Here is a 45,600-nt window from a genome sequence, read left to right as displayed (position 1 = left end):
GTACCGCTGGCCCTGCCTCGGGCGCCGAACCGGCCACCGCTCTCACGCCTTCGCTCGTTCCGCGGCCACGCATGGCACTATCTGTGGTCTTCCCCGCCGCGAGGCCGAGAACCCCCCGCGCCCGGAATCCGCGCGGAGGGTGTTCGGGCTGATCAGGGATATCCTTTGTTTTTTCTGCGATTGCTACGGGTACCCCGAACGGCAGAGCGCCCCCGGTATCTCCACTACCAGGGTCGCTCTGTACGGCTCGGCGTGTCAGTGAATCACCGGATCGGTGGTGACCTGGCGACGCGCCCAGATGGTGCTGCTGTCCGCGCAGGGTATGGGCGTGGCGAAGATCGCCGAGGTCAGCTTCACGAGCGCGGACCGGGTCCGGGACGTGCTGCACAACTTCAACGCCGACGGCTTCGACTCCCTGTACCCGAAGTACCGGGGTGGCCGGCCGAAGACCTTCACGCTGCCCGAGCGCCGCGAGATCAAGAAGATCGCCAAGTCCAAGCCGGCCGAGCACGGCCTGCCCTTCTCGACCTGGAGCCTGGTCAAGCTGGCCGACTTCCTGGTCGCCGAGGGGGTGGTCGACGACATCAGCCACGAGGGCCTGCGCATCCTGCTCCGCCCGGTAGGCGTCTCCTTTCAACGCATGAAGACCTGGAAGACCAGCCGCGACCCCGACTACGCGACCAAGAAAGCCCGCGTCGAACACCTCTACGCGATCGCCGACGGCGAGGTCATACCCGAGGCCGGCGAGCCTGAAGTGGTTTTCTGCATGGACGAGTTCGGCCCGCTCAACCTCCAGCCCCACCCCGGCCGGCACTGGGCCGAGCGCGGCGGCAAGCACAAGGACCCCAAACGCGAGCCCCGGCCCAAGCGACGGGCGACCTACACCCGCCCGCACGGGGTCCGCCACTTGATGGCCGCCTACGACTTGGCCAAGGACAAGATGTACGGCCACGTCAAGAAGACCAAGACGCGCAGCAAGTTCCTGGAGTTCTGCCGCTACCTGCGCACCCTCTACCCCGCCGATGTGCGCATCGCGATCGTGTGCGACAACTTTTCGCCGCACCTGACCACCAAGCGGTGCCGCCGAGTCGCGGACTGGGCCGAGGCGAACAACGTCGAAATCGCCTACACCCCGACCAACAGCTCCTGGCTGAACCGGATCGAGGCCCAGTTCACCGCACTGCGCTACTTCGCCCTGGACGGCACCGACCACCCCAGCCATAAGGCCCAGGGCAGCATGATCCGCCGCTACATCATCTGGCGAAACAACCACGCCGCCGACAAACGTCTCCGCAAGGTTGTAGCCAGGGCGAACGTCGCCTGACACCTGATCAACCTGATCAGGTGCCCAGGAACACACGTCCTTCGAGCACGCTCACGATGTCAGGCCAAGCCTTTGCGCCCAGGGCCGCGTCAGCTTCTGCCGTGCCGCCGTAGCGGAACCGGTCGGACGCAGCGGCCAGCCCTTCGCCCGGCAACCGCGGGCGATGACCGGCATCGGATGCGCTGATGACCTTGACACTGCGGCCCGCCGAAGCGCCGCGCGACGCCAGCTCCTGCGCGAACTCCAGCGACGGCCACATCTCATCGTCACCACCCGCCACGAGCAGGATCTCAGCGCTCGACTTCTCGATCGGAATCACGGCCCGCGCCGCAGCCTCCCCGAAGGTCTGACGGCTGCGCTCGTAGGATGCTCGGTGGGCAATGGGCTCCTTCTCCGCTTCCGCAGGAGCCCAGTCGTCCGCTGGGGTGTGCTTTGACCAGCTGGTGGCGTGCCGGAGCGTCGAGGACGTGGGGCCGGAGGAGCCTGATGTTGCCCTGCTGCGTGTCCTGGTGACAGAGCGGATGAACACCGAGGAGGCCGTCGATGTCCTGGCCGGGTGTGTCGAGGACAGCGTGGCCCGCAGGGATCTGTCGCGGCTGTGCGAGGCCGCGACGGTCTACTTCTCGCATCTGATGCGCGACGGGCAGTTCGAGCGGGTGGAGTCCGAATGCCGGCGCCTGCTCTTCGAGGCGACCCGCAGCGGGGACGAGTACGCGGCGGGACTGCTGCTGTTGTGGCTGCCGCGGCGGGCGCGAGGGAGGCTGGGGGCCTGCGGCGGCACGTGGAAAGGGCGCTGCTGAAGCTGCGGCCGCTGGGCCCCGAGGCCGTGCTGTCCGCGATCACCATGCTCGTCGGTAATCGCGGGCTGCCGGACGTCCGGTCCTGCGCCGATCTGACGGCGGTCGTCGGCGCTTTGGGCCAGGCCGAGTGGGCGTGGGACTATGACCGGCCGATGTCGCTGCTGGTGGTGCCCGAGCTCGCGGAGCAGGTTGCCGCGCAGATGGATGCCCGGGCCTTCGAGCGGTCCTTGCGTGCCGGGGAGGCCATGGATCTGGTCGACCTGTTGTGCCATATCCTGACCGGCCGCTGGACGCAGCAGCCGGCTGGCGCCGTGGAGGAGCAGCCCCCGGGCGGTGTCCCGGATTCCGGTACGGTTGACCCTGGCCGGCTGCAGGAGTACTCCGCGCTGACCCCCCGCGAGGCGGAGGTGTCGAGTCTGGTCGCGACGGGTCTGACCAATAGGCAGATCGGGCACCGGCTCAGCATCTCCGAATGGACCGTCATCAACCATCTGCGGCACGTGATGCGCAAGCTCGGGTTCGCGTCCCGCGTGCAGGTGGCCAACTGGGTGCGAGACATCGACGGCGCGGATCCGACGGGGGCGCGCCAGGTCTTGGGGACCGCGGTCGGACGCCTGCCCAGCGGGTCCTGACGCCCCCGGCGCGGGGCATCCGGCCCCGGGCGGGCCCGACTGGCAGTCGGACCCACCCGGGGTCAGGCGCGTTCGAGTCCGGCCAGCACGGACGCGTCGGGAGCAAAGGGGCCGACCACGGCCACGTGCAGCCGGTCGGGGTCCAGGAGACTGCGCAGATCGCTCTCCATCCGTGCCCTGCCCAGGTCACGCAGCTCTTCCAGGTGGCGGTCGATGAACGCCTCGTCGATCCCGCAGGAGATGAGTTCGGTGTGCTGCTGGGCGACGGCGAGGGTGGTCTCGTATGTCTCGGCCGCGCTGGTCACCATGTGCGCGCGGACCCGCTCGAAGAGCCGGGCGTCCACGCCGTCGTCGACGGTCTGCCTGAGCACCCGCAGGACCGCCGCTGCCGCCTCCTGGCTGTGGGCGCCGTCGACGGATCCGGCCACCATGAACAGGCCGCCGGATAGGGCACGAACCGCGCCTGAAAGCCGTAGCTGATACCGAGGCGCCCGCGCAGCTCCTTGTTGAGCAGGGCGTCGGCGCTGCCGCCGAGCATCTCGGCGGCGGCGCGCGCCGACGCCCACCGAGGGTCCATGCGGTCGACGGCAAAGCAGCCCATCATGATCCGGGTCTGCCCGCCGCCTGGCCCCGGCCGCCAGACCAGCCGCGGTCCACCGCCCGGCTCGGGCGGACTGTCAGCGGCGGGCCGGCGCGCCGCCTGAAGGTGGCGGCCGAAGGAGTCGTGCACAGCGGCCTGCGCGTCCACGAGCCCCAGGTCGCACACCACGACCGCGGTCATGGTGTGCGGCGCGACTGCGGCGGCGTACAGTTCGGCGAAATCCAGGCGGTCCAGGGTCCGCCAGGACTCATCCGTGCCGCTCACCGGCCGGGCGTACCTGCTGGTGGGCGACAGCACGGACTCGCTCAGCAGCTTGTTGGCCAGCGCCGCAGGGTCATGGTCTTCCGCGGCCCGCTCGCCCGCCATGCGCCGGCGGCACGCCTGGAAGGACGCCTCGGTGGGCTCGAACCGCAGCAGCATCGTGGCGAGCGCGTCGAGCAGCGTGGGCAGGTCGGTGACCGGGCAGTCCGCGACGACCTTGGGCCCCCGGTGGTCGCAGCCAGTCGTGATCGTCCCACCGATCTTGGCGACCACGCTTACCGGGCCGGACCGCGAGTGTGGCGCGTCGGTGAGCATCATCGCCGTATACGCGGCCACCGCTCCTTCCTTGTCCCGCGCTTCGGCCTGGGTGGGCAGGGCGACCGAGACGGTGACGGTGGCGACCAGTCGGCCTGGCATGTACACCAACTTCACGGTCATTCCGTTGCCGAGCACAACGGTCCGCGACGGGGGGAACCGCCACGGCGCGGGTGCGTTCACACGATCCATGCGGTGCTCCGTGGGCGTTCGGCGTGGAAGACGACGACGGCGGGGTCGGCCAGGTTCCGCCCGGCGATCAGCGCGGTCTGCTCGGCGCTCACCCGGCGTAGGTCAGTGAGCCGGCCGGTCAGCCGCGGTCCCGCGTCCTGGGGCGTGTCCGCGGGTCCCGGCGGGCGCGCAGCCTCACTCCTGCACAGTTCTTCAGCGCAGGACCGCGCCCGGCTGAGCATGCCGAGGTAGTCCTTGGCCCGCCGGGCTTTCGCTGCGGTCAGCACGTCCTGCTTCGGGCCGGTGCGGGCGAGCCGGTCCAGCCGCTCGGTGACCGCCTGATCGAGCGCGTCGATGTCGGCGCCGGCGGGCACGGACAGCTTGAGCAGGCCCAGTGACGGGCCGGTGCCGTTGGGCACGTGCTGAGCCGAGGCGCCCAGCACATGATGACGAGCGACCAGGTCCGCGCCGAGGACCGACCAGGGGGCGCCGGCCAGCAGCGCCATCGTCACCTTGCCGGCCGCCGCCAGCCGGGTGTGCTGCGACGGCAGGGCGAAGGTGTAGCGGAGCACCCCCGTGGGCTGGCCCTCCTGCACGTCCTCGCGCCGCCGACCCGGCGCCGCTGGTGGGACCGGCGGGGCGTCCTGCCCCGACAGGGACGGGCGGCGCCGTGTAGCACAGCCCCAGGCTCCATGTCTGGACGGTCGGGGACAGCGCGGGGGCGCCGCGGCCCACGTCGAACAGCACGTGCCGGCCCACCGGGCTCTCCAGCGGCGCGGACCTGACCACGGCTGCGGTCTTGCTGGTGCGGTGCGGAGTCGCCTCGCGCAGCAGGTCCTCGAAGGCGTGGTCGCGGCGGATGTCACGCACATCGGGGCGGCGCCCCGAACCGGAATGCCAGTGCCGGTAAAGCGCCCAGCCCAGTTCCCTGCGCAGCTGCAGCGGTGTGTCGTGGGAGAGGGTCTCGTCACCGACGGTCACGGCGTGGTTGTCGCGGTCGATGCGCAGGCTGTCCACCGCGCGTGCCAGCCGCTCGGGCAGTTGGGTAAAGGTGGTTGTCATGACATCAGCCCCGGGTGAAGTCCGATGGTGGAGGCGAATCGCTCGGGCTGGGTGAGCGCGTTGCGGCCGATGCCGGCCATGCCCCGCTCCGCCGCAGAGAGCTTCGCGCCGTGGACCGCGCCCGCGAGCAGGCGGTCGAAGAAGTGCCAGCCGGCGTACCCGGTGGCACGCACCGCCAGCCGCTCGTCGATCTCAGCCACCTCGCGGTACCCGTCCCAGAAGCGGCCGATGTGGTCGCGCACCTTGGCCAGTTGCTGCTCGCCGGCCGCCATGATGGCCTCGTGCGCCGCTCCCGGCGCCAGGCCCGCCTCCACGTCGAGTTCGGAGAACATCCGCGCCGCAGCGTGGTGCAGGAACTCGCCGACGAAGCCGCCGACGTCGCGCGCGGAATCGGAGTAGCGGAACTCCTCCCAGTCGATGACGAAGATGTCGTCGCCCGAGAGCAAAAACTGGTCGAGCCTGATATCGCAGTGGGTGGCCGTGGTCGGGGCGTCCGCGGACATGCCGCGGAGCCGTTCGAGGGCCTCCACAAGCACCCTGTCGTGCTGGAGCATGGCCCACGCCTCGACCTCGCCACCGCTGCAGTTCGCGAAGTCCTCGGCGGTCAAGGCGTAGAACGCTCCGACGGCCCGGCCCCCGACGAACACTGGTCCGGGGCAGCCGGTGCACCCGCCCGAGGATCCGGCCCAGCCGATACGCCAGCTCGACGTCGAATCCACCGTCGGCGAGCAGCTCGGCCGCCGTGCACGAGTCCGGCAGGCAGTCATACACCAGCAGCGACTGCTCGCGGTCCGCGCCGTAGAAGCCGATCGTGGGAACTGCCTGCTCCGGATGGGCGCGCAGGACGTCCTGGAAAGCCAGTAGGCGATTCATCCGTGCCTCGACCTGTGACGGCTCGCCGCGCAGCCGCTTGACGAACAGGTCGCCGGCCGCGGTCGGCACCCGCCAGTTGTCGTTACGTCCTGCGTAACCCTGCATGCCCTCGACGAGCGGGACGGTGCCGCTGATCGCGGCGACGGCTCGTACGAACTCGTCCGGGCGCTCCACGTTCGCCGCCTGCACCACACGGCTGCTGGGCCGTGTCGTGGGGGCGACCTGCTCTGTCGCATCCATGGCAGCGACCCTACGAACGCGCCGACGGCCACCGGTATCGCAGGAACCCGCCAGCACACCACCCAATGGCAGTGTCCGGCAGGAACCTGCCACGGCCCGGGTGCCGGCCCGCCGGGGCAGCAGGCGAACTGCAGGCAGGAGACAGGGATCCGGCAGGCACCGGCAGCCTGCGCGGTCGTGGCTCTGCCGCTGCTGGGATCGTGCGCCGGCCCGGCCCGGCCCCCGGCAGACACTCGTCATGTTCAGCGCCGCGTACGTCCTGCTTCAGTGGTGAACCAACCCGGGCTCCCCACCGGACCGGGGGACCGCCCACACCCATCATGAAAGGCCGGTACACGCCATGAACGAACTGCTTGCGGGCTACGCCAACTACGCCTCCACCGAGGCGATCCTGGAGGAGCAGCTGACCGCCGGCGCGGCCGCAGAGCCCGACAGCTCGGTCTCGCTGTCGCTGTCGGTATCGCTCTCCGTGACCTACAGCTGGAGCTGGACCTGGTAACCACGTCCACCCGGACGGCTTCGGGCGCACACCGCGCCCGGCAATGAAGCGCGGCGGCGCCGGCAGGCCTCCCAAGACCCTGGCGCCACCGCGCTTTCGCCGTCCGTCCGGGCGGCAAAGGGCAGAGGACACCCTTGACCATGGGAGCGGCGCCCGATGAGCCGCCGGCCGCAGACCGTCAGACGTGCGGGAGTGAATTTTCAATGAGTGCGACGGTGGCCCGTGGGTCAGCAACCTCAACGATGAGGCGGGAGTACCGTTCGTCGGCCAGTTCGATCACGAGAGCCTTGGCCGCGTCGTGGACGTCCCAGAAGACCCGCTCACCGTCGAGTGTGAACGTGCCGGCGGTGATGACGCCAGGCACGTGCGTGCCGGGAGCACGCAGGCCCTTCGATTCCTTGACTATCCCGGGATCGGCAGTGGCGCCACGGACGTTGGCCAGCGGGATCACCAGACGGCTCTTGAGCGCCCAGAGCTTGTCGAGCCCTTCGATCTCGACAATCAGTTCGTCGCCTTCGACATGGACCTTGGACATACGGTGCTCCTTCAGGACGGATGTGGGCCGTGCCGCAGCGTGGGGGCGCCTGATTCGGCGGTCAGGACGGCGGCTCTGACCCGCAGCCTGAGGCCCAGAAGTGTTGCGGTGAACCCCAGTGGTGACCGCATGATCTCGGCGGCTTGTCCGCTGCCTCGGCGGCGTTGCACCGCCTCGTCGAGCGAGTTCAAAGCCCGCTTCACCTCCAGGGCCACCTCGCGATCCACGGGAGCGCGTTCGACCGCCGCCAGCAACAGCAAGTCCATGCCCGCCCAGGCCATCGAGGTGGTCAAGCGCTGAAATGCCGCGGTAGCATCCTCGGCCCTTTCGATCTCGGCGATCAGCGTAGGGACCTCTTCATTGAGGCACCAGCGCAGCGCCGCGAGGTAGAGCCCTCGCTTGCTGCCGAACGTCTTGTACAGACTGTTGCGGTGCACGCCGAGGTGAGACACCAGCTCGTCAACCGAGACGCCGTCATACGCACGGTTGGCGAAAAGAACAACCGCCGCCCGAACAACCTCGGCCTCGTCAAATCCCCTTGGTCGGCCCATGACTCGACGATAAAGCCTTAAGGAACAACCAGCCAAGAACAATCGTTCCTAAATCTCTGAGGCGTGACACCCTGCTTCGCGGCCGATGCAGACCGCTTCCCGGCGGCCCACGCGGCCGGAGAGCGATCCGGACCAAGCGCCCCACCGGCTGGGAGCGGCGTGCGCCGGCTGACGAACCCGCGCTGCTCGGGTCCCGGCTCCGGCCAATCCGCTGTGCGCGGACCGCAAGGGCGCGCCGAGAGCCACCGCGACATACCTCAAACGTTGGTGGCTCCCACCGTGTCGGCGTGCGCGTTGTGGCCGCACGACTGGCAGTGGAACTTCTCCTGTGTGGGCCGGTTCTCCTTCGAGACGTGCCCGCAGTTGGGGCAGGTCCGGGAGGTGTTGCGGGGGTCCACGGCGATCGCTTCCCGTCCGGCGCTTTCAGCCTTGGCGTGCAGGATCGTCAGGAACACCCCCCATCCGGCGTCGGCAATGCTGCGGTTGAGTCCGGCCTTGGCCGCCGCCCCGTTGGGCAGGAACGCGCCCGGCCGGTCGGGGCCGGGCGCCCCGCGTTACCAGCCATCCAGCTCACCGAAGCGATGCTGTGTCGCTCCGCGGCGCAGCGCCAAGGATCGCCTTCACCCCCGGCTGAAGCCGGGGGTACCCGGCGATAGGGGATGGAAAGGGTGTGGCCGGATCACAGCGCACGGCCGAGGCGCTTGGGCGACTGCGCTTATGGCCGTGGTAGCGCACAGGTACGGTTTGGCCATGGATGTTTCCGGAACGAGCGCCGCCGATGAGAAAAGCAGGCTGCCGGCGGTCATCAAGGCCATGGCGCGCCAACTGCTGGTGAAACTGGGTGCTGGAGGGCTGTCCCTGGATGCCGTTGCGCGCGGCAGCGGTCTTGCCGTCACCGACGTGGAAGCCGTCTTCCCGCATCGCAACGACCTGCTGACCGCGCTGGTCATCGACGCCTACAACGAGTCCGGCGCCGCGATGGAGCAGGCTGATCAGGCCGCCAGGGACGCCCATGCGTCGGCGGGCGCGCGGCTCCTGGCGGTTACTCGCGCACTGCGGCAGTGGTCCTTCGACAGCCCCGCCGAGTTCACGCTGATCTACGGCTCGCCCGTTCCGGATTACCACGCCCCGCAGGACACGGTCCGGGCCGCCTCGCGCACCCCCGCGGTGCTGGCCGGCATTGTGCGTTCGGCGCTTCAGGCCGGTGAACTCACCCCGCCCCGGCGGGTGGTGCCCGGGCCGCCGCTGCTCCTGCCGGAGGCCGTGGAGCTCTTCGGCGGCGTACCCGGGGCTCCGTTCTCGGACATCATCGAGCGCGGCATCGTGCTGTGGAGCAATCTGATCGGGCTCCTGGTGTTCCAGGTCTTCAGCCGTACCCACGACAGCGTCCGGGACGAGTCCGCGTTCTTCGACTTCGCCATCGCCGTGGCGGCCGAAGGTATCGGACTCGTCGTTCCCTTGGGCGACAACACCGACGAGACCGTCCGCCGCGTACGCGGCACCGGCGGGGAATCAGGCCGTGAACACCATTAGAACCCTCTGCTTCGTCATTGCGGCGCTCTCGTCGTATGCCGCGCTCGTCTACCGGCTGTGCCAGGTAAGGCGCAGCTGGCGGGACAGCGCCTACCGCACACTGGTGATCACTCTGCTGCTCCAGTGCCTCACCTTCACGATGGGTGCCGTCGCCATGGGAAGCAAGAGCTTCCTGGGCGTCGGCAACCTCGCCATCCTGGTGATGCATGTGTCTGCGGTCGCCTTCTGCGTCAGCGCGCAGATCATCCTGCTGCACTGGGCGACCGCCGCCGAGGAGGCGGTACGCAAGACCCGCTACTGGCTGATGACCGGCATCGCCCTCAACGCGCTTTTGATCGCACTGTTCTTCATCGCCGACGGCCCCGGCCGGCCGGCTTCGGACTTCAACACTGGCAGCGGCCGGCCACTGGTCCTCGCCTACCTGATGATCTTCATCGTCTCCCAGGCGGTTCCGTGCGTCACCATCTTCCGCCAGTGCGGCCCGTATGCCCGTATGGCCGGTAAGGCCTCGCTGCGGCAGGCCCTGCGGCTGCTCTCCGTCGCCGCGGTAGTCCTCTTCCTCTACTGCCTCGCCAGGACGGTCAACATCCTCACCGCTGCGTGCGGGATCGACATCGGCGTCTGGCAGGTCACCGCCTCCGTTTTCAGCGCAGCGGGCATCGTCACCCTCTCGCTCAGCCTGACTGTCTCCTCCTGGGGAGCCTCAGCCGCCAAATTGGTTGCGTGGGCGCACAGTTACCGGTCGTACCGGGCCCTCTACCCGCTCTGGCGGGACCTGTACAAGTCCTCCCCGGACATCGTCCTGGAGCCGCCCGGGACTTCGGTCTCCGACCTCAACTACCGCCTCCACCGGCGGGTCATCGAAATACGGGACGGATGGCGGGACTTGCGCCCCTACATCGACCGCACCTCCAACGGCGTCGCGGCAGCGGACCCCGGGGCGAGCGAGGAGTCGCGGCAGGCGTTGGCCGAAGCGGCACAGATCAGACAGGCCCTGCACGCCAAGCGCACCGGCACCATCCCCGACGACAACAAGGACGCCGGCGACTTCGAAGACCGCGACACCGACAACCTCACCGCGGAGGTCGCCTGGCTCACCAAGGTCGCAACCGCCTACCGTAGACTCAGCAACACGGGTTGAGCTCCCGCTCGGCCTGTCCCCGTCAGGCCGAGCGGGCTTCCCCCGTGTTTCCTGTCGGGCCGTGCGGGTGTGCCCCGCCCGGCCCGACCGACCCACCCCCCCCGGAGGGGGCAGGCCAGGCCGACATGACCGGCAACCAACTCGGCTACCCCCGTGAGCAAAGTTAGCTGCCAGCTATCGACGAGGTCCACGTTGGCGGAGTCCCGGCAGATTGTCAACTGACAGCTAATCTGCGAAACTGACGGATAGCTGAGAGCAAAAGGCCGAGGAGGTGACGGGAGGGAGATTCACCATGTCCGAGACTGACGACCGGCCCGTACTGGCAGTGCGTCTGGACAACCTCTTCAAGACGGTTCGCCCCAAGGGCAAGAACTGGACCAATGCCGAGGTTGCGGAGGAGCTGAAGGGGGTCAACCCCGAACTGAAGGTCGGGGGTGTGTATTTGTCGCAGTTGCGGACGGGTAAACGCTCCAATCCCTCACCGGACCTACTGGCTGCCCTGGCTCGCTTCTTCGGCGTGTCGGTCGCCTACTTCTTCGACGACCAGGTCGCCGAGTCGGTGCTCAGCGAGGTCGCCGCCATCGAGGCGCTGCGGCAGGCAGGGGTCCGTGCGGTGGCGATGCGGGCGGCCGGGATGAAGAAGGAGAACCTCCAGGCCATCACGGCCATCATGGACCAGTACCGGCAGATGCAGGGTCTTCCGCCCGTCGCCGGCCCCTCGGCCAGCGAGTGAGGGGCACAGGCCAGTGAGGGGGACCGGGAAGGGGCGGTCGGCCGATCAGGACCGCCGCAGTCAGCTCAGGAGGCTCCGGAAGGCCGGCGCGCAGCACATCGCTGAACTCGATCTGCCGACGGTGGCCGATGTGGCCGAACTCTGCCGCTACCTCGGCGAGATCCGCAACCGTCCCATCACGCTGGTCCCGATGCAGATGCCCGCGTCGCACCCGTGCGGCATGTGGGTCGCCGCGCGCGACGAGGACCTCATCTTCTACGACGCCAACACCACCAGCGCGCATCAGGAGCACATCATCTTGCACGAGCTGGGCCACATCATCTGCTGCCATCGCGGGGCAGGTTGGCTGGACGAGGCGAGTGCCCGCCTCCTGTTCCCCAACCTCGACCCCGACCTCGTGCGTGACATGCTCCTGCGCGCGACCTATGACGACGTTCAGGAACAGGAAGCCGAGATCATCGCCTATCTGCTCTCCAGGCGGGTGGGAAGCACCGGGGAGCGGCCTGGCGTGCCTGCGGCCGAGGAAGGCGGAGAATCCGGAAAAAGCGCCCTGCTCAGCCGGATCGAACGCACCCTGATCTGACGCGTTACTCATCCCCCGGCGGATGCCACCTCCTCGGCCAGGATCGACACGGCCCGTCGGATGTCGTCCTCACGGTGTTCGCTGGTGACAAAGAACCGCAGCCTCGCGAGCCCCTCCTCCACAGCGGGGTGGAAGATCGGATCGGCGATGACACCCCGGTCGAACAGAGCGTCCGCGACGCGCAGGGTCCTGGCCGAGTCGCCGAGGACACACGGCACGATCGGAGTGTTGGCACTGGAGCCCGTCGCCAGACCGGCCGAGGCGGCCAGGCCGCCGAAGAGTTCCGCGTTCCGCCGCAGAGTGCGCACCCGGTGCGGTTCCGCGACGATCAGCTCGGTGGCGGCCAGCGCCGCGGCCGCGTTGGCCGGGGTCAGGCCGACGCTGTAGACGAAACCCGGCAGCGTGTGCCGCAGCCACCGCACCATCCGGGCCGAGCCGCCGAGGTAACCGCCGCAGCTGGCGAAGGCCTTGGACAAGGTGCCCATCCACAGATCCACCTCCGACCGGTCGACGCCGAAGAACTCGCCAACGCCACGGCCGCGTTCGCCCACGGTGCCGATGCTGTGCGCCTCATCGACCATCAGCAAAGCGCCGTAACGCTTCTTCAGCTCGATCACGGCGGGCAGGTCGACCAGGTCGCCGTCCATGCTGTAGGCGCCCTCGACCGCGATCAGTACCCGCCGGAACCGGGACCGGTTGAGCCGCAGCATGTGTTCCAGCCGGCCGATGTCGTTGTGGGCGAACGGGCGTCGCGCCGCCCCGGACAATGCGCAGCCCTGGAGGATGCTGTCGTGGGCGAGCGCATCGTGCACCACGAGGTCCTGCTCGCCCACGAGGTGCCCTATCGCGGTGACATTGGTGGCATGGCCGCTCACCAGCGCCAGGCAGTCCCCGACCCCGAGGAAGTCGGCGAGCGCCCGCTCCAGCGTTACGGTCAGGTCCCGTTCGCCGGAGAGCACCCGGCTGGCGGAGACCGAGGTCCCATACTGGTCCACCGCCTGGTGCACGGCCTCGTTGACCGCCGGATGGCCGGAGAGTCCCAGGTAGTTGTAGCTGCCGAAGGACAGGTACTCCCGGCCGCCGATCACGGTCGTGTCGCGGATGTTGCCCTGATGGACCCTAAAATACGGGAAGCCGGCACCACTGCCGGCGATCGAGCTCAAGCGCTCCTCGAACTGCCGCACCTCAAGGAAGTCATCGACGCACGCGGTCGCGGCGTCCCAGTCCGCCCGCGTCTGCTGGGGCAGCAGCTCACCGGGGGCCGGCGGCTGCGCGGGGTGCGGATCGGCCAGCGCGATCAGCCGCTCGATGGTGAGGCCGGGCGAGAAGATCTCCTCGGTGCGGAAGCCCGGTATCCGTTTCCCGATGTTGACCTCCAGCTCCTGCAACATCAGGGAGTCGAAGCCGAGATCGGTCACCAGCGCCATCCGCCCGTTCAGGTCGGACAGGGGGAAGACGCCGGTCCGCGACACCGCTTCGAGCACGATGGATGCTGCCGATGCGCCATCGGCCCGCGCCGCCGCAGGCGCCGCCTCGGGCGCGTCCACCAGAGCGGGCTGGTCCGCCACCTCGCGAGCCGACTCCTCCACCGCCCAGTGGTGGCGCGGGGCGAGCGGACTCGGCGGCAAGGTGCACGGAGGTATTTGCTCCATCACCGGACGAAGCCCCGAGCCGGTGACGGCGCGCTCCGCGAGCTGGGCCAACGCGGCTGTGCGTGCCTGGGCGGACAGCGAGCCCGGCGCCGGCACGGCGACCTCCGGCAGCTCACCGGGGGGCACCGTGCCGACCATCTGCCCCGGCCCCAGCGCTCCGGTACGGCCCGCCACGGCCTCAGCCGCTGCGGTCAGTTTGGTGGCGGCGTCAGCGGCGTCCTCCGCCACCACGGCAAGTCGTTCCGCGAACGGAGCCCGGCGAGCCAGGGTGTCCGCCACCTGGGCCAGCGGCAGCTGGTCCCCGGCGATGGTGTGCGCCAGTTCCCGGGCGTAACGGGCCAGCCCGGCCCGGTCGCGGGCGCTGAGCACCAGCAGGTGCGGCCCGCCGTCCGGTACCGGGCGGACCGGTGCCGTGGTGCACTCCTCCACCACCAGGTGGACACCGGTGCCGCCGAAGCCGAAGGCGCTCACCCCCGCCCGGCGCGGTTGCCCGGACGCCGGCCATCGGGTCGGCGAAGTCGGGATGGTCAGCCGCGCGGCGTCGAGCGCGGAACGGTCGGCCAGGTCGAACCGTGGCTGCGGCGGTATCACTCCCCGCTGCACGGCCAGAACGGTCTTGATGACTCCGGCCATCCCCGCGGCATTGAGCGAGTGCCCGACCACCGCCTTCACCGCGCCGAGAAAGGCGGGTGCACCCCGCTCACCGCGCAGTTCGCGCAGGACACCGACCTCGACCGGATCGCCGACCGTGGTCCCGGTCCCGTGCGCCTCCAGGTAACCCACCGAGTCCGGGGTCAGGCCCGCATCACGGTAGGCCCGGCGCAACGCCCTCAGCTGACCGGCCGCCTGGGGATGCATACCGCCCTGCACCCTCCCGTCATTGGCCGTTCCCACACCCCGGATCACCGCATAGACCCGATCACCGGCTACCAGCGCATCGGCCAGGGACCGCAACACCAGGACCCCGGCGCCCTCCCCCAGAACGAAACCATCGGCCTCCGCGCCGAACGGCAGGCACCTGCCACTGCGCGAGATGGCGCCGATCCGACACAGCCCGACCAACAGGTCAGGGGTGAGCACCAGTTGGGCGCCACCCGCCAGTGCGATGCGACACCGCCCCGCGCGCAGTGCGAACACGGCGTTGGCCACGGCCATGAGCCCACCGGAACACGCCGAGTCCAGCGCGTAGCTCTCGCCATGCAGATCGAAGACCGAGCTGATCGTGTTCGGCCCCATGTTGACCAGGAGTCCGGCAACCGACGTACCGTGCAGCCCATCGACCGCGCGGACCGTCTCGAGCCACCCAGGATCACTCGCCCGCACCCCGAACTCGCCACCGGCCAGTTGACGTATCCGGATCTGCATGGTGCTGATCTCGCGGTAGCCGCTCTCGGTAAGTGACGTCATCACCGAGGTCTCCTCGCGGTCGAACCCCTCCGCCTCCCACCCCGCGTCCTGGATCGCCTCACGGGCCAGGTCGATCAGCAGCCGGTGCTGAGGATCCATCGACCTGGCCCGCCGCGGCGGGATGCCGTAGTGCACCGCGTCGAAGTGGCCCACATCCGGCAGCAGCGCCATGGTGTCCGTATAGGCCGAGGACGAATCACGCAGGCTGTCGCTGAGGAAGGTGGCAGCGCGCCACCGCGAGTCGGGGACGGTGGAAAACTGCGCCTGCGGGGAGTTGAGGAGCCGCCAGTACTGGTTCACATTCCGCGCCCCCGGAAACCGGCAGGCCATCCCCACAATCGCGACGTCATCACGCCGCGCTCCCGCTGAACCCACCATGGAATCGTTCGCTGTCACAGACGTCACCCGGCGGCCGCCAGCCGCTCACGCCACCAGTCCACCGTCACCGTGACCTGCTCATCGATGGAGGTGGCCCGTACCCCGAATGCGGCTTCGTAAGCGCTCGAATCAACCACGAAGGAGTGATCGAACTGATAACGGATCTCCCTCAGTTCACGGATCAGCGGGGAGAAAACCGACACGACCCCCATCACGGCCGGTGGCAGCCTGCGCACCGCGACCGGCCCCACGTCCGACCGAGCGGCAAGACGCCCGACCATCTCCCGAGCGGACAGCGCGGGCTCCGTCGGGACGTGCCAGGCCCGCCCCCAGGCCCGTTCCTCGCCCGCCACCTCGACCAGGGCCCCGGCCACATCGGGGAGATAGCTCCAGCTGTGCGGGGCGTCCGGATCCCCCAGCGTGGAAACCGGCTTGCCGCGCAGCAGCCGCGGCATGACCCGCGCGGCCAAGTGCCCGCCGTCGGTCACGCCGGGCCCGAAGAAGTCCGAGGCCCGCACCTCGACCGCCTTGATACGGCCCTGCTCATGCAGTTTCCGCGCCTGCTCCCAAACGGCGGCGCGCACCCGCCCCTTGGGGCCGGTCGCCGCCAGCGGCAGGTCCTCGGTCAGGGGACCATGACCATCCACCGGACCGTAGCCGTAAAGGTTGCCCAGCATGACCAGGACCGCCCCGGTCGCCTCGGCCGCCGCGCACACCGACGAGGCCAGCGGAGGCCATTCACTCACCCAGCGATGATAGGGCGGTGCAGCACAGCCGTAGATCGCGGCCGCGCCCTGCGCGGCCTCGATCAGCCGCTTGCTGTCCGTCGCGTCCAACGCGACATGCTCAATGCCGGGCTCCGGACTCCGGCCCGACGTGGTGACGACTCGTACTAAATGCCCTTTTTCGGCCAGCAGCCGTGCAGTGGCGGCGCCGGCGGGCCCGAAACCTAAAACGACAGAAAGGCTCACCCCCCGCACACTAGCGCGAGTATGTGTGGCTTCTGTGACAGGTGCGTCAGGGGATACCACGCGGCGGTGGATGCCCACCCTCTTCAGCCGTCAGCGAGGAATGAGTTCGTGCTCGTCAGCGGTGGCCCAGGCACGCGGGTCACCGTGCGGTGAGCTTCTGCAGTTCGTCGACGAGCTGGTCGCTCCGACGGCCTTTCACGGCCTCACACCGGCGCAGAGAAGTGAAAGGACCCACCCAACAGGCCGACGACCGCCCACGGCCACACCTGAGGGATTGTCACCGCCCAAAACCGCCTCCCCCGGCATCCCCGGCGATGTCTCAGTAGTACATACACCCTGACCCGGCCGACGCCGCGCGCGACACACCCGCCCAGACCGCCCCGGCAAGCACGCGCACAACACCGCGGGCAACCTATAGGCGGATTACAGAGAGCTTCTCTCTCCCCGTTGGAGCCCTCGTTGCCACGAGTCAGGCCCGCCTTGCAAGGGCGGGGCCCGCCCCTATCGCGGGAACCCCAGAAAAAGAGGGAACAGGCAAAGCGCGTGCCGGGCGGAGATCTGGGAGGCAAACCTGGCGGCCGCCCGCCGAAACCGCAGCTCCGAATGATGTCCCTGCTTCGCCCCGATGTCCTCTGGGCGCTCATCTGCAACCTGAGCATCTTCACACACCGGCTCGACCGTCGGACAGATCGCAGACCCATGCGAGCTCAGTCGCCTCATCGCCTGTCCGGCTCGGCCGGCGGGACGATCTCCCGCTTGAGGACCTTGCCGGTGGGCCCCTTCGGCAGCGTGTCCGTGATCCACACCTTCCGCGGATACTTGTAGGCGGCTACCTGGCCTTTGACGTAATCACGCAGTTCCTCGGCCGTGGCGTGGGCGCCCGGCTTGAGAACGACCGCCGCGCCGACCTCCTCACCGAGATCGGGGTTGGGGAGGCCGACGACCGCGGCATCGGCCACCGCCGGATGCTCGTACAGCACGGCCTCGACTTCGCGGGGGTACACGTTGTATCCGCCGCGAATGATCACGTCCTTCGTCCGGCCGACGATCCAGAAGTATCCGTCCTGGTCGACCCGGCCGATGTCGCCGGTATGCAACCAACCGTCCCGGATCACGGCGGCGGTCTCCTCGGGGCGTCGCCAATATCGCTTCATCACGTTGTGCCCGCGGATCGTGATCTCGCCGGTTTCCCCGTGCGGTACCTCCTTGCCGTCCTTGTCGACCACCCGCATCTCGACGCCCCGGATCGGGGTGCCGACCGAACCCGGCTTCGGGCCGGCCTGCAGGTTGTTGAACGAGGCGACGGGCGAGGTCTCCGACAGTCCATACCCTTCGAGCACCGGGCAGTGGAACGCGGCCTGGAAGTCGCTCAGCACCTGGACCGGCATCGCCGCGCCGCCGGACAGGGACACACGCAGCCGGGAGTCGTCGTAGGCGTCCCGGCCGGGCTGCTGCAACAGCCTGCTGAATACCGTCGGCACCCCGGCGAAGACGGTCACCCCGTGCTCGCCGAGGATTCCCAGTGCCTTCCCGGCGTCGAAGCGCGGCAGCAGCGTCAGGCACGCGCCGGAGGCGACGGCGGCGTTGAGGGTGCAGGTCTGTCCGAACGCGTGGAACAGCGGCAGCCCACCGAAAATCACATCGTCGGCGGTGAGCCGGAGCAGCTCGGCGGCCACGATGTCGCAGTTGCGGGCGAGGTTGGCGTGGGTCAGTTCGGCCCCCTTCGGCTGACCGGTCGTCCCCGAGGTGTAGAGGACCACCGCGGTGTCGTCCTCGTGCCGGTCGGTCACGTCCTCAAGGGGTGGGGCGGACACCAGCAGCTCGTCGAATGCCCCGGGACTGACGACGACCGCGTCGGCCCCGGCCTGCCGCGCACCGGCCCGCGCCTCGTCGGCGACGGCGTGCCAGGCGAACACCAGCCGGGCACCTGAGTCGCCGAGGTAGTAGGCGACCTCCCGAGACTTGAGCAGGGGGTTCATCGGAACGACGATGCCGCCGGCCCGGAGCACGCCGAAGTAGGCGATCGCGAACTCCGGGGTGTTGGGCAGCATGATCGCAACTCGATCGCCGGGTTTCACGCCGCGGTCGTGGAGCAGTCCGGCCATGCGGGCACTGCGCTCGTCGAGCGTGCGATAGGAAACGCTGTCGTCCCCGAGACGCAGCGCGGCGCGATCCGGATGAGTCCGAGCGCTGCCCACCACGTGAGATGCGAGGTTCATGCCAGCTCCTCTCTCCGGCATTCTGGTCTTTCGGCCACGCAGCCCCAGCGGGGCTGCGCCGACCACGCTCTATGTCTGTTGTTAGCGGTGTTTCCAGCGGCGTGGGTCGGCCTCCAACGCCGCCCGGTCCCAGCCGCCCAACTCGGCGGTCGCCTCATAGGTGCTGTGCAGGAATTCACTCAGCGCCCGGTCCGGATCGGCGGCGGCGGCAACCGCCTCATAGGGCAGCACGAACTCACCACTCTCCCGCTGGTATGACGCCCCTGCGGGGCGGACCGGATAGTCGGCGAAGCCGGCTGGTTCGGGATAGGCGTAGGCGTAGAACCCGCCCTCCTCACCGCCGCCGGGCCAGAACCCGCAGCTGGACATCTCCGCGGAGTACGCCTCCCTTGTCACCCGGTCCGGCAAGTTGGGGACACCGCCGGGGGGATGCGGCGGCGCGGGCCGCCCGGAGAAGCAGGTGCAGGCCAGGTCCATCGACCCCCAGAAGAAATGCACGGGGCTGGCCTTGCCGACGAAATGGGACCGGAACTCCCCGAACACCCGGCTCGCCTGGAGCAGTTGGCCCCAGAACAGGCGCGCAGCGTGCGGGTCGTAGGAGGCGTGCCGGTAGTCGTCAGCGAACGGGATAGCCGGCTCCACCTCGTTTGGCCGCGGGTGTATTCGCGTCTGAATGCCCAGTTCTCCGAGCGCGCCCATGGTCTCGGCGTAGAACTGGGACACCGGCTTGGGCTCCAGCACCAGCTCACGCCGGCTTCCGTCGCTGACACGAATGCGAAGCCGGTGGTCGACGAAGTCGAACTCGATATCGAACGCGCCAGTCCGGTACGGGATCCCGGAAGTGGTCAGCCCCTGCGGGGTGACGTAAAGGGCGACCTGCCACCAGTGGTTGAGCATGGGTGCGTGGGCCAGCCGGATCTTGCCGACGATCTGGGTCCACATGTGCAGTGTGTCCCGGGTCTCGGCCCAGTCTGCCACCCGCAGCCGTGGCCAGATCCCGACCTGCTGTGTCTTCTGCCCGATCATTGTTCCTCCCACGGGCCTCACCGCTCCGGCAACTCGCAGTCGCCAGCCTCCGGCATCGCCAAAAGCGTGCCCCGATCACCGCGCAAGACGTACACGTCGGTGATATCCAGACGGGGGTCCTGACACACGACAGGGCAGTCGAGGTGGTGAGACATGTCATTCTCGCATTTCTCAGAGATCAACTGGCCAGCAGTCATAGCACCGTTGCAGTACTAGGGCAGCGAGGCGAGCCATTCGATTGCAGTCATGCTGGGCAGGAAGAAGTACTCGCCGCCCCGCACGGTCACGAAGCGTGGCAGCCCGGTGAGTCGCCGGCGGACCGGCTTGCCGGGAATGGTGTATGTGTCGGTGCCGTCGTGGTTGCCGGTGAGTGGGTCCTTCTCGGTGCCGAGGCCAACGAAGTCGCCGTCGTTCATCCAGACCTGCTGGATGAACTCGAACTGCCGGGACAGGCTCGCTCCCAAGAAGATGAAGACGATGCCGCGCTCCGCCCCGTCGTCCTCCAGTACGCCGTCTGGGAGCACCGGTCCGTAGGCGGCGCCGCGCCGGATCAGTCGATGTGTGTTGACCGCGACCACGCTGTCCTTGAGGCTGTCCCGAGGGTTGACGCGCCGGATGTGGGCGCCGTGTGGCACGCACTGTCCGTGCGGATCGTCGTCGTAGTAGAGGAAGTCGTTGTTGCGCATCGGGTCGGCCGCCAGGTCGGGATCGTCCTTGTCGGGAGACAGGGCGAGCGGCGCACCGCTGCGCCAGCGGCCGATCATTTTTGCGCCGACCAGTTCCTCGTCTTCGGGCGACCTGGCGTGGTCGCGCAGGTACTGGCGGAACGCCGCGACGTCGGAGTGCAATTGCCGGAACGCGAGGTAGGAGCCGTTACAGGCAAGCGCGTCGGGCACCGGCGCGTCAGGCGGCTCTCCTGATTCATCCTGGTAGCCGAGGATGAATTCTCCAGGCCAGACCTCGTCATGGCCGGGCAGTGGCGGATTCGTACTTCCGAGGATGTGCGGTCCACCAATGCCGTCGCGGAAGCCGAAGTGCTCACGCCCGGTACTCGGCACACTGACGTCGAGCTGATAGATCAGGCTCACTCCGGCAAGGCGCCTGGCCTCGTTGCGCGGTTCATCCAGCGCCTCGGCTTCCTCCGAGATGATCAGCACCCCGCAGTGAACGTCCCGGCTGCCCAGCGGTGGGACCCAGTTGACCGGGTCGTTCGCCCCGGTGTCGCCGAGCACATTCCTGCGGGCAGCCATACCCTCGCGAAACTCTGCCGAAAACGAGGCGAGCGACTCCGCCTGAACTCCTAGCTGTTCGAGGCCGCTGTAGGTGAATGCGATGTTGAGGGTGAAAGGTCGCGGGCTCTCCCAATCCGCGGCACTCGTTACCGTCGGCAGGATGCCATGCAGCGACTGCTTCGCCGCACCGGCGTCATCGATCCGGTACAACAGGTACACGCCGTGGTAGTCCTCGGGTCGTCGGCGCAGCAACGTGCCCTGGATATCGTCGAATTCAAGGGTGGGGACTGTGCGCCCGGCTGAGTCGTTCATTCCTGCACCGTGTCGAGTAGTTGGTTGAAGGCGTTGGTCACCCGCAGGCTTTTCGTGATGTCGCGGGGTGTCGCCTCCGGGTCCGGACTGCCGTACCAGATGCCTGCTTCGATCTGGTATTTCGCGATGTACTGGAGCGTCTCGTCCGCCGATTTCACGCCCGGGAAGCCCTCCGCGACATCAGTGAAGATGTAGTCGATCCACGGACCCGCGAAGCGAATGACATCCTGCACGTACGGCATGAACTCATCGCTGTAGGTGGCAGCGAAGAGCAGCTGCCGATCGTTGTTGATCAGGCATACGCGCAGGTCGTGGACGGTGCCGAGCCGGCCCTCCCAATAGGGCGCCTCGATCTGCGCCTTCTTCGCCCGTTCACGGAAGACAGATGGACCGGTCGGCTGAACCACCGGAGCGACCAGCGTGAATTCCGCCCGGTTGCCGACCCGGCTGCCCGCCCCCTCGTTCTGCCGCCGGGGCTCCTGGGTGTACCGGCCGATTTCGCCGGCGGTCACGTGCGGCGAGATCGGGTCGTAGGTGCTTGCATCGAACATGGCAATGACCTCCTTCAGAAGAGGGTCTGCATGGAGGACCTGGGCCGGGCCGTCGTTTGTCTCAGCCCTCCTTCGAGGCTGGCATGTCGGCATCGTCGAGCGGTTTGGTCCTTTGATACGAATATCCACCTAATTGTGGTGTTCTGCGCCCAGTGGTCTTGCCCCTGTCTGCTCCTAGCGTCGTTCTCATAGACCCGGCGGGAGTCCCGCAGGCCGGAAGGAGCGGGCCATGAACGCGACACACGGATCTGAAGCCGGTGCGACGGACACGGGCGGGCCCGAGCCGATCGACCGCTCTCGCGCCGGAGGCGAGGTGAACCCGGTGAGCTGCACTCTCCAGGACACCGTCGTCGAGCCACGGAACCGTCCCGGGATGCCCGACTCTGCGATAGCGATGATCGACGCCGGGGGGACGGTGGTCGGGTGGACGAGACCCGCGCAGCAGCTTGTCAGGCACTCGGCCAGGGAGACAGTCGTCCTGTCCGCCTCGGTCGTACGCCGTTCCCGCAGGACGCGCTGCGGGGTGGAGACCTTTGCTGAGGAGTGCAGTGTCCGAGCCTGGAACTGCTTCCACGCGCCTGCGCCACGCCCGCGCCTTCGAAGAGGACGACCGCGGTGTGTTCCACGTCGCCCAGCTGTCGCGCACATGGGGTGCCGCTGGACAACGGCCGGCAAGGTGGTCTGGGCCGAACAAGATCTGCCGAAGGACGGTTACCGACCCTCAATGCGTGACGCCGTCGCGGCGATGTGCGGATGTGTCCGGTCTCGCCGGGACAGCCGTCGAGTACCTCGCCGCGGCACTGCAACCGTGTAAGGCGCGAGGTACTGTACAGCGCAGGTACCGAGCGCGGAATCCCATCGAGGGAGGCCATGTCGTGTCCGACCACCTGTCCAGCCTGCGTGCGGTGCAGGACCCGGTCATCGACCTGACCGACTTGTACTTCTTTCCCGTGCCCGATGTGCCAGGTCGGCTGGCCGTGGTGCTCAATCTGTTCCCCGGGGCGCAGCCAGGTGCGGCCTTCTCCGACGCCGTCCTCTACCGAATGCGGCTGGCGCCCGCGGACATCGGCCCCGACGCGGTAGTCCGAGCCCGCGGTGAGGACGCCGTCGCGTTCGACCTCACGTTCACCGACATCGACCCGGACGTTGGCGACCAGGGCGGCGTGCTCAGCTACGGCACTGACCGCACGGTCACTTTCCGCACCGGGGAGAACGGCGTCGTACGCGGGTCCGAAGTGACCGTCTTCGCCGGGCTGCGCCGAGATCCCTTCTTCATGGACGTCAAAAGCGAGGTCCGCACACGCGCCACCCGCCGGCTGGCATTCACCGCTCCCGGCGTGGACGCCGTCGCCGGACAGAACGTGCTGAGCATCGTCCTGGAACTCGACGCGGACGCCGTCCTCGGCACCGACCGCTCCGCCCTGTGGGCCGCCACCGGGGAGTCCCTCAGCCGGGGAACACCGGCCGCACGTTTCGAGCGCATCGGCCGGCCCGAAGCAAAAAACGTGCTGCTGTCTGTCAACGGAAACGACACCGTGAACGCGACCGTCGATCTGCGCGACCTGTACAACCTGGACGACCCCTTCGACGTCCCACCGGCATCCATGGCCGCCTACCGCGCTCGACTCGATGCGAATCTCGCCATGTTCGATCAGCTGGATGACGCCATCGCCTGGCCGTTCTCCGACGGTCAGCACCACCCGCTCACCGAGACGCTTCTCCACGACCACCTGGTCCTGGACACCACGAAGCCCTCCGGCGAACACGGATACCTCGACGTCGAGCGCGGCGCCCTCACCGGTCAGGCCCACAAAACCTGTGGCGGCCGTTGGTTGAACGAAGACGTCATCGACATCCTCTACTCGGTGATCGTCGGCGGCTGGCACGGCAGACCGGTCCACGACGGAGTGGACGCCGCCGTCATCCCCGCGACGCGCACCTTCCCCTACCTGGCCGAGGCCAACCCCAACCCGCCCGCGCTAGAGGCCGGAGCGATTCTTGATCCCTCGGACTGAACGCGCAGACTTCGACGGATGGGGCCTGCCGCTGTGTACGTCCTCGACGATCGCGCTCGCCAATCTGGACGCCCAGATTGTGGGCCTCGCCCAGCACTACGCACAGTCCGGCCGCACCGATGTGGGAGCGCGGCTCACCAACGGTCTGCTCGCACGCCACAGCATCGCCTTCACCGCACGCGATCTGACCGCCGCCGACCGCATCACGGCCGAACTCGTCGGCCGCACCCCCGCAGACCCCACTGCCTGGATCACCCGCGCCCACGTGACCACGACCACCCACCGTTTCGCTGAGACGATGCAGGCCCTCGCACTGGCCACGCACCACGGCGCGGCCGCCGAGGCCGTCACCGAGGAACGCGCCGACGTACTCGAGGCGTGCGGGCACGGCCCGGCCGCCCTCAGACTCCGCCTGGCACACGGCACCGCCCACACCGAGCCACAGCAGATGGCGCGTATCGCGTGCCTACACCTGTCGATGGGAAACGACGAGCAGGCGCGGGACGCTTTCGGCGAAGCCCTCCGGAAATACACAAACCCCTCACCACTCCCTTTGACCGCCATGCTCTACAACTGGGGGCACGCACTCCAGCACGCCGGACAACACGACGGGGCGATCAGGGCGTATCGAGCTGTACTCGCATATTTGCCCACCCATGCACAGGCCCTTCGGGCCCTCACCGAATGACCGCATACGCGAATAGACCACGAGCCAGCCTCTAGTGTCGGGGCTGTCCAGCAACGGCACCTCTCTGTGTCAAGTGGCTGAGGTCAATGAGGTATCCCCGTCACGGAGCGTGGTGCGATAGACGACGTCGGCCAAGCGACGCTTGAGGCAGCGGAGGGCTTCTTTGTGTCCCTTTCCCTCGCCGCGTTTGCGCTGGTAGTACGCCTGTCCGGCGGTGTCGTGGCGGATCTGGGTGATGGCCATGACGTGCAACGCGGAGTTCAGCTGCCGGTCTCCGGCTCGTGGGAGTCGGTGCCGCTGCACGTCTCCGGAGGACACTTCCAGCGGCGCGACGCCGCAGTAGGACGCGAAGGCGGCGGCCGAGCGGAAGCGGTCGACGTCCGCGGTGCGGGTGAGTACCTTCGCGGCAAGGAGATCGCCGATGCCGTGGAGTTCGGTGAGGGTGGTGCCGGAGGCGGCCACTGCCGTGGTGATCTGCTCGGTGCTCGTGGCGATCCGCCGGTCCAGGCGCCGGATCTCAGCGATCAGCTCGGTGGCCAGGCCGCGAAGGGTGCGGGCCAGGGGCGTTTTTTGGGTGGACGCCGCGCAGGGCGCGTCGGCGGTGTGCTTGCGCGGGAGGCCGGCGGGAACCAGCTTGGTCATCAGGACGTGCAGCCGGTTGACGGTCTGGGTGCGGGTGCGGACCATGTCGTCCCGGTGCTCGGTCAGGGTGCGCAGGGCGGCGATCGCCTCGTCGACATGGGTGCTGTGGAGCCGGGTCGCGCGCGAATGCGTGCGGACGGGGCAGTGTGCCCGGATCTGGTAGAAGACTGCCACGGCGATCCCCAGGGAGGCTTGGTATGCGGAACCAAATCTCCCCTCGAATGTGGTGTTCCGCGCCCGATAGCTGTCCCGCCGCCGGCTCCTACCGTCGCGCTCACCGACACGATCCGCCACGGAGTCGGTCCGCTCGGCGGGGTCGGGCAAGCCGGCGTCGATGCCCTGCGCACTCATCGATGCGCGGCCCGGCGTCAATGATCAGCCATGTCTGGGCAGATCCTGTTCCGCCCAGACGACCTTGCCGCCCGCAATCCAGCGGCTGCCCCACCTACACGACAGCTGGGAGACCAGGAGAATGCCTCGGCCACCTTCGTCGCTACTGCAGGTGTGACACAAGCGCGGGAAGGACTTGCCGGCATCGGAGACTTCGCAGGTCAGCAGCCGATGTTTGATCAGACGCAGGGACACGGGTCCGACGCCGTGGCGGATCGCGTTGGTCACCAGTTCGCTGGCGATCAACTCCGTGTCCATGGCCAGGCCCTCCAGCCCCCATTGGGTCAGTTGCCGGGTCACCAGGCCGCGGGCACGGCAGACGACGGCGGGGTCACGGGGCAGATCCCACGAGACGGTCTGGACGGGGCTCAGAGAACGGGTCCGGGCCACCAGCAGGGTGACGTCGTCAGAGGGTGACTGGGTGGGCAGCGCCTCGATCACTGCGGAGCACAGGGCTTCCAGGGGTCGATGGGGCTGGGCCGCCAGAGTGGAGCCCAGTTGTCGCATTCCGATGTCGATGTCACGTTCGCGGGCCTCGACCAGGCCGTCGGTGTAGAGAGCGAGCAAGGACCCGTCGGGAAGCTCCACATTCACTGGCTCGAAGGGGACCGATCCGACGCCGAGTGGAGCTCCGGTGGGCAGGTCGGGGAACGTCACCGTGCCTTGCGGGTCGACGATCGCGGGCGGGGGGTGTCCGGCTCGTGCCATCGTGCACTGCCGGTGGATCGGGTCGTACACGGTGTAGAGGCAGGTGGCGCCGACGGCGGCCAAGGCCGCGTCCCCGGCGTCGGGGTCTTCCTCGGCGTGGCGCCGGACGGTGTCGTCGAGGTGGGCCAGCAGTTCGTCGGGGGACAGGTCCATGTCCGCGAGAGTGCGTACAGCCGTTCGGAGCATTCCCATGGCCGCCGCTGCGTTGATGCCGTGCCCGACGACGTCCCCGACGACCAGGGCCACCCGGGCGCCGGGGAGGGGAATCACGTCGAACCAGTCGCCTCCGACGCCGTTGTCCGCATCGGCCGGCAGGTAGCGCGAGGCGGCCTCGATGGCCGTACTGCCCCTCAAGTGCTGGGGCAGCAGGCTGCGTTGGAGCGTGAGGGCCGTGGCATGCTCGCGCGTGTATTGGCGGGCGTTGTCCAGCGACGGCGCGGCCCGGGTGACCAGCTCCTCCGCCAGGAGCAGGTCGTCCTCCTGGAACGGCTCAGGGTTCTCGCTGCGGATGAACAAGGCCACACCCAGCACGGCATGGCGCGCAAGAATGGGCACGAGCATCATGGAGTGCATCCCGTTCTCACGGATCGCCTGCGCCCGCGCGGGGTCCTGGTCGACCCAGGTACCCGGAGAGGTGTCCAGGACAGGTTCCAGGTGAGAGCTGCCGGAGGACAGCACGCGGATCCAGGGCGAGGTCGGCGGGACGAAGATCGGCTCCCCACGCACCCACGGAGACTCCGGGGTTCCCGAGTGGATCGAGGCCAGGCCTGCGCGGCGGAAGGTCTGGCGGCGCTCCCCCGTCGAGCGGATGCGGGCCGCTGGTTCTTCGCCGAGCGGGACGAAATCCGCCAAGTCGACAACAGCGTAGTCGGCCAGGAGGGGCACGGCGAGGTCGGCCAGTTCCTGGCTGGTCTGCATCACGTCCAGGGTGCTGCCGATCCGGGTGCTGGCCTCGCTGAGGATGGCAAGACGCTCGTGCGCCCGTTGGCAGCCGGTGACATCCACGGTCAGGGAGCACACCTCCAGCGGCCGGCCGTGGCCGTCGTGGAGGCAGAAGAACGACGCCGCCAGGGCATGCTCCCGGCGCTGATCCTCCGGTGGCCATGCCCGCCACTCGTGGGCCGCAGGCGTGCCACTCTTCAGTACCTGCCGCATCACCGCCTCGAGCGCTTCGGATTCGAAGCCGGGCCGCGAATCCGTGAGGCGACGTCCGAGCCGCCGGTCATGGGGGACGCCGTCCAGGCGTTCCATGACGTCGTTGACCCAGGTGCAGCGCAGTTCCGAGTCACGGACGACGATGCCGATCGGCGTGCGCATGAGAAGTGACTCGCGCACCGATCCGGTGGTCGCCACCCGGGAGAGCGCGGCGATGTTGGTGCCGGAGACGAGCCAGTGGACATTCCCGTCCAGCCCCCACAGCAGCGAGATCCGCAAACCCACGTGGAGCGTCCGGCCGTCACGATGACGGACCGCCGTGGTACCGGACCACCCGCCCCGCGCCCGGCACTCCTCAACAAACGCCTGTACCTGCCACATGCTCCGGGACAACGGCATCACGAACCAGGCGGGCCGGCCCACCACCTCCCTGGCCGAGTAGCCGACCAGCCGCTGTGCGGCGCTCGTCCACCCGACGACCCGCCCCTCGGCGTCGATCATCGCGATTGCGGAATCGGTTGCCTCGTCGGTGTTCTGCGGCTTCCTGAGGACGCCTTGGAAAGTGTCGGTCACTGGCATCTCCTCGGGTGGATCTGATCTCGAAGGATGGACGGGTGCGGGCCGATCGCCGCAGAACGGGTGCGGGGCGATCCCGCCCTGCACGACGCTAGGGGTGGGCAGCACGACAGCCATTGGGCGCGCAATACGACCTTCGTGCAGAAATTGGTGCCGATGAACTAATCCACCCGGGGCTCGCCCCGCGCCCGCGTTGCCGGGGGCAGGCCCCTCACACCTACGGAGAAACGAGTAGATCACAAGGCCCGCTGTAGAATCAGGAGCATGGCTGCAGAGTATCCGGGCGCCGTAAAGCAACTGTCCGTGGTCGCGGAGAACGTAGGGTCACGCCTCTCGGAGGTAAGCCGCGACGTAGGGGAGTACGTTATTGCCGAGATCCCGGATCTCAGGGGCGACGAGACTGTCGTCAAAATCCTGCAGGCGAGTGTCGCGGAAAACGTCGCCACCTTGCTTCACATTTTCGAGAACGACATACCCCTGGACAATATCGAGGGGCCCGTGGCCGCCTCGGAGTACGCCAGAAGGCTCGCCCAGAGGAATGTTTCCGTCAGCGCGATGGTCAGGGCCTACAGGATCGGCCATTGGCGTTTCCTGCAATGGTGTCTCGACGAACTCGACCGGCAGGGCACCGACAAGGACCTCTACGCGGCCACCAACCGGCACATGCAGCAGGTGAGCTTCGGCTACATCGACCGGGTGACCGAGCACGTCATCGACGTCTACCAATTCGAACGCGATCACTGGCTGCTCAGCCAGACCGCCGTGCGCGCCGCGCGCGTACGGGACATCCTCGCCGAGCAGGAGGTCGACCTCGACTGGGCGGAATCAGCCCTTGGTTACCGACTCCGGCAGCATCACCTCGGAATGGTGGCCTGGCTGCCCCGGCTGACCAGTGGGGAGTCCGGACTGGCCCGACTCGACCGGATGACCCGCGTGATCGCCAAGGAGCTCGAATGCCCTGCCAGGCCGCTGTTCGTCCCTCGCGACGAAATTCTGTCCTGGGCCTGGTTGCCGTTCGGCTCGCACAGCGACGTTCCCTGGGAACGGTTGTCGAATGTGATCGAAAGCAGCGATCCTTCCGTGCACACATCCTTTGGGCGCGTGGAGATCGGAATCGAGGGATTCCGCTGCACGCACCGGCAGGCACTGCGCACGCAGGAAATCGCGGCGGTGGCGAGTCCGGCACCCCGGTTCACCGAGTACTCCAGTGTGGCTCCGATCGCCCTGATGTCCTCGAACATCCAGGACATGCGCGCTTGGGTGTGGAGCGTCCTGGGCCCCTTGGCCGTCGACGACGAGAACTGCGCACGGCTGCGGGAGACCGTGCAGATCTTTCTCCAAAACGGTTGCAGTTACACCGCCACTGCCGGCATTCAAATTCTGCACAAGAACACCGTGCAGTACCGCATCCGGAAAGCCGAAGAAATACTGGGACACCCTGTCCAGCAACGGCACACCGATCTGGAAGTAGCGTTGCTTGCGGTTCAGTACCTCGGCTCGACGCTCCTTCGCACCAGCCCCGCATGAGACGCTCAGTGACGCTGTCCGGCTTCAGTGCTGTCTCCCGTCGGATCGTGCGAGCTGGGGTGTCAGAGCATCGCCTTCTGGGGTTGTGTGGGCACCACGATGACCGTGGTGGTGTCGGCGGCCAGCGTTGCCCTGAATTCCCGCTCCAGGTCCTCGGTGGTCTCCACATCGACCGCGCGGCAACCGAACCCGCGGGCCACGGAGGTGATGCCGCGCCCCGGCAGGTCGAGTCCCGGAACGCCCGGCGTCTCCTCCAGCACCGCGAACGACTTGAGGATGGAGTACTCCTGGTTGCGCATGACCACGTAGACGATCGGCAGCTTGTGCTGGGCCGCTGTCCAGACGGCCTGCACGGAGTACTGGAAGGAGCCGTCGCCGATCAGGCCGACAACCGGCCGGTCGACGCCCCTGTCCCGGTCACCCAGCGCGACCCCCACCGCTGCCAGCGTGCCCCAGCCGATGCCCCCCGCTGGCCGTGGTGAAGAACGATCCGGTCCTGACGGTGGGGAGCCACTCGACCTGCTGGGCCATGGTGGAGGTCGATTCGTTGACGATGACCGCGTCGGGAGGCCTGACCCAGCTGAGGGCCGCATAGACCTCCGGCGGAGTGAGGGGATTGCTGGGCACCTGCGGAAGGTGACGGGGCCGCGCCATCGGTTCCGGCGCGGTCCGTGCGGATCCCTCCGCGACCATGTCCTGCAGCAGCCCGATCGCCGTTGCGGGGTCGCCGAGGAGGCTGTCGCCCACCCGTGCCGCCGCGGCGACCGCGGGGTCGGCGGTGATCTGCAGCAGCTCCGTGCCCGCCGGGAGGTAGTCGCCGGGAACGTAGGGGTAGTACCGGAAGACCTCCGCGCCGATCACGACGACCAGATCGTGCCCGGCCAGCCGGTCGCTGATGGTCTTCACGGACATCCCGAGCGGACCGCGGAAGAGGGAATGGTCCTCCGGGAAGGAGGCACGGTCCAGCAGCGGCGCCCCGTAGACGGCCGCACGCAGCCTCTCCGCCAGGGCGACCGCCGCATCCCATCCGCCGCCGCGGTCCACCTCCGGTCCGAAGACCAGCGCAGGACGCCGGCTGGCGGAGATGCGGTAAGCGAAGCTCCGCAGGACGCTCCGCGTCGGGGGCAACCCGGTCGCTCACCGTCCGCACGCGGGCGGGGCCGGACAGCGGCTGCTTCCAGTCGTCCATGGGGACCGACAGCAAGTTAGACCCTCGTTCCGGTCGGCAGCACGGCACGGGCGATGCCGGTGAGGTTGCCCTGCAGGACGAGGATCTCCCTCCGGTTCGATCCGTCGAGATCGGCCGCGTAGACGTTCCCGGCCAGGTCTGTCACGTACATGCGGCCGTCGTCCGGATCGAGGGCGAGACCGATGCCTTCCATGAGGTGGGTCAACAGGATCTCGGGCGTCCGCCGCCTGCCCGGCGGGTCCATCGGCGAGCGGTTCACGCTGTTGCCCCGCGGCGGGTCCCCGCGATCCGTCCAGTACAGCATGCGCTCCGCGAGGTCGAGCTCCAGGTCGATCGGCTCCGGCAGCCCCTCGAACAGCACCTCGATGTCGCCGCGTTCGGCCGCTCTCTCCCCGGCGGGCAGGTCGACTCCGGCCCGTAGGATCTTCCCGAGCCCCGCGTCACTCGGGCCCTTCTGTGTCCAGTAGAGGTGTCCGCCGACAGGGTCGACGGCGACTCCCACGCACCACCTGGTCTCGTCGCGACGGTCGTCCTCTCCCTGTCCCGTCTGCACGAGGGTCTCGACGTTCGAGCCGTCGAGGTCGCAGCGCATCACGCGCATGCCCTCGCGATCACCCCAGTACAGCTTCCGGCCGGCGGCCTCGCAGTGGAGCTGCTTCGGCGTGTACGTGACGCCGCTGGGGACGATCGTCGTGCGGTTGCCTCCGTCCAGGTCCACGCGTTCGATCGATCCGTCGTTCTCCGGGGGAAGGCCCATGTTCGTCCAGTAGATGTGCCCGGCCACGACATCGACGGCGACCCCGTCGGGGACCCTGCACCCGGTGACGACGACCTTCTTGTCGGAGCCGTCGGGGTTCACGCAGAACAGGCGGCCGCCACTGCTGGCCTCGAGCACGAACAGTCTTTCCTGGCGCCGCGTCACGGTCCCTCCTTCGCCGGGCTACCGGCTGGGGCGCTCGGCGGGCCGGACGGGTCGTGCTGGGCGCGCACGGCGAGCAGGGCCGAGAGCATCGCGTCGCGCCGGGCGGCCAGTTCATCGACCGAGTGGCCGTCCGCCTCCTCCAGGACGCCGCCCACGATCTTCTCCTTGAGCTCTGGCGTGAACTCGGGGGTGCCCAGTTCCTGCCAGGACGCCACCATCCGCGGCATGAGGGTGTCCATGAAGTGCTGGATGCCGCCCGCCCCTCCGCCGAGATGCCACAGCAGATGCGGGCCCATGACGCCCCATCTGAGCCCCGGCCCCCAGGACACCGCGTCGTCGGAGTCCGCCACGTCGAGCACCCCCTCCTGGACCAGGTAAACGACCTCGCGGTACAGCGCGGCCTGGATACGGTTGGCGACGTGCCCGGGAAGCTCCTTTTTGAGGTGAATCGGCTTCTTGCCGATCGCGGCGTAGAACGACATGGCGTTCCGGATCGTCTCCGGGGCGGTCTTCGTTCCGCCGACGACCTCGACCAGCGGGACGATGTGCGGGGGGTTGAAGGGATGACCGATGACGGTCCGCTCCGGACGCCGGCACTCGGCCTGGATGACGCTCATCGTGATGCCCGACGAACTCGACGCTATGATCGCGTCCGGCGGTGTGGCGTCGTCGAGGTCGGCGAACAGCCGGACCTTGAGCTCCGGGCGCTCCGGCGCGTTCTCCTGTACGAAGTCGGCGTCCGCGACGGCCTGACGCAGGTCTGCGGTGAACCTCAGGCGATCGGGCGAGGCTTCGGGCGCGAGCCCGATCGAGGCAGCCGCGTCCCATGCCGCCTCCACGTACGACCGCAGGGCCGCCTCCCCGGTGGGGGCGGGGTCGGTCGCCGTGACGTCGAAGCCTCGGGCGAGATAGTGCGTCGCCCAGCTCGCACCGATCGTGCCGGTGCCGACGATCGCCACGCGGTGGACGGGTTTGTGCGCATTCATGGCTGGTCACTCCTGGGAGTCGGACGCGGGCTGTGGGGAAGGGAGGCGGCTGACGTGGCCGGCATCAGCGGCCGTGCCAGACGGGGGCACGCTTCTCGGCGAACACCCGCGCGCCTTCCCGCGCGTCTCGCTGGCGGCCAGCCCGCTCGTGAGCTCGTCCTGGCGTCTGAAGGCGTCGCTCTCGTTCAGGCCCTGCGTTTCGCGCAGGACCTCCTTGACGGCCGCCAGCGCCAGCGGTGCGTTCCGCGCGACGCGCCCCGCCAGCTCGCGGGCCAGGTCCAGCGCGGCGCCCGGTGGGGTCAGCTCGTTGACGAGCCCGTACTCCTCGGGTTCGTAGGACCACTTCACCCACGGCTTCGGCAGCGTGGTGGCCTGCCGGTTGCCCAGGTAGGGGTCGCCGATCACCAGTTCCCGGTGCTGCTGGCCCGAGGTGACGATCAGGGGGGTGTTCCCGTGGTAGGCCGCAACCAGGTTCCCCATGGCATTGCCGGGGCCGGCCGAGGAATGGACGTTGACCAGGGCTGGGCGGCGGGTGACCTGGGCGAAGGCGTCGGCCATCACGATGACGGAGGCCTCCTGCAGCGCCAGGACGTAGGTGAAGTCCTCAGGGAAATCCTGAAGGAACGGCTGCTCGGTGGAGCCGGGATGGCCGAAAACCGTGGTGAGTTGGAGGGTCCGCAGCAGATCGTAGGTCACGCTTCGGACGGTGGATTGCTCAGTCATCGTTGGCCACCGATTTCGTACGGTGAGACAAGGCTGCGCCTGTGGGCGTGGGCTCGTGGCGCGGGCCGTAAGCGGACTGCGGGGCGGGGACGGGTGTCAGCGGCCCTGCCAGTGAGGCGGGCGCTTCTCGGCGAAGGCGCGGGCGCCCTCCTTGGCGTCCTCGGATGCCAGGACCGGTGCGACGATCCGGTCCTGCTCGTGGAAGGCCTCCTGATCGCCGAAGGCGGTGCGTTCGTTGACGACGCGATGGACGGCTGCCACGGCCAGGGGGGCGTTGTGCGCGATGCGGGCCGCGAGTTCCAGGGCCCTCGTCAGTGCCTCACCCGGTTCGGTGAGGTGGTTGACGAGGCCGAACCGCTCAGCGCGTTCGGCGGGCAGCGGATCGCCTGTGAGCAGGAGTTCCAGGGCGATGTTGCGGGGGATGCGTTCGGGAAGGCGCACGATGCCCCCTTCGGGGGGCACGATGCCGTAGTGGACCTCGGTCTGGCCGAAGGTGGCGTCCCGGGCGGCCACGATGATGTCGCAGGCGAGTGCCATCTCGGTTCCGCCGCCCAGCGCGTAGCCCTCGACGGCCGCGATGAGAGGCGTCTTGATCTCGGCGCGGGTGACGCCCGCGAAGCCGCGGCCGGGGACGATAGGGGTGTCTCCGGCCGCGAATGCCTTGAGGTCCATGCCCGCGCTGAAGACGCCACCGGCCCCGGTGAGGATGCCGACCGTGAGGTCGTCACGGGCGTCGAGGTGGTCGATGGCGTCGGCCAGTGCCCGGGCGGTGGCGCCGTCGATGGCGTTGCGGGCCTCCGGCCGGTCGATGGTGATCACCAACGTACCGTCATGTTCCTCGGTCCGCACGGTCGCCGTGTTCGGGGCGATGGTCATGGTGGTGTTTCCCTCCTCCCCCCCGGCCCTGCCCAGCAGGGCTTTCAGGTGATCGCTTCCGCCGTGCGCAGGTCCTCGATCCCCTCGACGTCGAAGCCGAGGTCGCGGAGCACGTCCACGGTGTGTTCGCCCAGATCCGGGGCCGGGCCCGGGCGGACCTTGTGCTCCTGGTCCACTCGCACGGGGCTGTCGACAGTCAGGTGCGGCTCGGCGCTGTCGCAGTCGATCGGCACGAGGACCTTGTTGGCGGTGAGCTGGGGGTCGTGGGCGCATTCCTCGAGCGTCTGGACGACTCCGTAGGTGAGACCCGCCGTGTCCAGCAGCTCACGCCACTGGGCCAGCGGCCGGGTCGCGAAGGTCTTGTCCAGCAGGGCGACGATCTCCGACGCATGCGCGCGGCGGCTCGGGGTGTCGGCGTAGCGCGGGTCCTCCGCCGCCTCAGGATGGCCGATGGCCTTGAGGAAGAGGGGAACCTGCTTGTCCTCGTTGGCGAAGACGAGTATCAGCCAGCGGTCGTCGGCCGTGCGGTACATGTTCGCCAGCGCATTCGGCGGGTCGGACCGGTCGACCGGGCGGGGGGTCTTCGCCCCGACCAGTACGGCTTGCAGCCACATGCCCGCCGCCCAGGCACCCTCGGCGAGCAACGACGCCGTGACCCGTGCACCCTGTCCTGTCTTCTCCCGCCGGTACAGCGCGGTCATGATCCCGGCGAACAGGGTGATCGCCGTGGAGTGGTCGCCCGATCCGAACACGTTCATGGCCGGCGGCACGCCGTGCTGGCGTGTCACGTCCATCAGGCCGCTGCGCGCCCAGTACGCCGTCACGTCGAAGCCTGGCAGATGCGCATCCGGGCCGTCCTCGCCGAAGCCGGTGACATCGGCGTAGATCAGCCGCGGATTGAGGGGGGCCAGAGCGTCGTACTCCAGGCCCAGCCTCTCGCGCGTCGGCGGCGGGAAGTTGGTGATCAGTACGTCGGCCCACCGCACCAGCCGGTCGAGCACGGGCTTGGCGGCGGGCGACTTCAGGTTGAGCGCGATGCTGCGCTTGTTCCGGTTGTCCAGCTGCCAGGGGTAGTTGATGCCTTCGACGTGAGGATTGGGCGGAATCCGGTCGAGCGACCGGTACGCGTCCCCGATGTGCGGTGGTTCCACCTTGACCACGTCGGCACCGAAGTCTCCGAGCACGGTGGCCGCGGCCGGTCCGGCGATGAAGCTCGCGAGATCGACGACATGCAGTCCCTGCAGGAGGGGCGTGTTCTCCATGGCTGGTCCTCTTCTTCGGACGTGTCGCGTACCGGGTCAGCGGGCCGGGGCCATGGGCATGAAGGCGTTGTAGCCGGTGATGTCGCGGCCCACGATCAGTGCCTGCACCGTGTCGGTCCCCTCGTAGGTGTCGATGGCCTCGATGTCGCACAGGTGCCGGGCCACGTGGTAGTCGAGGAGGATGCCGTTGCCGCCGAGCATGTCGCGGGCGTCGGCGAGGATGGCCCGGGCGCGCTCGGTGTAGTGCATCTTGGCCAGAGCCACCCGCGGCATCGAGTCCTTGCCCTCGTCCAGGAGCTGGCTGAGCCGGAACTGCATACACAGCATGTCGGTGATGTCCGCCAGCATCCGCGACAGCCGGTACTGGATGAGCTGGAAGGCCGCCAGTGGCATCCCGAACTGCTTGCGCTGCTTGGCGTAGGCCAGGGCCGTCTCGTAGCCCGCCACGGCGGCGCCGATCGCCTCCCAGGCCACGCAGAACCGCGAGGCCAGCAGCACCTTCTCGGTGTCGCGGAAGGTGTTGACGTTCACTAGCCGGTTCTCGGCGGGCACCCGGACGTCGGTGAGGGAGATCTGCGCGTTCTGCACGCAGCGCAGCGCCATCTTGCCCGTGATGACCTGGGCGTCGAACCCGGGCGTGCCCTTCTCGACCACGTAGCCGCCCACGTGCCCGTCCTCACCGCGCGCCCAGATGATCACGTAGTCGGCGATGGTCGTGTTGCCGATCCACCGCTTGTGACCGTTGAGGACGTAGAAGTCCCCGTCCCGGCGTGCGGTCGTCTCCAGCTTGACCACGTCCGTGCCGTGGGCGGGCTCGGTCAGGCCGAAGGCGCCGATCTTCTCCAGGCGCGCCATCGGCGGCAGGAAGCGCTGCTTCTGCTCCTCCGAGCCCAGCAGCGCGATCGACGTCATGGCCAGCGCCGAGTGCACCCCGGTGAACGTGGAGATGCTCAGATCACCGCGGGCCAGCTCGAGGATCACCATGCCGGCCGTCACATTGCTCATCCCCGGACAGCCGTATCCGGAGATCTGGAAGCCCGCGATACCGAGTTCCGCGAGCTTGGGGACCAGCTCGAAGGGGAATTCCGCCCGCTCCCAGTAGGGGTTGATGATCGGGGTGACCTCCTGGTCCATGAAGTCCCGGACCTTCTGGCGGAGCGCCTTCTGCTCGTCGGTGAGCAGGTCGCTCAGCAGGTAGTAGTCCGTGTGCTCGGATCCGCCCAGCACCGGGGGCTGGACGACCGGGTGCCCGTTCCCGGGGCCCACGGTGGTGAGGTCGACGGGCGTCAGCGTGTCCTGGCCTATCGCGTTCATCTCCCGCTCCTTCCGTTCCGGAAGACCGGATGGTGTCGGTGACTCCGACCCTAGAAGCAGACCACGCGAGAGCCATTGGACCCAGAACACCACCTTTGGGTACATTTTAGTGGCCTCGCACCAATTTCTCCGATAGCGCTGGTCAAGCCAGCCTTGCAGCAGGGCTTCGGGCGCACCACAGCGCCACTTGGCTGCCCAACGCCGTCACGGCGATCGGAGGGAATCAACATGATCACGCCGAAGGAATGGGTCGGGCTGCTGCCGCCGACCTTCGAGCCGGACTACATCGAGCGCGCCGTGGTGCCGTACCTCTCGAGCGGCGAGTACGTGGGGGAACGGCCGACACTCCCCATGATCGATCTCGCCCTGAGCAAGGAGAACGCGGCCCCGCCGCACTTCTGGGGCATGCTCTACGACGGATGGGCGCCCGACCCCAAGGAGGGCACCACGGTCTTCATCACGGGCTACAACCAGCGAGGACCGGACAACGAGCGCAAGAAGATCTACGCCTCGGCAACCACGCCGGACCTCTACGCCGCCCAGTACGCCGGCAAGGTCCACGGCTTCCTCACCCGGCTCTTCGCCGACGCCAACGCAGGCAAGCCGCTGATGCACGAGTACTACGCGAACTACTTCGACCTCTACTGGGACCTCCACCTCGGCGTCACCGGCGAGGCCATCCCGGCCGAGGTCCGGGAGATCGGCGCCCGCTTCACCGACGTCCTCGGCCACTGGTACCCGACCTCGGACATCGTCCACGACAGCATCATGCGCGTGCGCGCACTGCGCCCGCGCCTCAAGGAGTGGATCGACAGCCGGGTGCAGGCAGTCATCGACGGCAACGTCCCCAATCCCCAGGGGACGTTTGTCCACTACTGGCTCCAGAACGGCGCAGGAGGCGATAACTTCCGCCGCGAGGACATCGTCTTCGAGTGCTTCCACAACTTCCTGGCGTTCAGTCAGTGGGGCGGCAACACGCTGTACAACACCATGGCCCTGCTGGACGCGGCACACGGCGACCCGGCCGTCAGGTCGTGGTTCGCCCGGACGATGACGGGACGCCCGGACGAGGCGGACGGCGGCGCCTTCACCCCGCTCGACCGGTTCGTGATGGAAAGTAGACAAGGGGAACCGGGCCTCGCAGGCCCGGTTCGAGTGCAGGTCGTCGTCGGGCAGCACGGGCCGGCTGCCGGTGGCTACCGCGACTGCGTGCCGGGCGGTGAGGGTGCGACGGCCGTCAGAGGAGGTGACGCTTACCCGGCGCGGGCCGTCGATCCGGCCCTGCCCGCGGAACAGGTCGGCGCCGATGGACTTGACCCAGTTGGCCTGCCCGGAGTCGTCCCAGTCAGTGACGTAGTGATCGCGTCGGGCGAAGACCCGGGCGGTGTCGAGTGGCCCGGTGACCGCTTGGCGGGCACCGTCCACCCGGCGTGTGTCCGAGACCGCGATGACTGGCCGCAGCAGTGCCTTGCTGGGCACGCAGGCCCAGTACGAGCACTCCCCGCCGACCAGTTCACGCTCGACCACGGCGACGCTCAGACCTGCCGTGCGTGCTCGGCGGCGTTCTGGCCGACCGGACCGGCCCCGAGCACGATCACGTCGTAGGTGTCTTCCGCGGTGGTATCTGAAGGGTTTTCGGGTGAAGTGTTCATGGTTTCATCGTTCCTCGGGTCAGGGCGATCCGCTCGGCTCACGGCCGGCGGCGGATGGAAAGCTGCTCTGTGGGCGGTGACGCTGATCGGAGTTCGGTCAAAAACCGGGGAAGAGCGTCCGCAGGTCGTCGAGGGTGATCGAGCCGGTGGCCGTCAAGGGGTCCTGGAGGCGGTTGCGGCCGTAGATGAGCCGCAGTACCGACTCTGCGGGGCCGGTCAGGAGCGCGGTGGGGTCGGTGGGAGGGGTCGGGTAGAGGTGGAGTTCGGTGTCGATGTCGAGGAGCAGGGTCTGCTGGGGATCGCTGAGCTGCACTTGGACGCGCTGCGGTGCGAGGCGGGTGAGGGCGTTGGCGTTGCGGAAGCGGGTGGCCACCAGGTCGATCCGCTCCCAGAGCAGCACCACGTCGGGTGCGGCGAGCACCGCCCGCTCGTCCAGCGCGACCATGACGTCCCAGGCGTGTACGGCCTGCTCCGACAGCCGGTAGCCGGCGTACGAGGCCAGATCGAGCAGGCCGGCGAAGTACGGGACGCGCAGGGACGTGCGTTGCCCGGCGTCGACCGAGTCCAGGAGCGCCAGATGGTCTTCGTCGGCCTCCCGCCACGCGGCGCGCTGTTCGACGGGGGACATCGCGTCCCACCGTTCCCACACCGGCAGCAGCTCCTCGCGGACCGGGCCCCGCTCGTCACCCTTGAGGCCCCGTTCCACGAGCGTGGTGCAGATCTCCGCGCCGCTGCCCAGATGGGACAGCACCTGTCCGATGTTCCAGCCCTCGGCGAACGACGACCCGGCGAGCCGGTCGGGGGGCAGTTCGGCGACGGCCTGCCCCAGCCGTTGGGACGATTCGTGCAGTGCGCCGATCCAGCGGTCGGCGGCGGTCACGCCCCGTCCCCGCTTCGGTACGCGAGGTCGGCGGCGGTAAGGCCCTCGAGCGCCATGCCCAGCTGGGTGCCTTCGGCCATGCGCCGGCTGATCCGCTGCCGCAGGGTGACGGCCAGATAGCGGGTGAGCAACTGCGGCTTGGCGGCGAGCTGCTCGGCGAGTTCCTGGGCCCGGGGCAGCACCCGCTCCAGCGGCAGTACCTCGGCGACGGCGCCCCACCGTTCGGCCTGGTCGGCGGTGAAGGAGCCCTGGGTGAGGGTGAGGTAGCGGGTGCGGTTGACGCCGATGGCCTCCTCCCAAGCGATCTGGATGCCGTCGCCGGGCACGATGCCGAAGGTCAGGTGGGGGAAGTCGGAGAAGACGGTGGTGTCCGCGGCCACGACGATGTCGGCCAGCAGCGCGTACTCGCTGTGTACGGAGGCCGGTCCGTTGACGGCGGCGACGATCGGCATCTCCAGGTCCACCAGGCGCTGCATGACCCGGCGGCCCTCGGCGACGGTGCGGTCCCACTGCGCGGATTCCAGCAGCTGTTCGAGACGAACGTGCAGGGACCGTTCTTCCTCACCGCAGCGCTGGCGGAGAAGATGGCGGCCCGAGGTGGCGGCAGCATCGTCAATGTCACGACAATTGCCGCACAGCGTGGCATTCCCGGCACTGCCGCCTACGGGTCGGCGAAGGCCGCGGTCGATTCCCTGACCCGCACCTGGGCGGTCGAGTTCGGCGGCCGCGGGGTCCGGGTGAACGCCGTCGCACCCGGTCACACCCGCACCGAGAACGTCACCAGCATGATCGGTGAGGAGACCTTCGAGCGTATCGGCACCGAGGTGCCGCTCGGCCGGCTCGCCGGCCCCGAGGAGATCGCCGAGGCGATCCTCTTCCTGGCCTCCCCGCGCGCCAGTTACGTCACCGGCACCCTCCTCACCGTGGACGGCGGAGCGGTCGCCCTCACCTGACGCTCCTCGTACCTGGTGACCGCGCGAGCGTTCCCGCAATGCTCATACATGCATATATCGCCCCGCGAAGGCGGGCAACGAACCGACACCCCAAGGGACAATCATGGGACTGCTGAACGACAAAGTGGTGCCAGGCGGAGGACCAGGGTACGGATCGATCGGACCGTGGGCGGGCGGCCGCGCCGCCTCGGTGCCCAGGTCGCGGCATGCCGCCGTTTGAGCAGGTCGCGGTGCCAGCGCAAGATCGTGTCGGAGCGTACCGACAGCCGGAGTTGGCGCAGCTTACCCACTACCCCCTTCAACCCGCCGGTTCGCCCCGCGGCGGGCCGGCGGTCGGCACCGCCCCGGCAGGCAGCAGCCAGGAGCCCCATCAGGTGAACGCCGCCAACTGTCGCTTCAGGTCGACAGCGTGCGGCTTGCCCGTTGCAAGGCCAGGTAGGCCTTCACCCACCCGTAGGTGTCCCGGCAGGCGAAGAACGAGTGCCCGGCCACGGCGCCGGCCAGCTCGGACTGCCTGGCCCACAGCGCGTCGATCACCTGCTGCTCGCCCGCACCCGAATGGGCGCCGCCACGCGTGGTAACGGAGTCGTCAGCCGATTTGGTTTTCCGGTAGAACGGACGCTTACCCCGGATCCTGGGGAGCGGGCGCGCATGCGGTGCGCCCAGCGCCTGACCAGCCGTGCAGGTGTGCACCTGTCAACCCTCACGGGGAGGCGACGACGCCTCCCCGTAACCAGACAAAGGGGTCACCCGTGGCAGCGGAGATTGTGAATCCCCGCACCGATACCAGCAGCGACAGCGATCCGGATCACTTCCCGATCGACCCGGCCTTCGCGCTGCACCGTGGCGGCAAGATGGAGGTGTCCGCCACCGTGCCGGTGCGCGACGCCGAGGACCTGTCCCTGGCCTACACACCGGGCGTCGCCAAGATCTGCACCGCCATCGCCGAGCAGCCCGCACTCGTCCACGACTACACCTGGAAGTCGAAGGTCGTCGCGGTCGTCACGGACGGTACCGCCGTGCTGGGTCTCGGCGACATCGGGCCGGAGGCGTCGCTCCCGGTGATGGAGGGCAAGGCGATCCTGTTCAAGCAGTTCGGCGGGGTGGACGCGGTGCCGATTGCGCTGGCCTGCACCGACGTGGACGAGATCGTCGAGACCGTGGTCCGGCTGGCCCCGTCCTTCGGCGGGGTGAACCTGGAGGACATCTCTGCCCCGCGCTGCTTCGAGATCGAGCGGAAGCTGCAGGAACGGGTCGACATCCCGGTCTTCCACGACGACCAGCACGGCACCGCCGTGGTCACCCTGGCCGCGCTGCGCAACGCCGCCCGGCTGACGGGGCGTGCGCTGGGCGAACTGCGCGCGGTCATCTCGGGCGCGGGCGCGGCCGGGGTGGCCATCGCCAAGATCCTGACCGAGGCTGGGATCGGCGATGTGGCGGTCACGGACCGCGGGGGCGTGGTGCACGCCGACCGTGAGGATCTCACCTCGGTCAAGCGGGAGCTGGCCTCCTACACCAACCGGGCCGTCCTGACCGGCTCGCTGGAGGAGGCGCTGGATGGCGCGGACGTGTTCATCGGCGTCTCGGGTGGCACGGTCTCCGAGGCGGCGGTGGCCACCATGAAGGAGGGCTCCTTCATCTTCGCGATGGCCAACCCGACTCCCGAGATCCACCCGGAGGTCGCGCACAAGTACGCGGCCGTGGTGGCCACCGGGCGCAGCGACTTCCCTAACCAGATCAACAACGTCCTCGCCTTCCCGGGTATCTTCGCCGGCGCGCTGCACGTGAGGGCCTCGCGGATCACCGAAGGCATGAAGCTGGCCGCGGCCGAGGCGCTGGCGGCGGTCGTGGCGGACGAGCTGAGTGCGGACAACATCATCCCGAGCCCGTTCGACGAGCGGGTCGCCCCGGCGGTCACCGCCGCGGTGGCTGCCGCCGCTCGGGCGGAGGGCGTTGCCCGGCGCTGATGGCTTCCGGCCCCGGCGGAGCCAGGGGGGTGCCCCCGGCCGAAGGCAGGTGGGGCACCCCCAGCCTTCGGCCTGGAGCACCCCACCCAGACGCGAGTCTGGGGGAGAGAGTGCCCCCCATCACCAGACGGCCCCTGGCCTGCGAACCGTCAGGAACTGGCGCAGGCGGTGTTGAGTGCGCACTACGCCTCAGCTGGATCACCGCGCGCTGGTGCAGCCTCGCCGACTGGAAGTCGACGCTGCACCGGCGCGGGAGATTCGCAGGCCGCAGTCGAATGCGCTCGGTGCCGCGTTCGGAGCAGTGAGGACGAGGGCCCGCTCTCCCCTCGCGTGTCTGCGACACCCGCCCGCCCGGCGTGTCGGCCAACGTGGCGTCCCCCGTCACTCCAGGCAAGTTCATGCCGCTCTACCTCACGGAGTGCGCGCCCCGATCGGCTACTTTCTCCGCGCCGCCGGAGGGCCGGAAGCATCCGCGCCCCAATGACGGGGGCCGGGGGCCGGACGGCTCATCCGGTCAGATATTGTTCGGCGGCTGTGGTGATGATGGTGCGTTCTTGGTGGCGACGCTCGTAGTCGAGTACCTGCCGGGTGAGGTCGGCGTCGGCCTCGCGCAGCCGAGCATGGATTTTCTCGGCATTCATGGAGTCGTAACCGGGCCAGGGCTCGCTCCCGCCCAGATCCGCGATCTTGTTCAGGAGCGTGAAACGGCCCGCATGGGCGCGCTCATAGCCCTCGATCGTGGCCAGGTCGGCCTGGGACAGGCGCGGCAGCCGGTCGGTGACCTCGACGACGGTCAGCTCGCCGTAGCCGGGAATCGGCAGCTCGGACTCCGCTACCGCAGCCCCCTTCAACTCCCTCCACATCCGGGTCACGCCAGGCAGCCACCGGGTCGCACCCGCGACCGTCTCCCGCAGACGGCTCCACACGGCACGGACCGCCTGGGCGGCCCCGGTGGAGCCGACTCGCTCCGCGGAGCGGCCGCCGTCCGAGGCTGCCACCGCCGCCGCGGCGTGCTCCGCAAGGCTTCCGCCGAGCGCTTGGAGCAGTTCCTCGTCGTGGCGGCGGATCGAGCCGAGCAGCTCCGCGCCGACGGCATCGTCCGCCTCCCGGGCGAAGCTTTCGCCGGCCCGGCAGGTAGCCACGGCCACGGCGGTGATCGCGTACTCGTCCTCGGCGTTCTTCAGCAGCTGGCGCTCTGGGGCCCTTCTCCAACCCCACAACGCGCCGACCGGTACCGCCATGGCAACGTCGAGGGGCAGCCGGGCAACCCGGGTGGCCTGCACGGCGAAGTCACGCACCCCATCGAGGGCATCCCGGAGCGGGTCGCGCGGCAGCAGCTGCTCCACGTGTTCATCGATGCTGTTGACGTGGTCTTGGGCGTCGACGATGTGGCGCTCCAGGATCCGCCGGTACTCCCCGGTGGGGGCGACGGCGATATGAGCCTGGAACCTGTCGACGACCGCAACTTGGGCGTCACGGACATCGCGCAACGCCGGTACGAGCAAATCCGTGGTCGCTGCCATCACGTGTCTCCTGGCTGGTCGGGTGAGTACGAAGCCGCAGCGATCAGCGGGCCCAGCCGCAAGCCGGCCCTTGACCGCCCGGCGTGCGTCATGGATGGGCCTCTTGCATCCTCCGTGTACCCACCAGAAGCTGCTCGGCGAGAGCGTGACCGGCGCCACCGCCTCCCTGGTCTCGGGCTGCCGCGAACCTGACCGGTTGCCCATCCGCCACCGTGCAGCCGCGCGTGTCGACCGGCGCCAGGGCGTTGACCCAGACGGGTGAAAGTACGGACTCCGCCACGGACTTCCAGTGACCACGTGAAAGCGCACCGTTCCGGGAATGCTCCGACTCATGGCCCAGCCACAGCATGCGATCGACCACAGTCACCACTGAGGCAACAGCTGCCCTGTCCTGCCCATCCAGCACGGCTTTCGTGAGCCAGCAACGGGATGAGTCAAAGCACCGCCCGTGACGTCATCCGTCGCATGCGCCTCGCTGCGCTCGGCCGGGCCGACGGCCGGCCCAAGGTGAGACGTCGGCGACCTGGGGAATCAGCCGCCGACCGGGCTGTCTTCGGGTGCCCGGCCCCCTGGGAAAACAAACGCGCCCGCGGCGCGGGGGGCGGGCCCACCGCGGGAGTGCCGCTGTGTCATCTGCCACGACTATGGCGATCGGCACGAAGCAGGCCGGCGCGGGCCCGCGGCTGGGCTCCAGGGGCTCGGCGAACGAAGTAGGTTGGGGTTATCTCGTTCACCAGGCACACCAACGGTGACCAGGTAGCGCGGCTCGCGTGAAAACGAGGAACGCGCAGCAGGAAGAGCTTGATCCACACCGTCCCCAGAGGTCGGTGTGACCGGACGCAGATCAATCTCGCGTCCCCGGGCATCGTCAACCAGCCTCGGGCAGCATTCTGGTGTCCGTCGGCCGGGAGTCCCGTCCGGGTTGCGGATGGGCAGCTCGACCAAGGTCGGTGCGGCTGCCCGGGCCCACGGAGACGGCGGCGCCGGTCACGGTCTCGCCCAGCAGGTTCCGGCGGGCGCATGGAGCACGCACACGATGCCACATCTGCGAGGCACAGTCCGGCAGACGGCCGAACGGCAGTTCGCGGCCGGGCCCGCCGTCGGCCTCCTTCTCACTGGACCATTCAGGAGGAGCACATGATGACAACTACCACGGATTTGATCATTCCGGCGTTGCGTGACGTCCGTGACGCCCAAGCTGCGGTCGTCGACAGGTTCCAGGCTCACATAGCGGTCACCCCCGCCGGGGGCTACCGGCAGATCCTGGAGCGCCACGTCGCCGACGCCCAAGACCACCTCAGCAGCATCGACGAACACATGAACCAGCTGCGGCCCCACGGTCTGCTCCAGGACGCCCTCGGCGGGGCTCGTCACCTTGCCGGGCAGGCCACCCGGGTTGCCCGGCTACCCCTCGACGTCGCCATGGCAGCGCCGGCGCGCGCGTTGCGGGGCCGGAGAAGGGCCGCGGAGCGCCAGCTGCTGAAGAACGCCGAGGAGGAGTATGCGGTCACCGCCTTGGCCGTGGCGACCTGCCGGGCCGGCGAAAGCATCGCCCAGGACGCCGACGACGCCGCCGGCGCGGACCTGCTCGGCTCCATCCGCCGCCACGACGAGGAACTGCTGCAAACGCTCGGCGACAGCCTTGAGGAGAGCGCTGGGGCGGTGGTCGCCGCTGCGAACGGCGGCCACCGTGCGGAGCAGGCCGGATCCACCGGGGCCGGGGCGGCGGTCCGTGCCGGTTGGAGCCACCTGCGGGAGACGGTCGAAGCAAGCGGGCGGCAAGCCGAACAGTGGGAGCAACAGACCGAACGTACGCTCGCAGGTGCGATCGGGCGGCTGCCCGGCGCGACCCGGATGCGGGACGAGCTGAAAGGGGCCGCGGCCGCGGAGGACGAGCTGCCGATCACCAGCTACGGCGAGCTGACCGCCGTCGAGGTCACCGGCCGGCTGCCGCACCTGTCCCAGGCCGACCTGGCCACGATCGAGGGCTATGAGCGGGCCCATGCGGGCCGTTCCACGATCCTGAACAAGATCGCGGACCTGAGCGGAG

At 68.8% G+C, this 45,600-nt stretch carries 41 protein-coding genes and 3 pseudogenes; 15 read left to right on the top strand and 29 right to left on the bottom strand.

Features of this window, described 5'->3' with window-relative positions; all coding sequences use genetic code 11:
• Positions 1-265: 265 nt before the first annotated feature.
• Positions 266-1,324 (top strand): annotated as a pseudogene (locus EFK10_RS12295) (IS630 family transposase); the annotation flags it as partial.
• Between the two features lie 16 nt (positions 1,325-1,340).
• Here EFK10_RS12295 and EFK10_RS52010 read toward each other — a convergent pair.
• Positions 1,341-1,853 carry an acyl-CoA thioester hydrolase/BAAT C-terminal domain-containing protein gene (locus EFK10_RS52010; RefSeq protein ID WP_265737501.1) on the bottom strand — a complete coding sequence of 171 codons (513 nt, stop codon included), beginning with the start codon at positions 1,851-1,853 and terminating at the stop codon, positions 1,341-1,343.
• On the opposite strand from EFK10_RS52010, the gene EFK10_RS49970 reads away from it, so the two are divergent.
• Positions 1,768-2,124 (top strand): hypothetical protein, encoded by a 357-nt coding sequence (locus EFK10_RS49970; protein WP_240677169.1) that lies wholly within the window; start codon positions 1,768-1,770, stop codon positions 2,122-2,124. The two genes, EFK10_RS52010 and EFK10_RS49970, sit on opposite strands and share 86 nt — an antisense overlap.
• Positions 2,106-2,756, top strand: a complete 651-nt coding sequence (locus EFK10_RS12285; RefSeq protein WP_240677168.1) for a helix-turn-helix transcriptional regulator — start codon at positions 2,106-2,108, stop codon at positions 2,754-2,756. Before EFK10_RS49970 ends, EFK10_RS12285 begins: the two co-directional genes overlap by 19 nt.
• A gap of 62 nt (positions 2,757-2,818) precedes the next feature.
• Here the strand turns inward: EFK10_RS12285 and EFK10_RS12280 are convergent, their stop codons facing one another.
• The 4 genes from EFK10_RS12280 to EFK10_RS12265 all read right to left on the bottom strand — a co-directional run bounded on the left by EFK10_RS12280 (position 2,819) and on the right by EFK10_RS12265 (position 5,813).
• Positions 2,819-3,127 (bottom strand): peptidase M16 family protein, encoded by a 309-nt coding sequence (locus EFK10_RS12280; RefSeq protein ID WP_164835950.1) that lies wholly within the window; start codon positions 3,125-3,127, stop codon positions 2,819-2,821.
• Positions 3,058-4,125: a M16 family metallopeptidase gene (locus EFK10_RS12275; protein ID WP_127355755.1), complete on the bottom strand. Its 1,068-nt coding sequence runs from the start codon at positions 4,123-4,125 to the stop codon at positions 3,058-3,060. Before EFK10_RS12275 ends, EFK10_RS12280 begins: the two co-directional genes overlap by 70 nt.
• Entirely contained in the window at positions 4,113-4,700 is a 588-nt protein-coding gene (locus tag EFK10_RS12270) for a peptidase M16 family protein (protein ID WP_127355754.1), read from the bottom strand. Before EFK10_RS12270 ends, EFK10_RS12275 begins: the two co-directional genes overlap by 13 nt.
• 462 nt (positions 4,701-5,162) lie before the next feature.
• Positions 5,163-5,813: a phosphotransferase gene (locus EFK10_RS12265; RefSeq protein ID WP_164835949.1), complete on the bottom strand. Its 651-nt coding sequence runs from the start codon at positions 5,811-5,813 to the stop codon at positions 5,163-5,165.
• A 16-nt stretch (positions 5,814-5,829) separates the two neighbouring features.
• Between EFK10_RS12265 and EFK10_RS47300 the strand changes: the two genes are divergently transcribed.
• Both EFK10_RS47300 and EFK10_RS12260 read left to right on the top strand, forming a co-directional pair.
• Complete coding sequence (locus EFK10_RS47300; protein WP_164835948.1) at positions 5,830-6,030, top strand: hypothetical protein; 201 nt, start codon at positions 5,830-5,832, stop codon at positions 6,028-6,030.
• 589 nt (positions 6,031-6,619) lie between these two features.
• Positions 6,620-6,778: a signal protein gene (locus EFK10_RS12260; RefSeq protein ID WP_127355752.1), complete on the top strand. Its 159-nt coding sequence runs from the start codon at positions 6,620-6,622 to the stop codon at positions 6,776-6,778.
• Positions 6,779-6,956: 178 nt separating this feature from the next.
• Here the strand turns inward: EFK10_RS12260 and EFK10_RS12255 are convergent, their stop codons facing one another.
• The 3 genes and pseudogenes from EFK10_RS12255 to EFK10_RS12245 all read right to left on the bottom strand — a co-directional run.
• Complete coding sequence (locus EFK10_RS12255) at positions 6,957-7,313, bottom strand: hypothetical protein (protein WP_127355751.1); 357 nt, start codon at positions 7,311-7,313, stop codon at positions 6,957-6,959.
• 11 nt (positions 7,314-7,324) lie between these two features.
• The gene (locus EFK10_RS12250) at positions 7,325-7,864 is read right to left on the bottom strand and encodes a TetR/AcrR family transcriptional regulator (RefSeq protein ID WP_127355750.1); all 540 of its coding nucleotides are present in this window, start codon (positions 7,862-7,864) and stop codon (positions 7,325-7,327) included.
• A gap of 257 nt (positions 7,865-8,121) precedes the next feature.
• Positions 8,122-8,409 (bottom strand): annotated as a pseudogene (locus EFK10_RS12245) (zinc ribbon domain-containing protein); the annotation flags it as partial.
• A gap of 205 nt (positions 8,410-8,614) precedes the next feature.
• Here EFK10_RS12245 and EFK10_RS12240 point away from each other — a divergent pair.
• From EFK10_RS12240 to EFK10_RS12225, 4 genes are all read left to right on the top strand, one after another.
• On the top strand, positions 8,615-9,397 hold the full coding sequence (locus tag EFK10_RS12240; RefSeq protein ID WP_127355749.1) for a TetR-like C-terminal domain-containing protein: 783 nt from the start codon (positions 8,615-8,617) through the stop codon (positions 9,395-9,397).
• Positions 9,384-10,538, top strand: a complete 1,155-nt coding sequence (locus tag EFK10_RS12235; RefSeq protein ID WP_127355748.1) for an MAB_1171c family putative transporter — start codon at positions 9,384-9,386, stop codon at positions 10,536-10,538. Before EFK10_RS12240 ends, EFK10_RS12235 begins: the two co-directional genes overlap by 14 nt.
• A 292-nt stretch (positions 10,539-10,830) precedes the next feature.
• Positions 10,831-11,271 carry a helix-turn-helix domain-containing protein gene (locus EFK10_RS12230; protein ID WP_127355747.1) on the top strand — a complete coding sequence of 147 codons (441 nt, stop codon included), beginning with the start codon at positions 10,831-10,833 and terminating at the stop codon, positions 11,269-11,271.
• Positions 11,272-11,284: 13 nt separating this feature from the next.
• Positions 11,285-11,854 (top strand): toxin, encoded by a 570-nt coding sequence (locus EFK10_RS12225; protein ID WP_127355746.1) that lies wholly within the window; start codon positions 11,285-11,287, stop codon positions 11,852-11,854.
• An 8-nt stretch (positions 11,855-11,862) separates the two neighbouring features.
• On the opposite strand, the gene EFK10_RS12220 is transcribed toward EFK10_RS12225, so the two are convergent.
• From EFK10_RS12220 to EFK10_RS12195, 6 genes are all read right to left on the bottom strand, one after another.
• The gene (locus tag EFK10_RS12220; protein WP_127355759.1) at positions 11,863-15,291 is read right to left on the bottom strand and encodes an aminotransferase class I/II-fold pyridoxal phosphate-dependent enzyme; all 3,429 of its coding nucleotides are present in this window, start codon (positions 15,289-15,291) and stop codon (positions 11,863-11,865) included.
• A 23-nt stretch (positions 15,292-15,314) separates the two neighbouring features.
• On the bottom strand, positions 15,315-16,262 hold the full coding sequence (locus EFK10_RS12215; RefSeq protein ID WP_127355745.1) for an NAD-dependent epimerase/dehydratase family protein: 948 nt from the start codon (positions 16,260-16,262) through the stop codon (positions 15,315-15,317).
• Between the two features lie 716 nt (positions 16,263-16,978).
• Positions 16,979-18,481: a long-chain-fatty-acid--CoA ligase gene (locus EFK10_RS12210; RefSeq protein ID WP_127355744.1), complete on the bottom strand. Its 1,503-nt coding sequence runs from the start codon at positions 18,479-18,481 to the stop codon at positions 16,979-16,981.
• Between the two features lie 81 nt (positions 18,482-18,562).
• Complete coding sequence (locus EFK10_RS12205; RefSeq protein ID WP_127355743.1) at positions 18,563-19,507, bottom strand: DUF5996 family protein; 945 nt, start codon at positions 19,505-19,507, stop codon at positions 18,563-18,565.
• A gap of 212 nt (positions 19,508-19,719) precedes the next feature.
• A complete protein-coding gene (locus tag EFK10_RS12200; RefSeq protein WP_127355742.1) occupies positions 19,720-21,051 on the bottom strand; it encodes a Dyp-type peroxidase in 1,332 nt (443 codons plus the stop codon).
• Complete coding sequence (locus tag EFK10_RS12195) at positions 21,048-21,731, bottom strand: hypothetical protein (protein ID WP_127355741.1); 684 nt, start codon at positions 21,729-21,731, stop codon at positions 21,048-21,050. Before EFK10_RS12195 ends, EFK10_RS12200 begins: the two co-directional genes overlap by 4 nt.
• A 746-nt stretch (positions 21,732-22,477) precedes the next feature.
• Between EFK10_RS12195 and EFK10_RS12190 the strand changes: the two genes are divergently transcribed.
• Positions 22,478-23,617, top strand: coding sequence for a DUF4331 family protein (locus EFK10_RS12190; protein WP_164835946.1), 1,140 nt, complete (start codon positions 22,478-22,480; stop codon positions 23,615-23,617).
• Positions 23,601-24,305 carry a tetratricopeptide repeat protein gene (locus EFK10_RS12185; RefSeq protein WP_127355739.1) on the top strand — a complete coding sequence of 235 codons (705 nt, stop codon included), beginning with the start codon at positions 23,601-23,603 and terminating at the stop codon, positions 24,303-24,305. The genes EFK10_RS12190 and EFK10_RS12185 overlap by 17 nt, the downstream gene beginning before the upstream one ends.
• Before the next feature lie 69 nt (positions 24,306-24,374).
• On the opposite strand, the gene EFK10_RS12180 is transcribed toward EFK10_RS12185, so the two are convergent.
• Together EFK10_RS12180 and EFK10_RS12175 are read right to left on the bottom strand one after the other, a co-directional pair.
• Entirely contained in the window at positions 24,375-25,121 is a 747-nt protein-coding gene (locus EFK10_RS12180; RefSeq protein ID WP_164835945.1) for a transposase, read from the bottom strand.
• A 201-nt stretch (positions 25,122-25,322) separates the two neighbouring features.
• Positions 25,323-27,779, bottom strand: coding sequence for a SpoIIE family protein phosphatase (locus EFK10_RS12175; protein WP_127355737.1), 2,457 nt, complete (start codon positions 27,777-27,779; stop codon positions 25,323-25,325).
• 261 nt (positions 27,780-28,040) lie between these two features.
• On the opposite strand from EFK10_RS12175, the gene EFK10_RS12170 reads away from it, so the two are divergent.
• Positions 28,041-29,303 carry a PucR family transcriptional regulator gene (locus EFK10_RS12170; protein ID WP_127355736.1) on the top strand — a complete coding sequence of 421 codons (1,263 nt, stop codon included), beginning with the start codon at positions 28,041-28,043 and terminating at the stop codon, positions 29,301-29,303.
• A 62-nt stretch (positions 29,304-29,365) separates the two neighbouring features.
• On the opposite strand, the gene EFK10_RS48605 is transcribed toward EFK10_RS12170, so the two are convergent.
• The 11 genes and pseudogenes from EFK10_RS48605 to EFK10_RS49955 all read right to left on the bottom strand — a co-directional run bounded on the left by EFK10_RS48605 (position 29,366) and on the right by EFK10_RS49955 (position 39,631).
• Positions 29,366-29,740 carry a thiamine pyrophosphate-dependent enzyme gene (locus tag EFK10_RS48605; protein ID WP_206305418.1) on the bottom strand — a complete coding sequence of 125 codons (375 nt, stop codon included), beginning with the start codon at positions 29,738-29,740 and terminating at the stop codon, positions 29,366-29,368.
• Positions 29,721-30,431 carry a hypothetical protein gene (locus EFK10_RS48600; RefSeq protein WP_206305417.1) on the bottom strand — a complete coding sequence of 237 codons (711 nt, stop codon included), beginning with the start codon at positions 30,429-30,431 and terminating at the stop codon, positions 29,721-29,723. Before EFK10_RS48600 ends, EFK10_RS48605 begins: the two co-directional genes overlap by 20 nt.
• Before the next feature lie 77 nt (positions 30,432-30,508).
• Complete coding sequence (locus tag EFK10_RS12160; RefSeq protein ID WP_127355735.1) at positions 30,509-31,414, bottom strand: 3-hydroxyacyl-CoA dehydrogenase; 906 nt, start codon at positions 31,412-31,414, stop codon at positions 30,509-30,511.
• A complete protein-coding gene (locus EFK10_RS12155) occupies positions 31,411-32,400 on the bottom strand; it encodes a 3-hydroxyacyl-CoA dehydrogenase NAD-binding domain-containing protein (RefSeq protein ID WP_127355734.1) in 990 nt (329 codons plus the stop codon). The genes EFK10_RS12160 and EFK10_RS12155 overlap by 4 nt, the downstream gene beginning before the upstream one ends.
• A 6-nt stretch (positions 32,401-32,406) precedes the next feature.
• Entirely contained in the window at positions 32,407-33,096 is a 690-nt protein-coding gene (locus EFK10_RS49965; RefSeq protein ID WP_240677167.1) for a thiamine pyrophosphate-binding protein, read from the bottom strand.
• A gap of 123 nt (positions 33,097-33,219) precedes the next feature.
• On the bottom strand, positions 33,220-33,999 hold the full coding sequence (locus tag EFK10_RS12145) for a crotonase/enoyl-CoA hydratase family protein (protein WP_127355733.1): 780 nt from the start codon (positions 33,997-33,999) through the stop codon (positions 33,220-33,222).
• 44 nt (positions 34,000-34,043) lie between these two features.
• A complete protein-coding gene (locus EFK10_RS12140; RefSeq protein WP_127355732.1) occupies positions 34,044-35,261 on the bottom strand; it encodes a CaiB/BaiF CoA transferase family protein in 1,218 nt (405 codons plus the stop codon).
• A gap of 36 nt (positions 35,262-35,297) precedes the next feature.
• Complete coding sequence (locus EFK10_RS12135) at positions 35,298-36,575, bottom strand: acyl-CoA dehydrogenase family protein (protein ID WP_127355731.1); 1,278 nt, start codon at positions 36,573-36,575, stop codon at positions 35,298-35,300.
• A 1,167-nt stretch (positions 36,576-37,742) separates the two neighbouring features.
• A pseudogene (locus EFK10_RS49960) lies at positions 37,743-38,227 on the bottom strand (FAD-dependent oxidoreductase); the annotation flags it as partial.
• Between the two features lie 97 nt (positions 38,228-38,324).
• On the bottom strand, positions 38,325-39,107 hold the full coding sequence (locus tag EFK10_RS12125; protein ID WP_127355730.1) for a maleylpyruvate isomerase family mycothiol-dependent enzyme: 783 nt from the start codon (positions 39,105-39,107) through the stop codon (positions 38,325-38,327).
• Complete coding sequence (locus EFK10_RS49955; RefSeq protein WP_265737503.1) at positions 39,104-39,631, bottom strand: enoyl-CoA hydratase/isomerase family protein; 528 nt, start codon at positions 39,629-39,631, stop codon at positions 39,104-39,106. The genes EFK10_RS12125 and EFK10_RS49955 overlap by 4 nt, the downstream gene beginning before the upstream one ends.
• Here EFK10_RS49955 and EFK10_RS49950 point away from each other — a divergent pair.
• On the top strand, positions 39,518-40,060 hold the full coding sequence (locus EFK10_RS49950) for an SDR family NAD(P)-dependent oxidoreductase (protein WP_265737502.1): 543 nt from the start codon (positions 39,518-39,520) through the stop codon (positions 40,058-40,060). The genes EFK10_RS49955 and EFK10_RS49950 overlap by 114 nt on opposite strands.
• Positions 40,061-40,456: 396 nt before the next feature.
• On the opposite strand, the gene EFK10_RS12110 is transcribed toward EFK10_RS49950, so the two are convergent.
• Complete coding sequence (locus EFK10_RS12110; RefSeq protein WP_127355729.1) at positions 40,457-40,753, bottom strand: hypothetical protein; 297 nt, start codon at positions 40,751-40,753, stop codon at positions 40,457-40,459.
• A 59-nt stretch (positions 40,754-40,812) separates the two neighbouring features.
• Between EFK10_RS12110 and EFK10_RS12105 the strand changes: the two genes are divergently transcribed.
• Complete coding sequence (locus tag EFK10_RS12105) at positions 40,813-42,027, top strand: NAD(P)-dependent malic enzyme (protein WP_127355728.1); 1,215 nt, start codon at positions 40,813-40,815, stop codon at positions 42,025-42,027.
• Between the two features lie 506 nt (positions 42,028-42,533).
• On the opposite strand, the gene EFK10_RS12100 is transcribed toward EFK10_RS12105, so the two are convergent.
• The gene (locus EFK10_RS12100; RefSeq protein WP_127355727.1) at positions 42,534-43,550 is read right to left on the bottom strand and encodes a hypothetical protein; all 1,017 of its coding nucleotides are present in this window, start codon (positions 43,548-43,550) and stop codon (positions 42,534-42,536) included.
• Positions 43,551-44,687: 1,137 nt separating this feature from the next.
• On the opposite strand from EFK10_RS12100, the gene EFK10_RS12095 reads away from it, so the two are divergent.
• Positions 44,688-45,600: hypothetical protein (locus EFK10_RS12095; protein WP_127355726.1), on the top strand; the 913-nt coding region annotated here is incomplete at its 3' end.

It is taken from the genome of Streptomyces soli, from assembly GCF_003999195.1.
Lineage (GTDB): Bacteria > Actinomycetota > Actinomycetes > Streptomycetales > Streptomycetaceae > Actinacidiphila > Actinacidiphila soli.
This window is presented reverse-complemented; position numbering and strand designations above follow the sequence as displayed.

Coding starts and splice junctions, on each gene's coding strand:
- EFK10_RS12240 (WP_127355749.1), top strand. CDS start 8,615: ATGGATGTTTCCGGAACGAGCGCCGCCGATGAGAAAAGCAGGCTGCCG.
- EFK10_RS12155 (WP_127355734.1), bottom strand. CDS start 32,400: ATGAATGCGCACAAACCCGTCCACCGCGTGGCGATCGTCGGCACCGGC.
- EFK10_RS12170 (WP_127355736.1), top strand. CDS start 28,041: ATGGCTGCAGAGTATCCGGGCGCCGTAAAGCAACTGTCCGTGGTCGCG.
- EFK10_RS12260 (WP_127355752.1), top strand. CDS start 6,620: ATGAACGAACTGCTTGCGGGCTACGCCAACTACGCCTCCACCGAGGCG.
- EFK10_RS12140 (WP_127355732.1), bottom strand. CDS start 35,261: ATGGAGAACACGCCCCTCCTGCAGGGACTGCATGTCGTCGATCTCGCG.
- EFK10_RS12145 (WP_127355733.1), bottom strand. CDS start 33,999: ATGACCATCGCCCCGAACACGGCGACCGTGCGGACCGAGGAACATGAC.
- EFK10_RS12100 (WP_127355727.1), bottom strand. CDS start 43,550: ATGGCAGCGACCACGGATTTGCTCGTACCGGCGTTGCGCGATGTCCGT.
- EFK10_RS12210 (WP_127355744.1), bottom strand. CDS start 18,481: ATGAACCTCGCATCTCACGTGGTGGGCAGCGCTCGGACTCATCCGGAT.
- EFK10_RS12220 (WP_127355759.1), bottom strand. CDS start 15,291: ATGGTGGGTTCAGCGGGAGCGCGGCGTGATGACGTCGCGATTGTGGGG.
- EFK10_RS12250 (WP_127355750.1), bottom strand. CDS start 7,864: ATGGGCCGACCAAGGGGATTTGACGAGGCCGAGGTTGTTCGGGCGGCG.
- EFK10_RS12205 (WP_127355743.1), bottom strand. CDS start 19,507: ATGATCGGGCAGAAGACACAGCAGGTCGGGATCTGGCCACGGCTGCGG.
- EFK10_RS12230 (WP_127355747.1), top strand. CDS start 10,831: ATGTCCGAGACTGACGACCGGCCCGTACTGGCAGTGCGTCTGGACAAC.
- EFK10_RS12200 (WP_127355742.1), bottom strand. CDS start 21,051: ATGAACGACTCAGCCGGGCGCACAGTCCCCACCCTTGAATTCGACGAT.
- EFK10_RS12135 (WP_127355731.1), bottom strand. CDS start 36,575: ATGAACGCGATAGGCCAGGACACGCTGACGCCCGTCGACCTCACCACC.
- EFK10_RS12255 (WP_127355751.1), bottom strand. CDS start 7,313: ATGTCCAAGGTCCATGTCGAAGGCGACGAACTGATTGTCGAGATCGAA.
- EFK10_RS12175 (WP_127355737.1), bottom strand. CDS start 27,779: ATGCCAGTGACCGACACTTTCCAAGGCGTCCTCAGGAAGCCGCAGAAC.
- EFK10_RS12275 (WP_127355755.1), bottom strand. CDS start 4,125: ATGGATCGTGTGAACGCACCCGCGCCGTGGCGGTTCCCCCCGTCGCGG.